This is a genomic window from Tenuifilum sp. (assembly GCF_037481895.1).
GTDB lineage: Bacteria > Bacteroidota > Bacteroidia > Bacteroidales > Tenuifilaceae > Tenuifilum > Tenuifilum osseticum.
Genome location: NZ_JBBFKU010000019.1, coordinates 1 through 57,671, shown reverse-complemented (window position 1 = coordinate 57,671; position 57,671 = coordinate 1). Strand labels below are relative to the sequence as shown.

The 57,671-nt window shown below is 43.8% G+C and carries 41 protein-coding genes (1 of these 41 running past the window's edge); 20 read left to right on the top strand and 21 right to left on the bottom strand.

The genetic code is table 11. The features are described from left to right. The 3 genes in view from WHS63_RS07465 to WHS63_RS07455 are tightly spaced (at most 30 nt apart) and all read left to right on the top strand, a layout consistent with a single transcriptional unit that may run on beyond the window. On the top strand, positions 1-921 hold the final stretch of the coding sequence (locus WHS63_RS07465) for a beta-mannosidase (RefSeq protein WP_445204560.1). Its footprint begins 1,389 nt before the window's first position; the window shows 921 of its 2,310 coding nt (coding positions 1,390-2,310); its start codon lies beyond the left edge, outside the window; its stop codon occupies positions 919-921. A 30-nt stretch (positions 922-951) separates the two neighbouring features. After that, positions 952-3,900, top strand: coding sequence for a GH92 family glycosyl hydrolase (locus WHS63_RS07460; RefSeq protein ID WP_445204559.1), 2,949 nt, complete (start codon positions 952-954; stop codon positions 3,898-3,900). Between the two features lie 12 nt (positions 3,901-3,912). Further along, complete coding sequence (locus WHS63_RS07455) at positions 3,913-6,168, top strand: beta-N-acetylhexosaminidase (RefSeq protein WP_445204558.1); 2,256 nt, start codon at positions 3,913-3,915, stop codon at positions 6,166-6,168. Between the two features lie 22 nt (positions 6,169-6,190). Here the strand turns inward: WHS63_RS07455 and WHS63_RS07450 are convergent, their stop codons facing one another. From WHS63_RS07450 to WHS63_RS07435, 4 genes are all read right to left on the bottom strand, one after another. Beyond that, positions 6,191-6,730 (bottom strand): hypothetical protein, encoded by a 540-nt coding sequence (locus WHS63_RS07450; protein WP_445204557.1) that lies wholly within the window; start codon positions 6,728-6,730, stop codon positions 6,191-6,193. A gap of 154 nt (positions 6,731-6,884) precedes the next feature. Further along, entirely contained in the window at positions 6,885-7,445 is a 561-nt protein-coding gene (locus WHS63_RS07445) for a hypothetical protein (RefSeq protein ID WP_445204556.1), read from the bottom strand. Positions 7,446-7,800: 355 nt separating this feature from the next. After that, positions 7,801-9,351 (bottom strand): Rne/Rng family ribonuclease, encoded by a 1,551-nt coding sequence (locus WHS63_RS07440; protein ID WP_445204555.1) that lies wholly within the window; start codon positions 9,349-9,351, stop codon positions 7,801-7,803. Positions 9,352-9,574: 223 nt separating this feature from the next. Beyond that, positions 9,575-9,862, bottom strand: coding sequence for an HU family DNA-binding protein (locus tag WHS63_RS07435; protein WP_369489174.1), 288 nt, complete (start codon positions 9,860-9,862; stop codon positions 9,575-9,577). Between the two features lie 135 nt (positions 9,863-9,997). Here WHS63_RS07435 and mutY point away from each other — a divergent pair, with 135 nt between their 5' ends. Both mutY and WHS63_RS07425 read left to right on the top strand, forming a co-directional pair. Beyond that, positions 9,998-11,074, top strand: coding sequence for an A/G-specific adenine glycosylase (mutY, locus tag WHS63_RS07430; RefSeq protein WP_445204554.1), 1,077 nt, complete (start codon positions 9,998-10,000; stop codon positions 11,072-11,074). A gap of 65 nt (positions 11,075-11,139) precedes the next feature. Beyond that, on the top strand, positions 11,140-11,577 hold the full coding sequence (locus WHS63_RS07425; RefSeq protein WP_445204553.1) for a single-stranded DNA-binding protein: 438 nt from the start codon (positions 11,140-11,142) through the stop codon (positions 11,575-11,577). 60 nt (positions 11,578-11,637) lie between these two features. Here the strand turns inward: WHS63_RS07425 and glmM are convergent, their stop codons facing one another. Then, a complete protein-coding gene (glmM, locus tag WHS63_RS07420; protein ID WP_445204552.1) occupies positions 11,638-13,017 on the bottom strand; it encodes a phosphoglucosamine mutase in 1,380 nt (459 codons plus the stop codon). 169 nt (positions 13,018-13,186) lie between these two features. Between glmM and WHS63_RS07415 the strand changes: the two genes are divergently transcribed. Further along, on the top strand, positions 13,187-15,487 hold the full coding sequence (locus WHS63_RS07415; RefSeq protein WP_445204551.1) for a patatin-like phospholipase family protein: 2,301 nt from the start codon (positions 13,187-13,189) through the stop codon (positions 15,485-15,487). Here WHS63_RS07415 and WHS63_RS07410 read toward each other — a convergent pair. The 3 genes from WHS63_RS07410 to WHS63_RS07400 form a co-directional block, all read right to left on the bottom strand. Then, positions 15,484-17,274, bottom strand: a complete 1,791-nt coding sequence (locus WHS63_RS07410; RefSeq protein WP_445204550.1) for a response regulator — start codon at positions 17,272-17,274, stop codon at positions 15,484-15,486. The two genes, WHS63_RS07415 and WHS63_RS07410, sit on opposite strands and share 4 nt — an antisense overlap. A 149-nt stretch (positions 17,275-17,423) precedes the next feature. After that, complete coding sequence (locus WHS63_RS07405; RefSeq protein ID WP_445204549.1) at positions 17,424-18,074, bottom strand: LysE family translocator; 651 nt, start codon at positions 18,072-18,074, stop codon at positions 17,424-17,426. Positions 18,075-18,149: 75 nt separating this feature from the next. Next, positions 18,150-19,577: an aldehyde dehydrogenase family protein gene (locus WHS63_RS07400; protein ID WP_445204548.1), complete on the bottom strand. Its 1,428-nt coding sequence runs from the start codon at positions 19,575-19,577 to the stop codon at positions 18,150-18,152. Between the two features lie 101 nt (positions 19,578-19,678). Between WHS63_RS07400 and lnt the strand changes: the two genes are divergently transcribed. After that, positions 19,679-21,313, top strand: coding sequence for an apolipoprotein N-acyltransferase (gene lnt, locus WHS63_RS07395; protein WP_445204547.1), 1,635 nt, complete (start codon positions 19,679-19,681; stop codon positions 21,311-21,313). 461 nt (positions 21,314-21,774) lie between these two features. Then, positions 21,775-21,957: a hypothetical protein gene (locus WHS63_RS07390; RefSeq protein ID WP_445204546.1), complete on the top strand. Its 183-nt coding sequence runs from the start codon at positions 21,775-21,777 to the stop codon at positions 21,955-21,957. 648 nt (positions 21,958-22,605) lie between these two features. On the opposite strand, the gene gatD is transcribed toward WHS63_RS07390, so the two are convergent. From gatD to WHS63_RS07375, 3 genes are all read right to left on the bottom strand, one after another. Continuing rightward, positions 22,606-23,991, bottom strand: coding sequence for a Glu-tRNA(Gln) amidotransferase subunit GatD (gene gatD / locus WHS63_RS07385; protein ID WP_445204545.1), 1,386 nt, complete (start codon positions 23,989-23,991; stop codon positions 22,606-22,608). 25 nt (positions 23,992-24,016) lie between these two features. Next, the gene (gene gatE / locus WHS63_RS07380) at positions 24,017-26,014 is read right to left on the bottom strand and encodes a Glu-tRNA(Gln) amidotransferase subunit GatE (protein WP_445204544.1); all 1,998 of its coding nucleotides are present in this window, start codon (positions 26,012-26,014) and stop codon (positions 24,017-24,019) included. A gap of 461 nt (positions 26,015-26,475) precedes the next feature. Continuing rightward, positions 26,476-27,588, bottom strand: coding sequence for a S41 family peptidase (locus WHS63_RS07375; protein ID WP_445204564.1), 1,113 nt, complete (start codon positions 27,586-27,588; stop codon positions 26,476-26,478). Between the two features lie 2,264 nt (positions 27,589-29,852). On the opposite strand from WHS63_RS07375, the gene WHS63_RS07370 reads away from it, so the two are divergent. The 4 genes from WHS63_RS07370 to WHS63_RS07355 are packed head-to-tail and all read left to right on the top strand — an operon-like array spanning position 29,853 to position 33,966. Then, a complete protein-coding gene (locus WHS63_RS07370) occupies positions 29,853-31,001 on the top strand; it encodes a proline dehydrogenase family protein (protein WP_445204543.1) in 1,149 nt (382 codons plus the stop codon). Between the two features lie 6 nt (positions 31,002-31,007). Beyond that, positions 31,008-31,487: a hypothetical protein gene (locus WHS63_RS07365; RefSeq protein WP_445199172.1), complete on the top strand. Its 480-nt coding sequence runs from the start codon at positions 31,008-31,010 to the stop codon at positions 31,485-31,487. 3 nt (positions 31,488-31,490) lie between these two features. After that, complete coding sequence (gene dprA / locus WHS63_RS07360) at positions 31,491-32,612, top strand: DNA-processing protein DprA (protein WP_445204542.1); 1,122 nt, start codon at positions 31,491-31,493, stop codon at positions 32,610-32,612. Between the two features lie 4 nt (positions 32,613-32,616). Further along, positions 32,617-33,966: a YihY/virulence factor BrkB family protein gene (locus tag WHS63_RS07355; RefSeq protein ID WP_445204541.1), complete on the top strand. Its 1,350-nt coding sequence runs from the start codon at positions 32,617-32,619 to the stop codon at positions 33,964-33,966. A 1-nt stretch (position 33,967) separates the two neighbouring features. Here the strand turns inward: WHS63_RS07355 and WHS63_RS07350 are convergent, their stop codons facing one another. Continuing rightward, a complete protein-coding gene (locus tag WHS63_RS07350) occupies positions 33,968-34,486 on the bottom strand; it encodes a nitroreductase family protein (protein ID WP_445204540.1) in 519 nt (172 codons plus the stop codon). Positions 34,487-34,599: 113 nt separating this feature from the next. Between WHS63_RS07350 and WHS63_RS07345 the strand changes: the two genes are divergently transcribed. Continuing rightward, positions 34,600-36,234: a SulP family inorganic anion transporter gene (locus tag WHS63_RS07345; protein WP_445204539.1), complete on the top strand. Its 1,635-nt coding sequence runs from the start codon at positions 34,600-34,602 to the stop codon at positions 36,232-36,234. 33 nt (positions 36,235-36,267) lie between these two features. Here WHS63_RS07345 and rlmN read toward each other — a convergent pair whose 3' ends face one another. Next, positions 36,268-37,299, bottom strand: a complete 1,032-nt coding sequence (rlmN, locus tag WHS63_RS07340; protein ID WP_445204538.1) for a 23S rRNA (adenine(2503)-C(2))-methyltransferase RlmN — start codon at positions 37,297-37,299, stop codon at positions 36,268-36,270. Positions 37,300-37,709: 410 nt separating this feature from the next. Between rlmN and WHS63_RS07335 the strand changes: the two genes are divergently transcribed. Beyond that, positions 37,710-39,053: a glucose-6-phosphate isomerase gene (locus WHS63_RS07335; RefSeq protein ID WP_445204537.1), complete on the top strand. Its 1,344-nt coding sequence runs from the start codon at positions 37,710-37,712 to the stop codon at positions 39,051-39,053. 74 nt (positions 39,054-39,127) lie between these two features. Here WHS63_RS07335 and WHS63_RS07330 read toward each other — a convergent pair whose 3' ends face one another. From WHS63_RS07330 to WHS63_RS07295, 8 genes are all read right to left on the bottom strand, one after another. Further along, positions 39,128-39,682, bottom strand: a complete 555-nt coding sequence (locus WHS63_RS07330; RefSeq protein WP_445204536.1) for a DUF3575 domain-containing protein — start codon at positions 39,680-39,682, stop codon at positions 39,128-39,130. Between the two features lie 55 nt (positions 39,683-39,737). Then, positions 39,738-42,161, bottom strand: coding sequence for a T9SS type A sorting domain-containing protein (locus WHS63_RS07325; protein WP_445204535.1), 2,424 nt, complete (start codon positions 42,159-42,161; stop codon positions 39,738-39,740). 39 nt (positions 42,162-42,200) lie between these two features. After that, entirely contained in the window at positions 42,201-42,740 is a 540-nt protein-coding gene (locus WHS63_RS07320) for a hypothetical protein (protein WP_445204534.1), read from the bottom strand. Between the two features lie 121 nt (positions 42,741-42,861). Next, positions 42,862-44,187 (bottom strand): transglycosylase SLT domain-containing protein, encoded by a 1,326-nt coding sequence (locus WHS63_RS07315; protein ID WP_445204533.1) that lies wholly within the window; start codon positions 44,185-44,187, stop codon positions 42,862-42,864. A 113-nt stretch (positions 44,188-44,300) separates the two neighbouring features. Further along, positions 44,301-44,813, bottom strand: a complete 513-nt coding sequence (locus WHS63_RS07310) for a shikimate kinase (RefSeq protein ID WP_445204532.1) — start codon at positions 44,811-44,813, stop codon at positions 44,301-44,303. A 116-nt stretch (positions 44,814-44,929) separates the two neighbouring features. Further along, a complete protein-coding gene (locus WHS63_RS07305) occupies positions 44,930-47,584 on the bottom strand; it encodes a DNA gyrase/topoisomerase IV subunit A (RefSeq protein ID WP_445204531.1) in 2,655 nt (884 codons plus the stop codon). A 26-nt stretch (positions 47,585-47,610) separates the two neighbouring features. Further along, entirely contained in the window at positions 47,611-49,527 is a 1,917-nt protein-coding gene (locus WHS63_RS07300; RefSeq protein WP_445204530.1) for a DNA topoisomerase IV subunit B, read from the bottom strand. Between the two features lie 301 nt (positions 49,528-49,828). Next, positions 49,829-50,602 carry a class I SAM-dependent methyltransferase gene (locus WHS63_RS07295; protein ID WP_445204529.1) on the bottom strand — a complete coding sequence of 258 codons (774 nt, stop codon included), beginning with the start codon at positions 50,600-50,602 and terminating at the stop codon, positions 49,829-49,831. A 388-nt stretch (positions 50,603-50,990) separates the two neighbouring features. Between WHS63_RS07295 and WHS63_RS07290 the strand changes: the two genes are divergently transcribed. Genes WHS63_RS07290 through WHS63_RS07265 form a run of 6 tightly spaced genes read left to right on the top strand, consistent with a single transcriptional unit; the run spans position 50,991 to position 57,104 of the window. Continuing rightward, positions 50,991-51,566: a TetR/AcrR family transcriptional regulator gene (locus tag WHS63_RS07290; RefSeq protein ID WP_445204528.1), complete on the top strand. Its 576-nt coding sequence runs from the start codon at positions 50,991-50,993 to the stop codon at positions 51,564-51,566. 31 nt (positions 51,567-51,597) lie between these two features. Continuing rightward, positions 51,598-52,347, top strand: a complete 750-nt coding sequence (locus tag WHS63_RS07285) for an outer membrane lipoprotein-sorting protein (RefSeq protein ID WP_445204527.1) — start codon at positions 51,598-51,600, stop codon at positions 52,345-52,347. A gap of 25 nt (positions 52,348-52,372) precedes the next feature. Further along, positions 52,373-53,788, top strand: coding sequence for an ABC transporter permease (locus WHS63_RS07280; RefSeq protein WP_445204526.1), 1,416 nt, complete (start codon positions 52,373-52,375; stop codon positions 53,786-53,788). Positions 53,789-53,822: 34 nt separating this feature from the next. Further along, positions 53,823-55,235, top strand: a complete 1,413-nt coding sequence (locus WHS63_RS07275) for an ABC transporter permease (protein ID WP_445204525.1) — start codon at positions 53,823-53,825, stop codon at positions 55,233-55,235. Between the two features lie 30 nt (positions 55,236-55,265). Continuing rightward, the gene (locus tag WHS63_RS07270) at positions 55,266-55,949 is read left to right on the top strand and encodes an ABC transporter ATP-binding protein (RefSeq protein ID WP_445204524.1); all 684 of its coding nucleotides are present in this window, start codon (positions 55,266-55,268) and stop codon (positions 55,947-55,949) included. Between the two features lie 12 nt (positions 55,950-55,961). Further along, positions 55,962-57,104 (top strand): hypothetical protein, encoded by a 1,143-nt coding sequence (locus tag WHS63_RS07265; RefSeq protein ID WP_445204523.1) that lies wholly within the window; start codon positions 55,962-55,964, stop codon positions 57,102-57,104. The last annotated feature ends 567 nt before the right edge of the window (positions 57,105-57,671 follow it).

The window sequence follows — 57,671 nt, the reverse complement described above, 5'->3', positions numbered from 1 at the left end:
TGGAACGGTTACGTTCAGCTGTTCCACCATCTTTTGCCTGAGGTTGTTAAGCGTTACGATTCCACCAGAAGCTACTGGCCATCGTCGCCCATGTTTGGCTGGGGAAGAGCTGAAAGCACCACGCATGGCGATTCCCACTACTGGGGTGTTTGGTGGGGTAGGGAACCTTTTGAGCGATACGCTCAAAGAATACCACGCTTTATGAGTGAGTATGGATTTCAGGGAGCCCCTTCGGAAGAAACTCTACGAATGTTTAACGACCGGAATAACCTGCCCGACTCGGCGCAACTGCTTTGCCACCAGAAACATCCGGTAGGCTATCAAACCATTAACGAGTACATGGAACGCGAGGGGCTTAAACCCAACGATTTGCTGGAGTGGATGGACTATAGTCAATTGGTTCAGGCCCAGGGTTACGCGCACGCCATTGAGGCGCATAGGTTGGCATCGCCCTACTGCATGGGTACGCTGTACTGGCAGCTGAACGACTGCTGGCCTGTGGTATCGTGGTCAGGTATCGATTATGCTGGGATGTGGAAACGGGTTCAGCACTACGTACAAAATCTCTATAAACCTGTTATTGCTGGTGCCCATTTAGAAGATACACTGGTTGTGGTAAAAGCCGTGTCCGATAGTATAAAGCCCATACAGGCAAGCATTTCCGCTAGAGTTTTTGACATCAATGGGAATGAATTAAATCAACTTAACCGGAACTTGACTTTACAACCTAATGTTGCTGTTGAGGTTGGTACAATGCCGCTTGCCAATGAACTAGTTGTACGCAACGATATCTACCTGAAATTAACTGTTAGCATCGATAATGAAACGCGCATTGAGAGCGTTTACTACTTCACTAGGTCGCCCCATAAGGATATTCTGGGTATGGGTATGGTTCAACGAATAAGAGAGATAAAAAGGTAAACATCGGAATAAATCATAAACCTAAATAGTATGAAACCACTGGTATTAGTAATGGTACTTATGCAGGCTTTAAGCCTTTGGGCGCAGAAAGGCCCTGCCTATTATGTAAACCCTTTCATTGGCACCGATTTTCACGGCCACACTTACCCCGGGGCTACGGTTCCCTTCGGAATGGTACAGCTAAGCCCCGATACCCGCTTAACGGGCTGGGATGGATGCTCAGGTTACCACTACTCCGATAGGGTTATTTACGGATTTTCGCACACACACCTGAGCGGTACCGGTGCATCGGACTATGGTGATATTCTGTTTGCACCAGTTATCGGGAAATCGCCCATTTTTGAGAATAGCAAGTACTCATCGCCATTTAACAAAAAGAATGAGCAGGCAAAGGCTGGCTACTACTCGGTATTCCTGGATAAATACAAGGTGAAGACTGAGCTAACTACAACGGCAAGGGTTGGGTTTCATAGGTACACCTATACCAAACCAAACGAACCAGCCATGGTCATTGACCTTTCACACCGCGATAAGGTGCTGGAGGCATGGTTTAAGGTTACGGGAAAAAACGAGCTTCGTGGCTACCGCCGTTCATCGCAGTGGGCTAAAGACCAAAAAATCTACTTTGTAGCCCGATTCTCGGAACCCTTTGCATTGGGCCCCAAGTTTACCGACGATAGTGGGGAAATGAATACCCTTAATAACGAGGATGGCACGGTTGAGGTTCATGGAACCAAGCTGAAAGCATGGGTACAGTTCCCAAGGTTGAAAAACAAAGTTTTACTGGTAAAGGTGGGTATATCCTTTGTTAGCGAGGAGGGCGCTCTCAAAAACCTTGAGGCCGAGGTTCCCGGCTGGGATTTTGATGGCGTTGTTGAGGCAGCCCGCATTAAGTGGAACGAGGAATTATCAAAAATTCAGGTTGACGGGGGTGCTCCCGAGGAGCTAACCACGTTTTACACAGCCATGTACCATGCCATGGTTGTTCCAAATATCTTTTCCGATGTGGATGGATTGTACCGCACCATGGATGGTAATGTTCGTTACGCCGATGGTTTTACACCCTACACCGTATTTTCCATCTGGGATACCTACCGTGCATGGCATCCGTTAATGACCATTATTGATACCAAACGCACATCCGATTACATCAATACGTTCCTATCGCACTTCCGCTATGGTGGTAGGCTTCCGGTGTGGGAGTTTGCAGCCAACGAAACCGACTGTATGATAGGCTACCACTCTGTCTCGGTAATTACCGATGCATGGATTAAGGGTATACGTGGTTTTGATGCCGAGTATGCCTTACAGGCCATGAAGCACAGCGCAAATCTTAATCACTTTGGATTGCAGTCTTATAAACGTTATGGTTTTATTCCTGGCGATATGGAGCACGAGTCGGTATCGAAAACACTTGAGTACGCTTACGACGATTGGTGCATTGCCCAAATGGCAAAAGGTTTGGGGAAGTATGATGATTACAACACATTTATCAAAAGGGCGCAATCGTACAAAAACCTATACGATCCCGATACCCGTTTAATGCGGCCACGCCTGAACGGAGGTTTTAAGCAGAAATTCAACCCTGCCGAGGTTGACCAGCATTTCACTGAGGCTAACAGCTGGCAGTACAGCTTCTATGTGCCACAAGATGTTACGGGTTTGATAAATCTGCATGGGGGAATGGATAAGTTCGAAGCAAAACTCGATGAGCTCTTTAATGCGCCCTCGCAGCTTGCCGGCCGAAATCAGGTTGATATAACAGGGTTAATAGGACAATACGCCCATGGTAATGAGCCAAGCCACCATATGGCATACCTGTACAACTATGTGGGTAAACCCTGGAAAACACAACAGCTTGTTAAACGGATTATGAAGGAGATGTATAGCCACAAGCCCGATGGTATCTGCGGCAACGAGGATTGCGGTCAGATGAGCGCTTGGTACATCATGAGCGCCATGGGTTTTTATCCGCTCTGCCCCGGTTCAACCCAGTATGCAATTGGTTCACCACTATTCCCAAAAATCACAATTAATCTTGAGAATGGTAAAAAATTTACGGTGATAGCCGAAAATCTTAACAACCAAAACATCTACATTCAAAAAGCTACTCTTAACGGGAATCCCATTACAAGAAGTTGGATTGACCACGCCGAGATAATGGCTGGTGGCGAACTGGTTTTAACTATGGCCAGTACACCAAGCGATACCTGGGGTACTCAGCCTGCTGATCTGCCCAGCACATCAATTAATGACAATCCAATAACAATTGCGCCATTTTTGGTTGCAGCATCTGATGTATTTACCGATACCTTAACAGTTTCCATAGTTTCGGTTCAGCCCGATGCTCAAATTTTCTACGTTGTTGAGCCGGTGGATAAACCCCTGCCTCAAACCAATTGGATTCAGGGCAATAAGGTAAACCTTACTGAAAGCCAAAAGATTCGCACCTTTGCTATTTTGCCCAATGGGCAAACAAGTGCCATTCTGGAAGGGGTATACAGAAAGGTAAACAGCATTGCCAATGTTCAGCTCAAATCAAAATACAGCTCACTCTATACGGCCGGTGGCGATTTGGGCTTGGTTGATGGGGTGAGAGGAAGCAAGAACTTTAGGATTGGCGGGTGGCAAGGCTATCAGGGGCAGGATTTTGAGGCCATTGTTGATTTGGGTGAGGTAAAGCCAGTAAAGCAACTTTCTGCAGGTTTTCTTCAGGATGCAAGTCCTTGGATAATGATGCCGCGCGAGGTAAGTTTTTCCGTATCGACCGATGGGCAAAACTATGTTGTGGTTGGGGCTGTAAAAAGCGATATACCTGAAAACCAGATGGAACCTACCATTAAGGACTTTACAGTTAATGTTGAAACAAAAGCCCGATTTGTAAAAGTGTTTGCAAAGGCATTTGGCCCTCTGCCTTCGTGGCACGAGAGTGCCGGCGAACCCTCGTGGCTTTTTATCGATGAAATTTCCATAAAGTAAAAGGCTATTAACATGCGCAAATTGTTGATGTTAGCCCTAGCGCTTACAGCGCTCCTGTCGTGCAGCAGGAATAGCGATGTTAACATTATACCAAAGCCAGTAACTATTAAACAGGCTGATGGCGATTTTACCATTAACAGCAAAACTTTAGTAAGAGCCGATAGCGCCGATAGCATTGCTCTTAATAATGCAATTTACCTTGTTGAGCTGCTGAACCAGAAAGGTGTAGGCTGTGCTTTTAATGCTGAAGTGGGAGTCGATTCCACGAATAGCATCGTTTTTACTAGAACCGGTTGCTCCGATAGTTTAGGTGCTGAGGGATACATGTTAAGCATTGGGCCCAAACATATCGTAATTAAAGCAAATGAGTCTGCTGGCTTTTTCTATGCCATACAAACCCTCAGGCAGTTGATGCCTGCCAATTTCGAGAAAAACGATTTTAGGCAAAAATCGGTAACAGTACCTTGTCTTAGTGTTATTGATAAACCGCGTTTCCCTTGGCGGGGGCTTAATCTTGACTGTTGTCGTCATTTTATGACTAAGGATTTTGTGAAGCGTTACATCGACCTGTTGGCATACCATAAAATGAACGTTCTGCACTGGCATCTCACCGAAGACCAAGGTTGGCGAATTGAGATAAAGAAGTATCCAAGGTTAACCGAGATTGGTGCTTGGCGAACCAATGCCGATGGAACGGTTTACGGGGGTTTCTACACCCAGGACGATATTCGCGAGGTGGTTTCATACGCCGCAAAACGCCATGTGATGGTTGTTCCAGAAATTGAAATGCCCGGGCATTCAGTAGCCGCTTTGGCGGCCTATCCCAACCTTTCGTGCACGGGAGAACCGTTAAAGGTTGAAACCAACTGGGGCGTTTTTAAGGATATTTACTGTGCCGGGAACGATTCTACCTTCATCTTTTTGCAGGACGTTCTTACTGAGGTTGTGGAGCTTTTCCCTTCGCCATACATCCACATTGGCGGCGATGAGGCGCCTAAGTATCGGTGGGAGAACTGCCCAAAATGTAAAGCAAGACTAAAAAGCGAGGGGTTGAGCAACTACGAGGAATTACAGCGTTACTTTATTAGCCGAATAGCAAAATTTTTGGAGGGCAAAGGCAAAACCATTATTGGCTGGGATGAGATACTGGAGGGGGGCAGGCCGCACAATGCTACGGTTCAGGCATGGCGTGGTATCGATAGGGCTACGGAAGCCCTAAGCGCCAACGCACCGGTTATTGTGTCGCCAACAAGCCATTGCTACTTCGATTATCCCATTGAGGTTACCAGCCTGCAAAAGGTTTACAGCTTTGACCCCGTACCCACGCAGGTGGATTCAGCAAAGGTTCCACTGGTTCTTGGTGGCGAGTGCAATATGTGGACTGAGTATGCCCCTCAGGAAACAGTCGATTCAAAGGTATTTCCACGTATGCTTGCCATTGCAGAGGTTTTGTGGACTTATCCCCGGGATCGCAACTATAACGAATTTCTTAACCGGGTTCGTAACCATTATCACCGATTAGAGGCATTGGGTGTAACCTACGGTTTTGAGCAATCGGCAGTTGAGTTTAAATCAAGTATAGGTGATGATAAAAAGTCCATTTCCGCTGAGCTCATTAAAGGGCAGGATAATCTTACTATACGATACACCACAAATGGCGATGAACCAACCGAGAGTAGCACACGCTACCGTAAACCAATTGAGTTAACCTCGTCAACTACCTTGAAGGCTGCTGCATTTAACAATGGCAATCGTGTAGGTGATGTTTTTGAACGATCATTTGCGGTATCGAAAAGTTTAGGTAAACCCATAGAGCTTGGTTTTGTTCCTGCCGAAAAGTATTTGGGTGGCAGTATGCAGGCTCTTGTTGATGGCCGGTTGGGAACACCCAAGTATAACGATGGCATTTGGCAAGCCGTTCAGGGACACGATATGTTAGCTACCATTGACCTTGGTGCAAATCAACCGATAAAAAATTTTTCAGTAGGTTTTTTACAAAACATTCCCTCATGGATATTCCTGCCAAACCGGGTAGATGTTTTCGTTTCAGCGGATAGTATATCCTTTGATCAAATTGCTCAAATGGATTGTCCTGAAAGCATAAAACGTCAACCTGTGCTGGTTTATAGGTTTAATACTTTTGTAGTAAATAATATCATGGGGCGTTACGTGCGTTTTGTAGCACATAATCCTGGCCCATGCCCTGAGTGGCATCCGGCATCGGGTTCGCCAACATGGCTTTTTGCCGATGAGATAGTGGTAGAATAAAAAAACCGGCATTTGCCGGTTTTTACTTTTTGACTGTGGGCTCAGCTACTCTTTTGGCCTTGATTTTCCCGGTTACTGTAAATGTTTTAGGATTTTCTCCTACGCTGGTGAACGTTCCGCTATAGGTAGCCTCAATAAAACCGCCAATGGGATCAATCTTGTCAATTGTTACATCAACATCCTGCGACTCAAGCCCAAAAACAATGTTGTTGTTTTTATAGAACATGATCATACCAGTAAAACTCGCAGTACCGGGTTGGTCATCCTCAAGCACAAAATAGTAGTGCGCCATTAACCCGTTACCAGCATCAACCATCTCAGTTTTTGGGTAAATGGTTGTGTAGTAGATTTGCGCAGTAGGATTATTTGTTCGGTATGTATAACCTTCTACCTCCATGGATGTCCCCATGTTAAATGTTGGGCTGGAGTAGGTTTTGCCATCAATGGTAACGCTTCCGCTTATGGTAACGGAGTTGTCGTAGTCGCCGCTCTCATCGTCTTCGCATGCAGCCATTCCAAATGCTAACATGCTAAGCAATAAAATGTATGATATTCTTTTCATAGTTTTGAATTTTAGTTCGTACCCTTAAATTTACAAATAATTTATTAATACTTACAACTCATTTTTTGACAAATAGTTTAAAAAATGGGATAAAAAAAGGGTGTCAGTATTTTACTGACACCCCGCTTTTAATCCAAGTATTCCACAAGTTTTATTATTGGGCTGTCTTGTTGTAAACCAAAGCAAAACCAAATCCTGCAAGTACATCGCTATATGGGTAAACCATTACAGAGACTTTAATCATAGGTTCTATTGAAAATTGGTTGTTCAGTCTTAACGATTTTGATAGTGCGCCCTGAACGCCAAAAAGGTAAGTATCTTCTCTGTTGTAGTTGTTGATTTGTACATTTTCATCGCTAACTGAAGCAACACCCCATCCTACATAATAGTTGTAATTAATTCCAAATGATAGGTTTATGATCTGGCTTGAGAATTTATACATTAATGGTACAACTAGGTACCTTTCATTTACATCAAAAATGTAAATATCGTTGTTAATACTAAATGCGCCATCGTTTTTCCTGATTTGGTAAAATAAACCGGTTTCAAACTGGCTGTGCTTACTTAACGGTATATTTAGTTTTAATCCAACTTCTGGTAATATTGATTCTAATTGAAAATTTGAGCTTAATTCAGCCCCAAATGATAAGTTCTGCGCATCACCCATCTTAAACATTGCCATGAGTGGAATGAATACCATTAATGCTTTCTTCATTATGTTAATTATTAGTTAGTTAAAAAATAGTTTTTTAAATAATATGTTTAACAAAGTTACAAAAATGTTTAATGTTTTTTATTCACTACTGTCTGACAAAAAAATCTTTATCCTCCACGAGGAAATTTAAGTACCCTCTTTTCTATACTTTTACAACAGTTTAACTGCTTCGTGGTAATAGGATTACGTTTCGCCATAGGCGATGAAGTGTTGTTTAAAAACAACCCTAAAATTTCCTTTCTCACTGAGGATATGTTAAGTAAGGATTTTACTAATTCTTATAAACTTTAGTTGGATAGTTGTGGTTTTTAAAATAAAAAAAGGGGTGTCATGCCTTGACACCCCACTTGGTTGGCTAAAGTTCTATCTCGTTATCGTGCTTATCAAAAAAATGGTACTCCAGAAAATGGTACGACGACATGGGTAATAGGTTAATGGCGCATTTATACCTTAAAGCCCACTTAAATCGCTTAGAAAGAAATCCCTTTTTGATGTAGGCAGCAATGTAAGGGTGTAGCTTAATGGTAACGGAGCGGTACTTTTTGCTTGCGCATATTAGCGATAGCTGGTTCTCAATTTGCTCATCGAGCAGGATTGTGGCGGTAACCTTTCCGCTTCCGTTACAAGTAGGACATTTCTCGCTGGTGTCAATGTGCATTTCGGGCCGAACCCGTTGGCGGGTGATTTGCATAAGCCCGAACTTTGTTAGCGGCAGAATATTGTGCTTGGCACGGTCGCGGCTCATGAGCTCCTTCATGCGCTCGTACACCATCTGCTTGTTCTCGTTGCTATGCATGTCGATGAAATCGACAACAATTATACCGCCCATATCGCGAAGCCTGAGTTGACGAGCAATCTCATCGGTAGCAGCCAGGTTAACCTCAAGGGCATTGGTTTCCTGGTCGTTCGACGATTTGGAGCGGTTACCGCTGTTCACATCAATCACATGAAGCGCTTCAGTATGCTCAACAATTAGGTATGCCCCGCTTTTAATTGAAACCGTCCGGCCAAATAGCGATTTAATTTGCTTTTCAACACCAAACTGGTCAAATATGGGCACATTCCCGTTGTAAAGCTTTACAATTTTTTCTTTTTCGGGTGCAATGCTCTCAATGTACTCGCGTATTTCTTCGTAAACGTTCTCGTCGTTCACATGAATGCTGTTGAACGACCCGTTAAGCATATCCCTCAGGATAGCCGATGTTCGTTTAATTTCGCTGGTAAGCAGTACCGGATAACCCGGATTCTTAAGTTTTTCAACGGTGATTTCCCACCTTTTAATTAAGCTGCGCAGCTCTGCATCGAGAACTGCAACCTTTTTGCCCTCGGCGGCGGTACGGACAATAACCCCAAAATTCTTTGGAATAATACTTTCCATTAGCCTTTTTAGTCGCTTGCGCTCCTCGGGGGAAGTAATTTTTTGTGAGATTGAAACCTTATCGTTAAAGGGTACAAGAACGATATTCCGGCCGGCAATTGATATTTCAGAAGTGAGCCTTGGCCCTTTGGTTGAAATGGGCTCCTTGGCAATTTGCACCATTACCGGCTGTCCGGTGCTGAGCACATCGGTTATTTTCCCACTCTTGTCAATGTCGGGCAACATCCCGTACTTTGAGATGGGAATGGTTTTGTTTTTACGCGAGTAGTGATCCTGAACGTACTTCTGGAGTGTTTTAAACTGTGGCCCAAGGTCGAGGTAGTGAAGGAATGCGTCCTTTTCGTAGCCCACATCTACAAAGGCTGCATTTAACCCGGGCATAATTTTTTTTACTTTACCGAGATAGATGTCGCCAACCGAGAACTGAACGTTGCTCCGCTCCTTGTTGAGCTCCACCAGCTGCTTGTTTTCGAGCAGGGCAATCGCAACTTCAGTTTCACGAACATCGATGATTAACTCGGTATTCACTTTTTACGTGTATTTTGTGGTTAGCGATTAAACAATGCAACCTAAAGCACCTTGAGGCACTTTAGGTTGCTTATGTCACCATGCTGATTAGTAAATGGTTATCTATTTTTCTTTTTATGGCGATTCTTACGTAAACGTTTTTTACGCTTATGGGTTGCCATTTTGTGTCTTTTTCTCTTCTTTCCGCTTGGCATTGTGGTAAATTTTGATTGTTAGTACTAAACTATTTCTTTACGTGGTTCTTAACCTTGTTTACAAACGACTTTGAAGGTTTAAAAGCAGGAATGAAGTGCTCAGGAATAATGATGGTGGTGTTCTTTGAGATGTTACGAGCGGTTTTTTTAGCACGCTTTTTAACGATAAAGCTGCCGAAGCCACGCAGGTAAACATTCTTTTCCTTCACCAAGGAATCCTTTACGGCTTCCATGAAAGCCTCAACGGTTTTCTGAACTGCTACTTTCTCGATTCCAGTACTCTTGGAAATCTCGTTTACGATATCAGCCTTTGTCATTTTTGAAAATCTTTAGTTATCAATGAATTAGACAATTACTTTCAAATTTGGATTGCAAATATACATGTTTTGTATCGATAAATAAAATGGTTAAGGTTATTTTTGACAAGATTTTTTTTCTTTTGATTTGATAGTATGGATTTTAGCTCAATACTTTTGAAGTGGTATAAGGCAAATGCGCGCGATTTGCCGTGGCGTAACACTTCCAACCCCTACTATATTTGGGTGTCGGAGGTAATACTCCAGCAAACCAGGGTTGTACAAGGTATCTCGTATTACTACCGCTTTATTGAGCGTTTCCCAACCATTCAGTCGCTTGCCGATGCAAATATTGATGATGTAATGAAGGTTTGGCAGGGCCTTGGCTACTACACGCGTGCACGTAACCTTAAAGCAGGTGCAATTCAGGTTGTGGAACAGTACAATGGGAGTTTGCCCACAAGCTATAGGGAACTTTTAAGGATTAAAGGGTTAGGTGCTTACTCAGCTGCGGCTGTTGCATCGTTTGCCTTTGATGAGGCTGTGCCTGCGGTTGATGGAAATGTTTACCGAATTCTATCGCGTATTTTTGGAATATTTACACCAATCGATTCCACAAGCGGCAAAAAGGAGTTTTTTGCATTGGCAAATGAACTCATCTCCCGAACTGAACCTGGGCGGTTTAACCAGGCTTTGATTGACTTTGGAGCGCTGCAGTGTACGCCAAAATCGCCACGTTGCCCAGAATGCCCCTTTGCCGACTACTGCTATGCATTCCAGAATAACCTGATTGCTGCACTACCAGTAAAGGGTAAAAAGAAACCGCCTACTGACCGTTTTTTTTACTACTTCATGGTAAAGCACAAAGGGTATACCTATATAAAAAGGCGCGAGCAAAAGGATATTTGGCACTCGTTGTACGAGTTCCCAATGCACGAAACTTCGGCAGCACTGAAACCCGATGAGTTAATTGAAATGTTGAATAGTCTAAGCTTCCTGTCGGGTTCCAAGGTGAAAGTGTTGAATATCTCGCAGCCCGTCCGTCATATATTGAGCCATAGGACTATCTGGGCAACCTTTTTAATACTTGAGATTGATAAACCTAACTACGTGATTGCTAATGAGTACGTAAGGGTTCCAATTGACAACGTCAACAATTACTCTTTACCACGAGTGATTGATGCATACATGGCTGCTGAACCTGCACTAAAATATTTTTCAACAAAAAAATAATTGCATAGGTGCGTTTTTTTACTTAAATTGGGTAAGTTATAAACCCTAACCAAAAATTAGTAACGATGTCAGTAAACAAAGTAATCCTGGTAGGAAACGTAGGCAAAGACCCTGAGGTTCGTCACCTTGAAGGTGGAGCAACCGTTGCCCGTTTCTCATTGGCAACCAATGAAACCTACACCGATAAATCGGGTAAAAAGGTAACCCAAACCGAGTGGCACAACATTGTTGTATGGCGTGGCTTAGCCGACATTGCTGAAAAGTATGTTAAAGCCGGAAAGCTTTTGTATGTGGAAGGACGTATCCGCAGTTCCTCATACGAGGATAAGGATGGTAATAAGCGTTATACAACTGAGATTCTCTGCGATAATTTCCGTTTCCTTGGGCCAAATACAAGTCAAGGTGAAAAGGCACCAACCTACACTGAGGAAAAGAACGAGAACGCTGTGGCAAGCGATAACGAAATCGCACCACCTCAACCCGACGATGATTTACCTTTCTAGTATAAAAGTGAACTCCGGCACCGCCGGAGTTCTTTGTTTTTAACCAAGGTTGAAGGTAATCTATTTTGTCGCCTCATTAATTATTAGCTGAGCCAGCTCATTGGCCTTGCTGGGCGATTTGGCTTCGGCGTAAATTCGAATAATAGGCTCAGTGTTCGATTTGCGCATGTGTACCCAACCCTCCGCAAAGTCGATACGCAAACCGTCGATGGTGTTGATTTGCTCGTTCGTAAATTTAGACATGAGACGTTCAAGAACCGCATCGGGATTTAACCCCTGCTTGAGCTCCAACTTGTTTTTTGAGATGAAGTAGTTTGGGTATTGCTGTCGAATCTCCGAACACTTTTTGCCACTTTTTGCAAGTAGGGTGAGGAATAAAGCAATACCCACAAGGGCATCGCGACCGTAGTGCAGCTCAGGGAGTATAACCCCACCATTACCCTCGCCACCAATAACAGCGTTTACCTCTTTCATCCTGGTAACCACGTTTACCTCGCCCACTGCGGAGGCAAAGTATTCCTTGCCGTATTTAAGGGTAATATCGCGCAGGGCTGCAGTGCTCGACAGGTTCGACACGGTGTTGCCGGGGTTTTGGCTCAGTACATAATCGGCACAAGCAACCAGGGTGTACTCCTCGCCAAACATAGTGCCATCTTCGTTAATAATGGCAAGCCTGTCCACATCGGGGTCAACCACAAAGCCCACGTCGGCGCTGCGTTCCTTTATTACTTTTGATATATCAGTTAAATGTTCGGGTAGGGGTTCGGGGTTGTGCGGAAAATCGCCAGTGGGGTCGGTATAAAGTTCAATGATATCATTTACACCTAAGGCTTTTAGTAGTCGCGGTAGCGCTATTCCGCCAACGGAGTTGACACAGTCAATTGCAACCCTAAAGTTTGCTTTACCAATAGCATCAGTATCAACATATTTTAGGTTGATAATATGCTTAATGTGTTCGTCTATAAAGGAGTACTCTTCGTCGGTTATGCCAAGGTTGTCGATATCGGCAAACGAAAAGCTTTCGCTATCGGCAATTTCAAGGACTTTTCGGCCATCGGTGTCCGATAGGAATTCGCCTTTCTCGTTCAGTAGCTTGAGGGCGTTCCACTGACGGGGATTGTGGCTTGCAGTTAGAATAATTCCCCCATCGGTTTTTTCATGTATTACCGCCATTTCAACTGTGGGTGTGGTGGCAAGTCCAAGGTTAAGAACATCAACTCCACATCCCATGAGTGTTCCAATCACCAGATTGTTAACCATCTCGCCTGAAATGCGCGCATCGCGACCTACTGCAACCCTACAACGTTTACCATTATTACGTTGTTTTAGCCACTCGGCATACGCCGATGTAAACCTAACTATATCAATTGGGGTGAGGTTTTCGCCAATTCCACCACCTATAGTTCCGCGTATTCCCGATATCGATTTAATGAGAGTCATTTTGGTTTGATTTTGTAGCGCAAAGTTAGAAAAATAGTTGTTTGCAGGGATTTCATCTAACCATATTTATGGGTTGCTAAAATGTGTTATGCCTGGTCAGATTTGTTCTGCTTAGCTTTGAAGAGCGGTAAAAAACAATTAATTTTGGGAATAGCATATTGGGTTAGCCATGAAACGTTTAAATGTAATTACCCTGTTAATTCTTCTTTTTTCAAATGGGCTTTTTTCCCAAAAGGTGAGCTTAGTTTTAAGCGGTGGTGGAGCAAAGGGGTTAGCCCACATTGGAGTTATTAAAGCTCTGGAGGAAAACGGAATTCCAATCGATAACGTTTCGGGTACCTCGATGGGAGCCATAATTGGCGGACTCTATGCCATGGGCTACTCCCCCGATGAGATGGTTGAAAAGTTTAAAACACGCGACTTTTACAACTGGAGCAAGGGTATAATAGGTGAATCGCTCAAGTATAACATTAACGATTTCTCGTTAACCGATGCCGAAAATCTTAGTGTTGGGCTTATGCTCACGTCCAAGGGTATCAAGCCTAAGGTTGCATCGAGTTTTATACCCACCGTTGGGATGGATATTGCCTTTGATGAACTTTTTGCTCAGGGCACAGCCGTTTCAGGGGGCGACTTTAATAACCTTTTTGTGCCCTTTAGGTGCAACGCCTCCGATGTGGTTGGCAAAAACATTGTTTACTTCCGTAATGGCGACTTAGGGAGAAGTATTAGAACTTCAATGACTTTTCCGCTCTACTTTAAGCCAATTTTCGTTGATAGTTTACTACTTTTCGATGGTGGAATCTATAACAACTTCATGTGGCCTGAGGCCTTAAAGGAGTTTTCGCCCGATTTCATTATTGGCAGCAAGGTGGCAAACAACTCTAAGAGCCCCTCGGACGACGATCCGTTTGAGCAGCTCGAGGCAATGATTGTAGGTATGACCAACTATGATATTCCCGATTCAATCGGGATGGTTATTGATACCCGATTGCCTGATGTTAACCTTTTAGATTTTGACCGGGTTGAGGAGATTGTCGGCTTAGGATACCAATCGGCTATTAATTTAATGGATAGCATTAAGGCAAAGGTAAGCCGCAGAGTACCCCTCGATAGCCTTACTCAGGCCCGCAAAAAGTTTCGTGAGAAACTTCCACCACTATACATTTCACAAATCAGCGTTTTGGGATTGAACCCCAGGCAGCAAAAGTATATCGACAGAGTATTAAAGAGCAAATTCAGCATTGTTACCTTTGATAGGTTTAAGGTTAACTACTACCGGTTAATGTCCGATAAGGTTTTTGCTCGTCTTCAACCCCGGTTTGTTTACGATAGGAATAGCGGTCTTTTTGATGTGAAAATGCAAGCCACCCTTAACAGGTACCCCAGTCTGGGTTTAGGCCTGAGCCTTTCATCCGATATTGGCAATGAGGGGTTTTTCTCTTTTACCCATAACTGGTTAACCAGAACCTCAAATACACTGTACGGCAATATTTACTTTGGAAAATTTCACAGTAGCGCAAGGCTAACGGCCATGAAAACTTTCCCTTCGCGAATTCCTGTCTCGCTGGTATCAACTTTTGTGGCTAACCGCTACGATTACCATAGCGGTAATCCGGTTCCCTTTTTCGAGGATGTAAAACCTGCCTATGCCATCCAGGATGAGACCTTTGCCACAGTTGCTTTGCGCTTTAGCCATACCAGTGCACGGAACACATCAATGTTTGTAACCAGTGGTGAAAAATTAGATGAGTATTACCAAACCGAAAACTACTTCTCATTCGATATTCCCGATAAAACCCGTTTCCGGTTCTTGAAGGGGGGCATCAGGCTGGAAAAAAATACCCTGAACCATAAGCAGTATGCTAACCGGGGGCGACATCAACTTATATCGGTATCGGGGTACTACGGACACGAAATTCATAAACCCGGCACAACTGCCACGCAACTATCGGAATTTGACGATTACCAATCGTTTATCACTGCATACCTTCACAATGAGAGCTACCATAGGATAATTGGACAGAGTTTCTGGCTTGGCTTTTACCTGGACGGCTACTGGTCATCGCAACGGTTTTTCGATAATTATTGGGCTACAATTCTGTCAATGAATCAGTTCTCGCCAACCCCGCATTCGCGGATAATGTTTTTAAAGGAACTTCGCTCAAGCAAGTATGTTGCTATTGGTTTATCGCCGGTTGTTGATTTTGGCAGCAATGTGAGTTTCCGAATCGATGCTTTTGTTTATCAGCCATACAGAGCCATTTTAGCTAATAGCGATGGTTTAGCCTACTACGGCGATGCCTTTAAAAGCAGGGAGTATCTGATGTCGGCCTCAGTAATTTATAGTTCTCCGGTAGGCCCAGTTTCAATATCAATATCGCATTACCCTAAGAATGTGGGTAAACAGTTCTTTTTGAATTTGTCGTTTGGATACTCGTTGTTTAACCCAAGGGTTTTCGATAACTAACGATTTGCCTCGAGTAGGTTGCGCATTTTCTGGATAAGCACCTCAATCTGGAAAGGCTTGCTGATGTAATCGTCCATTCCGGCGGCTAAACATTCTTCCCTGTCGCCCATGAGTGCATTAGCAGTTATGGCAATAATTGGGGTGTGAGAGTTTGTGCTTGCCTCAATCTCCCGAATCTTTTTAGCTGCCGTGTAGCCATTCATGATTGGCATTTGAACATCCATCAGAATAATATCGTACTTGCTGGTTCCAAATTTATCTAATGCCTCTTTCCCGTTTACAGCTACATCAATGTTTTTAACCAGCTTTTTAAGGCTGAGTAATACAATCTTCTGGTTAATCAGGTTGTCCTCCACCAGCAAAACATTGGCATTTTCTAATCTAACATCTGTTGTGGGTAACTTCTCAACCTTGCTAACTTCAGGAGTTTCGGGTACAATTTCATCGATACCTTTTTCCTTGCCCTCGGCTTGCTGGATTTCTTCTTTAAGCGATGTGGGAACTTTAAGCAGCCTGATGTTGAAGTTTATTTGTGAGTCCTGCGACGTTAGCTTAACATTTAGCTTACCACCATTTTCGCGTATAAGCTTGGCTGCAATTTTTAGGTCGAGCATCTCAATAAACACCTGGTTGCTCAGGGCGGTTGAGCCATCGGTTAGGGTAGTTGACGATACTCCATCGGCATGGTGCAGGAGTAAGGGGGTGTTTGTTTTGATTTCGGTATAGATGTCAACCCCATCGCCAGCTTCCTGCATTTTATTGATCTTAATGTCAAGTATTACCTTTTGGCTGCTTTTGTTTTTAATGATACTCTCCACAATGTTTAGGAAGATCTGCTTTAGCTTAACGGGGTCGCCTAGTAGGTTTTTCGGAAGACGCTCATCGTACTTAAAGGAAAAACTAACAGTGCCCGATTGGGTTGAAAAGAGGCGGAATGTGTTGTTAAGCGTATTTTGAAGGTCAAATGGCACAAGTACATCGGAGTCTTTTGGCATCTCGCTTATGGAGAGATCAATCATACTGTTCAGAGTACTCATAAGGTTATTTGACGAAGCCTGAATGGTGTCAATCATATCCTTGAGCTTCTCTTCCTGGATCTGGTTTGAAAGTATGTTTGAGATTATGACAATGTTATTTAATGGTGTTCTTATGTCGTGCGAAAGCTTGGCAAGGTTCTCGGTTCGTTTTTTAATGTCATTTTTAAGTTCAATGCTTTTTATTTCTAACTCTTGCAGCTGTTTAGTTCTAATGAACCATAGCAGCGACACAGAGGTTAGGTAAACAATAAATCCAATGCTAATGAAATATCGGTTTACATAAAAAATATTTTCGGCGGGTAATCCAACAACAGGGAGGGTAAATAGAACAATAGGGAGTAGTACTGCAAAAGCAACAAGTGTCACCGATGCTTTATTGAATGGGGTAGAGCTGAAAAATATTAGAGGTAACAGCATTGTAACTGCTAACAGTAAAAGGTTGTTTGAACCCAGAAGTATATTTACCAGTATGCCTATAGCAAAAATGTAGGAAATGACAAGACCAATACTGCTAAAGCGGTTTGAACGAAAAAGCATTAAAAGTAAAACCAGAGCTACTATAAAAGTAGAAAAATTAATTATTGCAACAGGTAAAGATGCTTTAAGTGAGGTAATGGCTAGGATTATGAAAATGAGCAGTGAAGGAATAGCAATAAGGTTTAGCTGAGTAATCTTATCGGCAAAATCTTTTGATTTGTTTGTATCAACACCAAACGACAAAACCTCTATGAGTTTATTGGCTATTTTCATCTGAAATGATTTTCAGTTTAAACAACAATCCAAATATAACAATATTTTAAATTATTAGGCTAATTTAAAAACTTTATATAAACCTATTATGTTTAGTTCGAATTTACAAAAAAAACGATAAGCCGAATAGCAAAGGAGTAACTGTGGTGTTAAAAGAACACCTTGTGGATTACGTTTAAAATGGCAAGACCTCCCAGCGTGAAAATTACAGCACCCGAAATCTTATTGATCCACCAGAGCTGCTTTAGCCTAAAATGCCTGCGAAAATAGTTTACGGTTGAAGTAAGGATATACCACCAAAGAGCACCGCCAAGGAAAACTCCAGCGAGCGCTATTAGGTTCACCCATATACTTTGGTCGTGGCTAATTACCCCCGCTGTGGCAAAAAGGGCAATGAAAAAGAAAACGGCAAGCGGATTGGAACCGGTTAGCAGAAGAACCGACATGAAGTCCTCAAGCAAATTGTTCTTTTTCCGTTTGTTCCGTTTAAGCTGCGAAATTGGATTTGTTGAAAAAATCTTTAAACCCAAAAAAACTACTATAACCCCGCCAACAAGTTCAATTATAGTTTGTCGTTCTTCAAGAAAGCTGATAATGAACGAAAGGCTAAACCCCGCAATGGCAGCAAAAAGCGTATCGGCAGTGGCTGCTCCTAAACCAGAAAGAAAACCGCTAATCTTACCCTTATTGATGGTTCGTTGAACGCAGATAACCCCAATTGGTCCAAGCGGTATGCTTGCAGCCAATCCTATAATCATTCCCTTGATTAGCAGGGTTAAAAGCATGGTAGTTTCGTTCATAGATGCGGTGCAAATATACCAATAATTAGCAAATATCTGACCGTTATGTTTTGGGAATTAAGAAATAGTGTTAAACTACAGTATATTCTTAACTAAAAGCCTTGGCTCCAGCATCTCGAGCATGGCATACTTAACCCCCTCGCGCCCAAAGCCTGAGTTTTTAATTCCACCGTAAGGCATGTGGTCGACCCTGAAGGTGGGGACATCGTTAATGATTACACCGCCAACCCGTAACTCATTGAATGCAAAATTCATTTCATCGAGCAGGTTGGTAAATACCCCAGCCTGTAACCCGTATTCCGATTGGTTTATATGGTTTACTGCTTCGTGAAAATCGGTGTAGGGTTCAAGGGTGACAACCGGGCCAAAAACCTCCAGGGCACAAACCTTCATGTTGCTGGTGGTGTTGGTAAGAACCGTGGGCGGGAAAAATGAGCCCTGACGTTTCCCTCCTAGTAATAATTTAGCACCCGCAGCCACTGCTTCGTTTACCCATTCCTCAACTCTTGCTGCATTTTCCTCGTCTATCATTGATGAAATGTCGGTGTCGGTGTTCAGAGGGTGTCCATTCCTTAGCTTTGCAGCGCCTTGTATGAACTTTTCGGAGAAGGCTGTGAAAACTGATTGATGGACGTAAATACGCTGGGTGTGAATGCATACCTGGCCAGCATAGGCAAAGGCACCGCTCAAGCACTTTGTAACGGCCTGTTCAAGGTTGGCTGATGGAGTTACTATTACACCTGCGTTGCCTCCAAGCTCAAGCACTACGCGCTTATGGCCAGCCTGGTTTTTCATTTTCCAACCGACCTGTGGCGAACCTGTAAAGGATAGTAAGGCGAACCTGGGATCGGTTACCAGCTTGTTACCAATCTCGCGGTTAGTGGGTAGAATTGATAGTGCACCCTTTGGAAGAAGAGTGGCTTTAACCACTTCGGCAAGCTTTAGAGCCGATAGGGGAGTAGAACGGGCTGGCTTTAAAATAATAGGACAACCAGCCGCTATAGCGGGTGCAATTTTATGAACGCTAAGGTTCAGAGGGAAATTGAATGGTGCTATACCTGCAATTAGCCCAATAGGAAAATACTTTACTAGTCCCTCTTTACCTTTCCCTTGCGGAGTCCAATCAATACGTATGAGCTCTGCAGGTGGCCTTTTGGCTTCTTCGGCTGCAATAATGAATGTTTGTATGGCCCTGTCAATCTCACCATAGGCAAGCTTAATGGGTTTACAAGCCTCTAGGGATAGTGTTTTAGCAAAATCATCGCGACTTTCCTTGATCCCCTGAGCAATTTGCATTAATATACCGTATTTTTCATAGGCTGCCAAATCAGCCATAGGCCGCTCGGCCTGCTGTGCAAGCAGTATTGCCTGTTCAAGTTCTTTTTCTCCTGCAAGATGAACCTTGGCAATGGGAGAATTGTCCCATGGACAATGAACATGGTAGGTTTCGTTTGTGGAAATGAATTCACCTCCAATGTATGGGTATATTTCAGGAAGGGCCATAGCAAGCAAATTTTAAATTTCACCCAAAAATAGCTTTAATTGGATTAGTAAGAACGGCAAATCATTTATCTTTACACATCGTTTTTAAAATAACATCCACCATGCAGCTAAAGAATCTGTTTAAATCCAATTTATTTCTGATGTTTCTTTCGGGGTTGCTTTTAGCGCTCCCATGGTATGAGGGTTTACCAAGCTACACTATTTTTTTTGGGTTTGTTCCCCTTTTTGTGTCATACTATAGGCTAGTTGAGCAAAAAACTGGTTTTTGGAAGATATTTGGGTTTGTTTACCTGTCCTTTTTCACCTGGAACATTTTAGCTACCTGGTGGATTTATAACGCTACTGTGATTGGAGCCGTATTGGCTGTTTTGCTTACGGCTTCGCTAATGACCATTGTTTTCAGTATTTACCATTTCATTCATATAAATACGAGTAAAACCATTGGTGCTTTTGCGTTTATAACTTTTTGGATTGCCTGGGAGCAATTTTTTCATAATTCCGAAATAACCTGGCCATGGCTAACCCTGGGCAATAGCCTGGGTAATCATCCTATGGTAATTCAGTGGTACGAGTACACAGGTGTGTTGGGCGGTTCGCTTTGGATTTTAGTGGTTAACTTTTTTATTCTTTCGCAGATTACTGCTTACCGCGAGAGAGTTTATGGTCGCATTGCATGGTTCTTTTCCGATGTTCTCCTCTTTTTCACAATCCCTTTTGCTCTGTCGCTTTGCATCTACTTTAACCACGAAGAGAAGGGCGAAAAAGTAAATGTGCTCATAGTTCAACCTAACATTGATCCCTACAACGAAAAGTTCAGCGGGTTAACTAACGAGCAGCAAATGGACATCATGCTTAATCTTGCTGAAGAGAACATTGACAGTACCATTCGCTATGTGGTATGTCCTGAGACTGCCATCGACGACCGCATTTGGGAGCATCAGCTGGCGGATAACGAAAGTGTAAAAAGGCTGAAAGCCTTTGTTGATAGGCATCCCGGTGTGATGTGGATAACCGGTTTGGTATCGCTTAAACTTTATAAGCCGAACGAGCCAGTGTCGCATACTGCCCGAAAGCTGCCTTACGATGAAAGGTATTACTACGATAGGTATAACTCAGCCATTCAGGTCGATACGTTGTTCAATTTGCCCATTTACCACAAATCCAAACTGGTTGTTGGGGTTGAGATGATGCCCTACCCGCAATACCTTAAGTTTCTTGAGAAACTTTCAATCGATTTAGGGGGAATTACCGGGAGTTTAGGAACACAGCCCGATAGAGGTGTTTTCCGTTCAACCGATGGTAAGTATGGCGTAGGGCCAATAATCTGCTACGAATCGGTTTTTGGGGAGTATGTAGCAGGTTATGTGCAAAATGGGGCAAACCTGCTCTTTGTTATCACAAACGATGGTTGGTGGGGCGATACGCCGGGCTACAGGCAACACCTCTCGTTCTCGCGCATTCGCGCCATTGAGATGCGCCGTTCAATAGCCCGTTCCGCCAATACCGGTATATCGGCCATCATAAACCAGCGTGGCGAGGTTATTGATTCCCTTGGTTGGTGGAAGCGGGGAGTAATAAAAGGCTCTGTATATGCCAATAATGCTACTACATACTATGCCCGTCATGGCGATTACATAGGAGATATCTCGGCGTTCATGGCTTTACTCTCACTAGCCTATAGTATTTCAAGGTTCCTGATGCGAAGGAAGAAACAGGAATCAATGTCGTTTAGTTAACAAAAATATACATGCCTGTCATCCTGAGCACAGCGAAGGATCTCTAATCGATCCCATGAGACGTTTCGCTTAGCTAAACATGGCAATAGCTTCACGAACAACGATTACACGAACAACGAACAACGCTTCCAGCCCCTAGGAGCAAAACATTTAAAACTCCATTGTCATCCCGAGCGTAATCGAGGGATCTCGATTTAAGATTTAAGAACTCACTAGTTAGCACACGTCTTTAGACGCACACATAAATCGCCCTGAAAGGGCAAATCACAATAGCCCTGGGTTTTAACCCAGGGTATTGAGGTGTTAAAATTATTTTGCGATGCACGCAATACATTTTCCAAAGAGCAAAGGTGAGGCTTTGCATCGCAACAGAAAGGTATTACAAAGAGCGTTTTTTATGTTCTTTCTTGTCTTGATACAAGAAAGAACCAAAGAAAATCAAGGCTGAAAAGCCCGACCCGATGGGTACCCCGCGGGTGCAACTGCCGCGCGATACTATTCGCCACGCCTGTGGCGTGACTCATGTGGTATCGCTTACAAAACCCACCGCCACGTTCCACCCCCGACCCATTGCCGGGTCGGGCTTTTATGCCTCTGCTTGCTTCTTCCGCTCCATTCCCTCTCAGGGAAAAGGGTTGGGGTGAGGTCGTATCCCACGAACAACGAGCAACCTACACGAATAACTTCATTTGTCATCCTGAGCGTAGCGAAGGATCTCTAATCGATCTCATGTGACGTTTCGCTTAGCTCAACATTGCAATAGCTTCACGAACAACAAATAACGCTTCCAGCCCCGTAGGGGCGTAATATTTGTAACACCATGATTATTCCCACATGTATAGCGATGCACGCAATACTTAAGCCAAAGAGCAAGGGTAAAACTTTGCATCGCAACAGAAAAGTATGGCAAAGAGCGGTTTACACAAAAAATAACAAGGATTAAAGATAAAGAGATGCTTCAGCTAGCTCAGCATGACAAGGGAGCAGAAAGGAAGATAGGGTTTTTGTCATCCCAAACAAGGCCGAGGGATCTCCTCAAAGGATTGAAGTGAAAAGAGCAATAAGATGCTTCGGCGAAGTCTAACCCTATATAATTCGGGACTCAGCACGACAGCGTGATGTTTTGCTTGCGCGAAGCATGAAAATAACTTTAACTAAACAACATTAAAACAGGAATTTTAACAATGGGCGAACTATTAAGTTTTGTCCTAATAGAAAAAACATTGCACAAAATGGCTCAGATTTGCCATAGGTATCAAATCTCAGTTATTGTGTAACATTAAAAACCTTTTTTACTTCCTGAACTTCCTGATGAACTCCTCAACCTCGGGCACGCCACCCTGGTAAATGAGATAACCGTTATAGGGTTCACGTGGGGTAATTTCATCGTTAATGGGAGTAAGCATCAGGCGTTTTACCTCCTCGGGGTCATCGGTTTGGCCAAGCACCCAACCCAATTTGATATAGGCAGTTTCGGGGAGCATGTTCTCGGCGGGGATGATTCCCTTGGCCATCAGGTCGCGACCGGTGTCGTACACGTACATGTGGGCATAACCCCAAAGGGTTTGAACGGTCATGAACATGTGAACACCCTTCTTTTTGGCTCGCTCAATGGCGGGGTATAGAGGTTTGTTAACGTGGCCAAGTCCTGTCCCGGCAATTATTATACCCCTATATCCATTATCGACCAATGAGTCGATAATATCGGGTTTCATATTTGGGTAGTAGTACACTATCGATACTTTTTCTTCAAAGTAGGGCAGTATTTTGGCTTTTCTGTCCTTTCGGCGGTGGTTGTAGGTGTCCTTAATGGGTTTAACGCCATCATTTAGGCTAACGGTTGCCAGGGGTGTATCGCCAATGGTACGGAAGGTGCTGCGGTAGGAGGAGTGCATTTTACGTACCCTTGTGCCCCTGTGAAGGAATCCATACTCGTCGGAGGTGGGGCCAAACATACATACCATTACCTCGGCAATATCGGAATGGCCTGCTGTGTATGCAGCATGCATCAGGTTAAGCGCTGCGTCGCTGCTGGGGCGGTCGCTACTTCGCTGGGAGCCAACCAGTACAATGGGGATTGGTGAGTTTTGAACCATAAAGGTGAGTGCTGCTGCAGTATGGCTAAGGGTGTCGGTGCCATGACCAATTATTATTCCATCAATCCCGTTTTCAATCTCTTTGCCAATGGCTATTGCAAGTGCCTTGTACTGCTCTGGGCCCATGTTCTCACTGAATACAGCAAATAACTTCTCTGTTGATAGGTTGCAAATATCAGCCAGTTCGGGTACAGCACCGTATAGTTCGCCAGGCGAGAATGCTGGTATTACAGCTCCGGTTCGGTAATCGAGTCGCGATGCAATAGTACCTCCGGTTCCCAGCAGCTTAACCTTGGGAAGGTTAGGGGTGTATGGGAACTCCTTTTCTGGAATTTTATAGGTGGCCTTGTAGTACCCCACCTCTTTCATGGCTTTAATTGTAAAAATGTCGATACCAATATTGTAACCCGTTGCTATCTTTAGCACAATGTGAGTGTCGTCGTCGTTTTCGGCACGGGGTAAAACAGTACCCTGAAACTCACCTCGGGTGGTTTCAATGATGGCTTTTCCCCAAACCCTAACGTTGAACTTTTTTAGAACTTCAAGCGCACGGCCTTTATATCCCTGAAAAATATCTTCCATAATCTTTTGGTTATTCATTGAGTATTTAGCTAATTCGTTGCTTTATCCTTGAGTGCAATACGGCAGGGTCAACATTTCCCAGCGCTTGCTTATGCAGCTGTCCCATTACCCAATTTATAGCATTCTCCGGCTTATCCTTTTTGGCAATCTTTATCTCCTTGAATTTTTCAATGAGGTAATCTACAGGAGCAAGCAGTTCTTCCTCGGTCTTTCGCTTAAAGTTGATACTGGTTAGTACCGAGTTGAAATCCATGTTGGGGTACTGGTAAACAACCGGAAGCATAAGCTTAGCTATGGAGTGATGCAGCTTGTTCTCTTTAATGAAGCGGAATAGTTCTACAATTCGGGAGTAGTTAAAATCCTTATGTTTAGGGTATTTTCCTTCAATTCGTTTAAGCTTATGCCCAAGTAGTGAACCTACATAGCGCGAAGGGAATCCCAAACCAACAATTTCCTCGATAACCGGAACCAGGTTTCGCCTTAACAGGAAGGGATGGGCATCCTCAGGAATTTGCATTTGGGCAAGCTGTTGGAAACGGTGCCATATGTCGACAGGTAATCGCTCACGCAATTTCTCAATATAGGCCTCGTCCAAAGGAATGGGGGCTGAGTCGGTATCGGGGTACATGCGATCGGCACCGGGTAGAACGCGTTCAAAGATGGTTGTTCCATCGGCAAGCGGGCGGCGGGTTTCGCGTGGAACCCCCTCAAAGGCCATGCGGCACCGCTCCTCAATGGTTTCAATAGCTGTTGGGATATCGTTGGCGGGGCCCCAAATAAGTACAATTGCATCGTCGGGTGAGGCTTTGAGCAGCGATGCTAAGCGTGTAGTGTCGCTTTCAGAAAGCGGAATTTCCAAATCCTCATTACTGGTGATGTTGGGTCGTTCAATGCAGGCTATAACCTTGAGCCTATCAGCTAGTTCATTGGTGAAACACTTTCCGGGCTGGGTGAAATGCGAGAGTATTCCATGGAATGCCGGAAGGGCAATTGCAACAACCTTGTAACCCATATCGGCAAACCTATTTGCAACCGCATGCTCAATTCCTTGTGAGTAGGGGTCGATTTCAATATGGCGTATTACCCACTTTTCGGGCGATGGCACTCGATCCAAAAGCAGCTTTCTGATGTGGAGTAGCGCCCACTGCCTAAAACACTCATTATGCGAAAGCATTGGCAACCACTTGTTATGCGAAACTCCCTTGATTTCCACACGTGTTCCACCCTCGCAACTTACGTTTGTGTCCTGTCGGGCAGCGCCAATACCAGTACGAACCTTGCCGGTACTACGGTTCAGAAACCGAATATAATCAGCAGCCTCGCGGAGCTCATCGGGAGTAAGGCACTGAGGGTGGGTAACGGTTTCAATTAGTGGCATGCCCAACCTGTCGGTTTTGTATATGCGACGATGCCCAACATCTGAGATTTCACGACAGGCATCCTCCTCAATACTGAGCTGTATTAGTCCAACCTTTTTATTCTTTAGCTGAATCTGACCCTCAACACCCAGAATGGCGGTTCGTTGGAATCCGGTTGGGATGGAGCCGTCCAGGTATTGCTTTCGGGTAATGTGAACCTCGCCCACAATGTTGAACTTGCAAAGCAATGATATTTCAAGAGCTATTTCCAGCGCCTCTCGGTTTATGGGAAAAGGAGGCGTGTCGTCAATTTCATAAGTGCAGGTGGTTTTGTTGTTTATGCGGTAAACAATCTCCTTTCGGGTTTTAAACTCCATAAGGGCAGTACCGTCGTATTCGCCCATTTCGCTAAGGGTTGGTCGCATATGGCGAATAATTTCCGCATGGTAGTCATTATCGTCGTGGTAAATGCCTGCCGGACAGCGGCAGAATAGTTTTTGCTTGGTTTTGAGTTGCTGATGAACTTCAAGCCCCGATTTGAATCCAATGCGTTCATAATCCTTAGGGGTGGCCTCGGCTCGGGTTACATAGCCAATAGCCTTCATGGTTTCCCGGTAGTTCTTTTGTGGGTCGAAATGCTTACCGGGCGTTTGTTTTTTGGCCATTTTGGTTTAGGTGTGGGTTGGTTTACAGCCTTCTAAGTTAAAAAACTGCTAGGAATTTCCAAATGATTTATCAGTGCAATGTGATTGCTAGAAAAATTGCGTAAAATTATTAATTAACAGAAAATTAACTTTTTAGTTGTTTTTTGTTGATGATTTATCGGAATTTTAAATTGAAATGTTTGCTAGTGGCATAGTGTTTGATGCTAGTTAAATGTTTTTCTCTGGTTTTGCAATTATTTTGAAACCATTCAAAATGTAATCTAAAACCAAACCAAAATCCAATCTAAAAAATCGACCGCCCCTTTTGGGGCGGTTTTTTTATGCTAAAAGCAAATAAAGTGCAGGCCTGAAAAGGTGTGGCAATGAAGTTTACCCTAATGAATTTCGATGGGACAGCAGCGGTCTAGAAACGAAAAAGCTCAGGCATAGCCTGAGCCAAATCACATAGAAAGATTGAAACACTACTTTACAGTTGCTTCCATTAAAGCGTTAACGGCCTTTTCGAGTTGCTGGTCGCGTCCCTTAGGCGCAACTGATGGTTCATTCTTTATCACGTAATCGGGAACTGCTTCAACATTTTCCATCCAAACGCCATACATATCTTTGGCGCTGACTGGTACCATACCCCAGCGGATTTGATTATCGTGAAGTGTTTCCCAACCAGCAAAGCTACATGTGCCAGGAACAGGCATGCCTATAAGTTTCCCAATACCCAATTGCTTGTAGCCACAGGCAAAGCAACTGCCATCGCTGTAGTTTGCTTCGTTCACCAGTGCAACGGTTGGTTTTGTCCACCGGAAAGTTGGCTCGGAGCCAAGTTCGCGAACGTGGTTATGGTATGTGATAAACTTAGTGCCGGTAAAAAACATAGCCAAATCCGAAACCAGGTCGCCACCACCATTGAAACGGGTATCAACCACTACGCCTGACCTGTCGTAATACTTTCCCATCATTTCACCATAAATGTTGCGGTATGGGCCATCGCTCATCCCGGGAATATGGACGTAACCCAACGTACCGTTGCTCAGCTTTTCCACCTCATCGGCGTTACGCTTAACCCAACGGCGGTATAGCAATCGGGACTCCTGGGATAGGTTTGTAGGTTTCACTGTAACCTGTCTTTCCTTTCCATTACTTAGTTCTGTTAGGGTAAGTAGAATATACCTGTCGGCTTTTCGATTCAGGTAGTATGCCCAATCCTTATCGGTTCCAATGGTATTCCCGTCAATTGCAGTAATAATGAAGGGTGTAGAGAGGTTAAGTTCCTTACGGTCAAGTGGCCCCCCCAGCAGAATCTCATCAACCCTAATGCCTTGCCCCTGATAGGTTACATCGGGTATAATACCAAGCGAAGCGGTTTGGTCGCCATTGGGGTTGTTGAGGTAGAAGCGTGCACCTGAATGCGATACGTTAAGTTCGCCAAGCAGTTCGCTGAGCAGCTCTGCAAACTCAAAACCGTTTCCTATATGGGGGAGGAATTTCCGGTAGTGCTCTGCCATGAAATTCCAGTCAATGCCATGGTATGTGGTAGTGTAAAACCCTTTTCGGGTTCTGATAACCACATGTTCATACATGGCTTGCCTTTCGGCATCGGTGTTAACTGTAAGCTCTGCTGCTATTTTTAATGCTTCCCGTTTACCCTTGTCTACATCAACCCTATAGATTTTGCCATCGGCAAGCATGAACATGTTTTTTTCGTCCTTATCCCAGTAAAGCTTAGCATAATCAACATCCATCTCAACAAGGATTTTTGCCTCTTTCTCACGGATGTTCATCGACCAAAGGTTGTAACCCTTATCGTAGCGGGCAAGGTAGTAAAGGTTTTCGCCATCCTTGCTCAGTAGGGCATCGGCAATATCGGCTGAGGATGTGGTCAGGCGTGCTGAACGATACTCAAAGCCTTCCCAGTCGAACTTCAATGAGCTGTCAACCTTTTCATTATCTTTTTTATCCTTATCCTTTTTACCCTTTTTATCGTCAACCTTTTGTTGCTTAGCTTCTTTCTGTTTATCCTCAATTGCTTTCAGCAAGTTGTACTCGTCCTTACTAAGCCTGAATTTATCCCATGAGTCGCGGGTAAGGAAAAGTGTGTAAACATCGCTTTGACGCTCACCGCTATTGGCGTAACTTCTAAGCCCATCGCGAGTTGAAAGCCAAAGAACCTGCTTGCCACCATTTGACCAGCGAGGGGTAAAATCGTCGTAACCATTTTGTGTAAGATTCCTGAAAGGTTCAGAACCATCGGCGGGTATGGCAATTATCTCGTTGTTGGACATGGTTGGTGAGTATTCAACCAGGAGCCAGCGGCTATCGGGGCTCCAGCAAAAACGTTGGTCGCCATCGCTCATGTAGTATAGTTCCTTTGATGTGAGTAATGTTTTTGCTGATTTGCTTTCCAAATCTAAAACCTTAAGGGTTGTTCTATCCTCAATGTATGCCAACTTTTTGCCGTCGGGTGAGGGGAGGGGCTGGTAGTTGTCGTGTTCGTTACTAATCAGCAATTCCTCATTAATTAGGGTTGATGCAAAAAAGAAGGGTTCCTCCGGGCGAACACGCGAAGCTTTAAATATTTGCCAGCGGCCCTCCCGCTCACTTGCATATACCAGGCTTTTACCATCGGGAGTAAAGGCTACAAAGCCTTCCTGTTCAGGGGTTTGGGTTATTCGTTTTGTAAAAGCCCCCTCTACCGAGGTTACAAATACATCGCCTCGTGCAATGAAAGCAACCTCTTTGCCATCGGGCGACACGGAAAGTTCGCGTATGTTTCCGCTAAGTGTTACTGTTTGCTCAGGGTTCTGCTGGAAGTCGCGATTTATCTTTATTTCTACTTTATTGCTAATTCCATTATTACCCATAGTGTATATGGAACCATCGTAGCCAAAGCAAAGTGTTCCGTTTTGGCTGACGCTTAAAAAACGAACCGGATGGGTGGTAAAGTTGGTAACCTGCTTAACCTCCGATGAGTTGGATAGTGAAAGTTTGAATACATTAAAATTACTATCCTCACGGATGAAGTAAATTACTGAATCGCCAGGAGCAAAAACCGGATTACGATCCTCACCCTTATAGCTTGTGATCTGTTTGTATTCCTGGGTTTGGGTGTTGTATATCCAGATATCGCGTGCAATAGAAGAAAGGTGATGCTTGCGAAACTCATTCTCGCCGCCTTTCTTATCGTGAAAGGCTAAAAGCTTCCCATCGCCTGAGACCGATACCCATTCTGCGGGAACGGGTAGAACCTGATTTACCAAGCCCCCGTTGACCGGAACGGAATAAAGTTCAGGTTGCGATGCGGTTGGGTATAGGCGGCTGGAGGCCATGTCGTATCGTGCGGCACCGAATAGCACATGCTTGTCGTCGGCTGTAAAGGCGTAGGGTAACTCATCGGCTGAATGGTAGGTTAAACGTTTGGGTTCCCCACCCCTGGATGGTACAATAAACACATCCATATTCCCATACCTATTCGAGGCAAAGGCAATGTAATCGCCGTTGTGACTCCATACCGGTAGGTAATCGTGTGCCGGGTTAGCTGTCAATGCTACTGCCTCGCCTCCGCTGGCAGAAACCGTGTAAATATCACCCTTGTAAACAAATGCAATGGTTTTTCCATTAGGCGAAATGGCTGGGTAACGATACCATTCTACTTGGTCTTGGGAACTGCTTGATATTGATATGCTCGCAAGAGTTAAGGCGAAAAGTATTTTAGTGAATTTCATTTTGGTATGTTTTAAAAAGTTCGTTTAGTCATACTCTAAATTAAACCGCTTATCCAGTTAATGGTTTAAAATGTTTAGTTTTATTTAAAAATTGATAATTTTGAAGATAAAATTATGAAATAATGTTTTCGCTCAGTAATACTGAACTTGTTTTTGAAGGAAGAAGCAATGCCTCGCTCCGCTACGAATCCTTTATTCTTTTCATTCTTTCCAAAAAAATGCTGGCAAAGTCCTTAATTCTATTCTCAATTTTTGCCAAAAGGTTAAAAATTTTTAGGGATTTTCCGGGTAAACTTTTAGTAAAACAATTTTTTAGCCACAATTCCATAGATGAGCTAAAAGGAATTTCTACCGAAAATTTTCACAATAGAATTCTATCCTGCATTTTGCCAGTTTCAAGCGGAAATGGTTCAGCGGTCAATTTGTTATCGGATTTAGCCAACGATAAATATGATATTCCGGGGTTGGAATTCCTTTTTCTTAATGTTGACGATTACATAGAACCCCGCATTCTTAGCCTGGTATCAAACGATGGATTTTTGAATCAGGTCGATAAGAAAGCTTTTCAATCATTTACTGATTATGTTGATACGCTATGCGAAATTGCAAGTAGAAATAACAAATCGATAATCCTATATACAGCCCATTTTGCAGGTTTTTCAGCACTTCATGCAATAGCCATAGACTTAATGCAACGGTATAACACCCAAAAAACAACGGTATTTTTACTTTTCCATTTGTGCCATCTTAACTCACAAAATAGAATTGTTGACCTTGTAATGAGGGGCTCAAGCCAAGGTTTTACCCCTGGTATTGCAATTGCCAAGTATTTAACCACAGAGTATGTGAATAAAAAGTTTGTCGATAATAGCCACAACGACTCAAGCTGTCATGGTTTTAATCAGACCAAGCGAGTGTTTTTTGAGGTTACTAAATTTCTGCTAAATAATATCGATCATGTTTCAACATTACTGATTAGCCACAACCCCGATAATATACTTTACCTTACATCGCTTATGGAGGGGTGTGGTGTAGGACATAGCAATAAGAATGTTACCTTTTTGCAACGTTACGGAATGGCAAAATCCATAACACTAAACCTTGCCAACAGGGGATATAATGTTGCAACAATTATACCCCACGGTAACCTAACCGATACATTACGATGGATGCATAGGCTTTATGGCTTCGACCCGTCGTTGCCAAATATTCTTACCGAGCAGCGTTTTGTCATACTAAGAGAGCTAAATAGGCGCAAATTAGAAAATTGATACATTATGAAGTTCGATAACCAGGACACAGTATATGGTATCCACTCCCTGAAGCTTGTTTTAGCAGTAGTGGTGGTAATTGTTATAGTATTAATGTACTTAACATCAATTCCCGATTATATTGAGAGTAGTATTGGAATTAGCCAGGGATGGGTAATAGCCATTGTTGTAATACTTTACCTGATGTTTTTCGGGTATTTTATTTGGATGGATGCTGCATTTATCTCGTATAACGATGAGGGCAACAAGCTGGTTATTCGTACTTTCAAGCTACGTCCTTGGGGTGGTAAAAAGATATCGATGGAAATACCACACTCAGAATTCTACAAGTATGAGATTACCCACAAATGGCCAAAAAAACAGCTACACATTTATGTAAAAAAGGGGAATAAGATCATGAAATACCCTCCCGTTTCGGTTGTGTCGTTAACAGCAGAGCAATACCAGAAAATGGAGAGTTCCCTTAACCAACTATCGAAAGCATAATGCATGGGCGAAAGCGAGTTGCAATATCGCATAGCAATTGAGCTTATCCCAAAGGTAGGGAGTATAACCGCTAAGCGTTTAATTGCCTACTGCGGAAGTGCCGAGGCGGTTTTTCGTCAGTCCAAAAAAGCATTGCTCAAAATACCAGGCGTTGGCGAAACCATTGCAGCTGAAGTGGTCAACCAGAATGTGTTACACCTTGCCGAGAAAGAGATTGAGTTTATTGAGAGGTATAAAATTAAAGCCCTATACTTTACTGACCCTGAATATCCCGAACGGCTGCGCCAGTGTGAGGACGGTCCTGTTATGCTTTACGTGAAAACTCATTCCAACATAAACTTTAATTCTGATAAGATGATCAGTATAGTGGGAACCCGAAAGGCAACGGCTTACGGGAAGCAAACTTGCGAAGCCATTGTAAATGGACTTGCCGCCAAGGGGCATAACCCAATAATCGTTAGCGGATTAGCTTACGGGATTGATATTGTAGCACACAAAAGCGCATTGAAAAATAACCTGCAAACAGTTGCAGTGCTAGGACATGGCCTGGATACCATTTATCCTGTAGCTCACAGGACGGTAGCTAAGGAGATGGTTGAGCAGGGAGCTCTAGTAACCGATTTTATTTCCGGAACACCATTTGACCCCAATAACTTTTTGAGGCGAAATAGGATTATTGCAGGCATATCCGATGCAACCATTGTGGTTGAAAGCGCCCTTGAGGGTGGTGCGCTTGTAACAGCCGATATTGCAAACTCATACAACCGCGATGTATTTGCCGTGCCCGGCAATGTAACATCAACATACTCCCTAGGGTGTAACATGTTAATAAAACAGAACAAGGCAGCACTGGTGGAGTCGGCCGACGATATTGAGTTCCTGCTGGGTTGGAGCACTACCAGTAAAACCCAAACCGTTAAGCAGTACACAATAAACTTTGATCATTTTACCAACGAGGAGAAAAAAATTATTAACTTTCTGAAGGAAAAAGGGGAAGAAACCGTTGACCTGATTGCCCTTGGGACAGGACTTCCGGTTTCAACCGTTTTATCCTCGCTTCTTAATTTGGAGTTTTCGGGAGTAGTAAGTAGCAAACCAGGCAAAGTATTCGCCCTAAAAAACTAATGCAATGAGCAAACAACGAAAACCAAACAGGATAATGGAGCTGTATAAAAAGGTTCAGCGTTTCCTGCTTCATGGTATATGGAGCATGAACCTTGATGAGCTTCCGCCTAAGCTGAAATGGCCATTTAAGTATTTACGGGTGCTCTTGCTTGCGCTCAAGGGTTTCTTTGAGGATAAGGTAATTGTTAAGGCTTCGGCTTTAACATATTACACACTAATGTCCATTGTTCCAATTTTTGCAATGGCATTTGGAATTGCAAAGGGGTTTGGGTTTGAACGATACCTTGAACAGCAGTTAACTACCCAGTTTAAGGGACAGGAAGAGGTGATTAATAAGGTTATTGTGTTTGCAAACTCTCTACTAGCACGAACCGGGGGCGGCTTAATTGCTGGAATTGGTGTTGTACTCCTTTTTTGGTCAGTTATCAACGTGCTATCCAGCATTGAGCATGCCTTTAACGATATCTGGCAGGTAGAAAAACCTCGCAGCTGGGTACGCAAGTTTACCGATTATCTTTCCATTATGCTCATTTCGCCGATTCTACTTATTGCTTCCGGGAGTATTCATATTTTCCTTGCTACTACAGTGACAAGCATTGCTGAAAAGCATGAGCTTGTGAGCTACATCAGCCCATTCCTGATTGATATGCTCCAGTTTTTGCCGTATCTATTAATTTGGATACTTTTCAGTTTTATTTTTATAGCTATTCCTAACACAAAGGTTTCCTACAAATCCGGTATTGTTGCAGGAATTATTGCTGGTTCTGGTTTTGTAATTCTCCAGTGGTTGTATATCACCCTTCAAATTGGGGTTTCCCGATATAACGCGATTTACGGGAGTTTTGCAGCTTTACCCTTATTCCTTTTCTGGGTTCAAATAAGCTGGCAAATCGTGTTATTTGGTGCTGAAATATCTTTTGCATACCAAAATGTCGATATGTATGAATTTGAAAGGGAAACAACCCATATAAGCCATAAAAATCGGAAGTTGTTAGCCTTGCTGGTGCTAAGCACCATTGTTAAACGATTTATGAATGGAGAGAAACCGGCTACAAACCTTGAACTATCTGTTAATCTAAAGATACCCCAACGACTCATGCGCAACCTGCTCGATTTGATGGTTAACTGTGAACTGCTAAACGAGGTGGTAATTAACGATAGTAAAGATATTGGCTATCAGCCGGCACGACATGTAGAACACCTAACAATTGCATTTGTTGAGGAAAAACTCGATAGCTATGGGTTTGAGATTGAACCCGATATCCCAGAGTTGAAGCAGGTAAAACAGGTTTGCACAAGTTTTACCGAGCGTTACCGCGAATTGACCGCTAGCACTTTGATAGGTAGCATTTAGTCTACCAGTTTTGCCAGTGGATGTTTTCTACTTTAAACTTTTCCTTGGGTTGATGCTCCCCTTTAGGAAAACCAATTGGTATGAAATTGAGGGGTAAAACGTTATCGGGGAGTCCTAAAACTTCCTTTACAATTGCTACCCTATCGGGGCGGGGGTAAACGCCTGTCCATACAGCCCCCAAACCCATTGCCTCAGCGGCAAGCAGTATATTTTGCGTAGCAGCAGAGCAGTCCTGAACCCAGTATCCTTCAGGACTATCGCCTGCTTTGGAAAGGTCGCCGCAAACAGCTATTGCGGCAGGTGCTTCAAAGAGCATTTTGGCGTATGGTAAACGCTCAGCAAGAGTATCCAGGGTGGCCCGGTTAGTAACAATAACAAATGCCCATGGCTGAAGGTTTCTTGCGGAGGGGGCAGCCATACCCGCACGGGCAAGTTCTTCAAGTAGTTCATTGCTTACTTCCTGGCCAGTGAAGCTGCGCACGCTTTTGCGGGTAAAGATTGTTTTTAGGCAATTGGTCATATGCATGTTGTTATGTTATCAAAAATATCAAAAAAACATAAAAAAGATTGAATAACGAGTTACGGTTTAATCTACTTTTGCAATCATTTTATAAAAACATAAAAGATAGGAAAATGGAAAGGGTTTTTAAGCCAAAACTATTCTCGGTAATAGGTAAGGACTATTTTAAAACACAGTTTACAAAGGATCTTTTTTCCGGTATAATAGTTGGTATTGTGGCATTACCTTTAGCTATAGCTTTTGCCGTAGCATCGGGAGTTTCGCCCGATAAGGGACTTGTAACTGCTGTGGTTGCGGGCTTTATCATATCGTTTCTTGGAGGCAGCCGCGTTCAAATTGGTGGACCAACCGGTGCATTCATAGTTATTGTTTACGGCATTATTGAACAGTACGGCGTAGATGGACTAATTATTGCTACAGTGCTTGCCGGATTAATCCTTATTGGTTTTGGATTGCTCCGCCTGGGTACACTGCTAAAGTTCATACCATATCCATTAGTAGTTGGGTTTACCAGTGGTATTGCATTAGTCATTTTTTCTACACAAATAAAGGATGCATTAGGGCTTAATATCGATAAAGTGCCTTCGGCTTTCATTGCTAAGTGGAGCGTGTATTTTAGTTCGCTCGATACCATTAACCCGGCAGCAGTACTTATCACTTTGGCTACCATTCTAATCTCGGTTTACTTTAAACGGATAACCACTAAAATACCCGGTTCGTTTGTGGCTATTATTCTGGTAACCGTTGTTGTGGCAGTTTTTAAAATACCTGTTACAACCATTGAGAGTTTTTTTGGCGAAATTCCTAGCAACTTTTCATTTTCAGTTCCACATATTAATTTTGATCAAATTGGCTTTTACATTGCCCCGGCGCTCACCATTGCGCTTTTAGGTGGTATTGAATCGTTACTTTCTGCAGTGGTTGCCGATGGTATGATTGGGGGAAATCATCGTTCCAACACTGAGCTCATTGCTCAGGGTATAGCCAATGTGGTTACACCGTTTTTTGGTGGAATACCTGCAACTGGGGCAATTGCACGAACTGCCACAAATGTAAAGAATGGAGGGCGAACACCCGTAGCAGGTATGATTCATGCCCTCACCCTTCTTCTGATAATGCTTTTCTTTGGCAAATGGGCAAAGCTTATTCCCATGTCGTGCCTTGCAGGTATACTCATAGTTGTTTCCTATAACATGAGCGAATGGCGCAACTTTGTATCTATCCTTAAAGCGCCTTTCTTTGACCGTGCAATCCTGCTTACCACATTCCTGCTAACAGTTCTTGTTGATCTTACCGTTGCTATTGAGGTTGGCGTTGTAATGGCTTCGTTCCTGTTCATGAAACGTATGTCCGATGCTGCCCAGAAGGTTGAATTTGAAGTTGATTCCGATTTGGTAGAACAATATCCCGATATTCCAAAAGAAATATCAATATATGAGATCAGTGGCCCATTCTTCTTTGCATCGGCAAAGGAGTATAGCGCTGTAATAAAACAGTTAGGGTTAAGATCAAAGGTGATGATTATCAGGATGCGCCATGTACCTTTTATTGATTCAACTGGCTTAAACAACCTTAAGGATACCATTAAAACTCTTCAAAACTATAACGTTAAGGTAGTACTTTCTGGAGTAAGGAAGGAGGTTCATGCCGATCTGGAGCGAGGCGGAGTGGATAAGCTCATTGGGAAGGAGAATATTCTACCATCGTTCGATCTTGCTCTAGAACGGGCAAAAGGTTTGATTGGTTAAGGTGTGGATATTGCCCATTTAATTTACTGTAAACTATTTTGGGGTGTGTTTGCCGGCCATTTGGCCGCAGGCCGCCCCAACCTCGTTTCCCCTTGATTGACGGATAGTCCAAAGCGCTCCATGCTGGTTTAACCAGCGGGTAAAGTTTTCCAGTTCCACAGGGTTTGGTTTCCTGAATTCGCTAGCAGCAGAGTGCTCGTTCCAGGGAATTATATTGATATGGTAATTCAGCCCTTTCAGCAGTTCACACACAGCTTTGGCGTGCTGCTCACTCAGGTTAATTCCTCCAAGAGCAACATACTCAAACGAGAGCCGTAAAGGCTTTGGTATGGGGTGGTTGAGTAGTATGTCAACCACTCGGCTAATCGGATTTTTTACTTCCGATGGCATCAGCAATGCCCTTTCATCGGGAAAGGGCGAATGAAGGCTAATGGCCAGATTGCATGGCGGGTTCATCAGGAATCTCTCTAAACCATCAAGGATACCTACGGTTGAGAGCGTAATGTTTGACCTTCCAAAGGCAACGCCCCAAGCCGATGTTAAAATTTCCAACGCTTGGCTAACCTCAGCCCAGTTATCGAAAGGCTCACCCATGCCCATGATAACCAATCGGTTTACACTTTTACTTTCGGGGATTGCTAACAGCTGTCCCACAATACTGCCGGCATCCAAATTACCTTTGAAACCTATACTCCCGGTCATACAGAACTTACATCCCATGCGACACCCGGCCTGAGTTGACACGCAAAGCGTTTTACGCTTGCCATTGTCCATGTAAATCGATTCGTAGTGCTGCCCTTGTGCATTGGTAAACAGGTATTTTACTGCACCATCGGCTCCGGGATATCGCTCATAGCCGATGTGACCATGTACCTCACCAAATTCATCTTTTAGCGTTGTTAGTATATGCTTGGGAATATCATTTATATCAGCATAATTCTGAACTCGCTTACGATAAATCCATCCAGTGAGTTTAATTCCATAGTGGGTAGGGAATCCCAATTCCGATAACCATGCTTCAACCTGCTTTAGGTCTTTACCAATTAGCGTTTCCCCTTTCTGCATTCCGGAATTAGTTTAAACTGCAAATTTAGCTTTTGTTATAATTTTTATGTGAATAAGTGTGGTTTCTGCTTCAAACGGTTGAAATATAGAAAATAGACAATTTATTATCAAACCATACTTGAAATCAAAATTACTTTGATTTTAAATTCTTTGTAACTTCGCGGAGCAATGAGAAATCTTCTAAAAATAGTATTCCCTGTTGCAGCAATTTTTTTATTGCTGCTTGCTTACGGGTGCAATCGGAGGGTGGCGCCCAAAAGCGCTAAGGTTGATAAAACCCGAAAGCTAAAGTGCAGGTGTGGCAAAACTAAATTTCCCAAAAGCCATTACCAGGTTACTATGACCAGTTTTGATAACAGGTGATTCTAGTTAATTTAACAATGATTGGAATACATAAACCATAGACAAAAATGAGTAAACTACAGGTTAAACTTAACAACATTTACCAGTTTGTTGATGCTAGCGATGTGCTTTCGCTAAAGAACAAGGTAAACGATTGTCAAAAACTTATTGAAGGAAAGACTGGAAAAGGGAGCGATTTTCTGGGCTGGGTAACCTTACCTGCCGAAATTACTGACGATCAGTTGAAAAGCATTGAAAAGGTTGCCAATGAGCTTCGTTCCAAGAGTGAGTTTGTGGTAGTGGTAGGTATTGGTGGCTCTTACCTTGGAGCAAAGGCTGTGATTGAGGCCTTGGGCAATAGCTTCTCCATGCTCGACAACGGTGGCACAAAGGTGCTTTTTGCCGGCAACAGCATTTGTGAGGATTACCATGCCGAGCTTTTAAAGTTACTCGATAAGCACACCTATTCAATAGTAGTTATTTCAAAATCAGGAACTACCACAGAGCCTGCCATAGCATTCCGCCTGTTAAAACAGCACCTTGAGGGGAAGGTGGGGAAAACAGAGGCGGCATCGCGTATAGTTGCAATAACCGATCAATCTAAGGGTGCTCTGCGCAAGTTAGCCGATACCGAAGGCTATCGTACTTTTGTAATTCCCGATGACGTAGGCGGACGTTACTCAGTATTAACCCCTGTAGGGCTTTTACCCATTGCCATTGCTGGTTTCGATATCAGGCAAATGGTTGAGGGCGCACGCCAGGCAATGACCGATACTTCGGTTGGTGTCCCTTTTGAGCAAAACCCTGCCTGCCAGTACGCAGCAGCACGCAACGTGCTTTACGCCATGGGCAAAAAGGTTGAGATAATGGTGAACTATACACCCAAGTTACACTATGTAACGGAGTGGTGGAAGCAGCTTTACGGCGAAAGCGAAGGCAAGGAGAATAAGGGTATCTTCCCCGCCGGCGTCGATTTTACCACTGACCTTCACTCCATGGGGCAGTATATCCAGGAGGGGGAGCGTTTTATTTTTGAAACCGTAGTCTCGGTTGAAAAGCCATCGCACACACTCAACATTCCAAACGACCCTGAAAATCTTGACCAACTTAATTTCCTTACAGGCAAGCGTCTTTCGGAGGTTAACCATATGGCCGAATTGGGCACCATTGTTGCCCATAACGATGGGGGAGTACCATGCATCCAGATTACCATTCCTGAGCTAAGTGCATTCTGGATTGGTTACCTGCTTTACTTTTTTGAGCGCGCATGCGCCATTAGCGGTTATATACTGGGTGTAAACCCATTCGATCAACCGGGCGTGGAGGCTTACAAGAAGAATATGTTTGCCCTGTTAGGTAAACCCGGTTTTGAGGATGAGGGAAAAGCCTTACGGAAACGTCTAGGGATATAACTACCAAGTAATATCTGCAAATAAAAAAAGAGGTGCCCTAAAAAGCACCTCTTCCTTTTATTGATTTGATAAGATTAGAAAGCAAAACCAATTGAGAATCCAATACGAATGCGGAAACCTTCAAATTTTGCTACATCAAAATTGTCACCCGTAGCACCTTCTTCGGTTTCGATACTTCCTTTGCTGTAATGGCCACCAAAGAAAAGATCCATAGTAAATCCGGAGTCAGTAATCCACTGACGACCAATGGCTAAACCACCACCGTAATTTGCATAGGTTCCCTTATCGTTGGTTTCAGTATTTTCAAGCTTGAAATTCTGATACCTGAAGTAGGGAGCAAGGTAGAAACCATCAATTGCATTGCTTTTTGGATAAAAGCGTACCTCAGGGGTTAGGATAAGACCAGAGAATTTTGAATCCTCAATTTTGTAGCTAAGATAGCCAACACCCATTTGTCCGGAAAGATTATCGGAGAGCTTGCGTTCATAGAAAAGCGAACCAGTTCCTACAAGTAAACTTAAAGTGTTTACCTTAACAACATTGGGCTCCTCAAAAACAGCAGGTTTTTCCTGTGCGAACATGGGTAATGCTAACATTACCAGGGTTGCAAATGTAATTAGTTTTTTCATTTTTTAAATTTTGATTAGTTTACACGACCATTTAAACAAACATTATGCCAAATTACTAATTTTTATTGAACTTGATAGTTTTTGTACTAATAATTTGTAAGCTGGCAGGGTTAATCATACTTATTTTAACTACATAGATCCCCTTTGGCAAACCCGATAGGTTAACAGGCATAACATTTTCGCCAGCACTCAAGTTGCTAATCGATTGTGAGATGATTACCTGTCCAAGCATGTTAACCACTTCGATGTTTGCATTAACGGAGTTTTGGTTATTAACAAATTTAATATATGCATTGTCTTCAACAGGGTTGGGGTAGAAGGATATGGCGTTTTCCTCTGCTGAATTAACTGGAACATCGGTAGTCTTATCGGATACAATGGCTCGAATTAGAAAGTTGTAATCCAAGTTGGATTGAGCAAGTTGGTTCCATTCGCTCCCGCTTATTGTGTACCAACCTCCCTTATCAGGCACCATGGGGCCTCTATCGGTGGCAAAGGGATAACCACTGGAGGCGGTTGCAGTGTAGCCCACCCAGTACTCCTTGTCGGCCTTTATTTCAACTGGTGTAGTAACGTTGTGGGTTGTCCATTCATCCACCTTAACCTCGGCCGAAGCGCTTTGGGAGTATACCAGGGTGCCGGGGTTTCCTATTGTTCCACCTTCCCAAATCTTAACCACTTCACCTGAGGTTAGCCTTTGTCCATTATCATTTCCTCTTAGGAAGAAATCAACCTTTTTGATGTACTTACCTACATAGCTAGCCATATCGCTTGCTGAAAAGCGTGTAGCCACAGTTAGGGTAGTAGCTCCATTCCCAATAGCCGAACCATAACCTCTATCGTTTTTAAGCACAATCCAGGGTGAGAAATCGATAGTTGCATTGAACGAAATGGTAGAACCTGCGCTAGTAACGTTAGTAATATTTATTCCACCATTTGATCCGTCGGAAAGGAAGCTGCGCGGATTGGTTTGGTCGTTCATGGTGGTACGACCATAATCGGCATTAAATGTGGCGCTACTTATAGTTCCGTTCAATGTAAGAGAGCCGTTTGGACGGTAAACATATACTTCGTCGGGTGGGCCATCGGCATTTCCCATGCCTTCAAGTTTGGAGTTAATGCGGTAAACCAACATACCATCGTTAGGTAAACTGGCGTCATAGGCCTCGCGCTTACGGTACTCAACCAGAAAATACTCAGTATGAGTAGCGGGCGAGGGAATAATAAAGCTATTATTTGCGGCCGATGTTGAAAGCGGGTTTAACGTGTAGGTGCCTGTTTGATTAATTACAGGAATGTTATCTATCCAGCCCCCGTAAAGATACTTCATGTAAGCACCCATGTTCTGTGGCTCATCCTTGGTGCCTTCCATTATATCCCAAACCCCAACCGGTGCACGGTTTAAATTATCGTCGTAGTGGTAAAGGTCAGGGGCTCCAAGGGCATGAAACATTTCGTGGCAGAGTGTACCAAGGTCGATTCGGGAGTTGTAAAAGAACTGCAGCTGGAAGGTGTAGTCACCCACCTGTTTTTGATTTATTCTAACAGTTTTGCTCCACAGGCTCCATTGGTGTGGCCAGAGCAGCTCGTTCCAGCCATCGTTACCCCCAGCAACAATAAAGGAAACCACATCAACATAGCCATCCTCATTTATGTCTAAGTTGATGTTTTGGGGAATCTGCGAAGCAACTGCTTCAATGGCATTTTTTAACAAGGTGTGTTCACGGTAGGTTTGGCTCTTAGAGCTGGTATAGTTATCATCATTGGGGTCATAGCCAATGGGATTTGTTGTTGCATTGTAAGGGCGGTAGTAGTTCCGGTTTTGAGAATCCTGGTACCACACCACAAAACTGTTTGAGGTTGTTGGGTAAAAAGTGGTGCTGATTGTGAATTTCCCGTAGGAAACACTTTTGTAGTAGTCGGTAACCGACATTGAGGCACCATTATAGATGTTCTGGTAGTAATCAATGGGTTCATCACCCGGGTTATCGTCGGCAAAGCGAATGAATATAACGATGTTATTCATAACGGTTGCTTCCTTTGTATCCTTTGCCCTGAGGGGGGCAATACCGTTAGCACCTTTAGCTGGATTTAAGGAAGAGAAATGAGTATTTACCCTTTTGCTTTTGCGCTTTGCAATGTACTCCTCGCGCGAGATATTGATAAATGGCTCTAACCCTTTAGTTGCGGTTGGTTTTACTTTCCCAACAACTAAATCGCTGGCTACAAGTTTTCCGTTCTCTTTAACAGCATAAACATAGTAGCCCGTTTTAGGATGCTGAACGATGGTGTAACCATCGGCATCGTGTAGCCAGTTGTGGAATTCATCGCCACTGGCAAAACATTCAATTTTTGTCCCATCGGGTTGGTAAACTACCATGGGAACATACTTTTTGGGCACCCCAAAAAGCAATGAGTACGAGGTTAAAAGTAGCAACAATGCGGCTACTAAACCCAAATAAATGCCTCTTTTCTGCATAAAGTTGATGTTACTGGTTACTAATACCTGAGTTATTGTTTATTTGTTTTTAACAAACCCTTTAAATGCTACCTTCCAGGTTGTGGTGGTTTGAATCACTGTGGTGTTAGGCAAAGTGTCAATTCTGGTTTCGGTAAATAGGTATTCCTGACCTGGTTTTAAAACAAACCTTTTACCTTTATAGGAACAGCCAACCTTGGTTTTGGTTGCATTTGTAATGGTAAGGTCGTTTTGGGTAAAAGGCAGGTTATTTACACCAATAACCATACTCGATACCCCTTGGCCAGCAGTACCTTTAAGCACCTTACCAACCCCAAGGTATAGTTTAATGTTTAGAGTGTCATTAAGATTGTTGCGGTATATTTCCAATTTTTGGGAAACTGAATCGTAGGAATAGCCTGGGCCATCAATTCTCCTTCCTGGGGTTGCTGTCCCGCTCAGAGCTTTACCCTCCGTGATTGTATAGAACTCAACAAATGGAATTAGGTTGTTTTTACCCGGAACCTTTTCCATTTTGGAGTTCGAAGTGCAGGATAAAAGTAAGGCGAAAGCCACACCCGTTGTAATGATTTGTTTCATACTAATCCTTATTGGCTGCAAAGAAAACATAATTTATTGGGTTACGCATTGAGCAAAATAAAGAAAAGGACGAACAACAGGTTTTGTTCGTCCAATTGCAAGAAAAATGACCTAAACTACATCACGATTTTTTTTCTTGTGAAATACCTAATCGTTCAGCAGTCCGTTCCGGAACATAAATAACCAACCGTTGACCTACCCTGATAAGATTTCTGTACAGGTTATTCCAGTCCTTGAGCTGCCTAACCGATACATTGTATCGTTCAGCAATTGAGCCCAGTACATCGCCTTCCTTCACCTTGTAAACTATACGAATAGAACCCGGGGGAACCTCGTGCTGATACGATGCAGTGTATTTAGATGGGTTTGCCAAAATCTTTTGGTTAAAGAAGATACTGTCCTTGTAGGCGTAAATGTCCTTCTCCCTATCAAGGAATGGGCCTACCATCTCTTTGGGTAATCGTAAAACATACGATTTGCCCTTAGCAGGAATTATATCAATTTTGTATTGTGGATTTAAATCGCGAAGCAGTTCAATGGGATAATCGAGCACCTCTGCAATCTGTTGCAGGTGTAACATGTTGTTAACGATTATTGTATCGGTAGCAGGGGGTAGGGTAATGGGCTTGGGTTGTAGGTTATGTTCCTTGTAAAAGTAGTAGGTGTAGCTGGCTGCAATGAAAGCCGGGACATAACCACGGGTTTCACGGGGTAAATGGTAGTAAATATCCCAGTAGTTGCGTTTTCCACCCGAACGTCTGATGGCCTTATTTACATTGGCAGGGCCGCAGTTATATGCTGCAATTACCAGAGTCCAGTCGCCGTAAATGGAGTATAGATCCTTGAGGAAGCGACATGCTGCATGGGTAGCAGCCAGTGGATCGCGGCGTTCATCGATGAAGGAGTTGATGGTAAGGTTGTACATCCTTCCTGTTCCGTACATGAACTGCCAAAGACCAGTGGCTCCGGCCCTGGAAACAGCACGTGGGTTTAAAGCCGATTCAATAACAGGTAGAAACCTGAGCTCCTGTGGCAGTTGATACATGTCCAGTATCTCCTCAATCATGGGGAAGTAGTAATCGGTTAGCCCAAGCATTACTTCAACCTTGTCGCGCTTTTTCTCAGTGTAGGCTTTTATGAAGCTCCTAACAATATTATTGTAGGGCAAGTCAATTAATGAGTTGATGGTTTGCAGACGCTTTATGTAAAATGAGTCGGGGAGTTCGGGCCCTTCAATGGTGTCGCCCTCAATATCGGCGACTAGGTTATTATCTTCATTGGGTTGCTGGATATACCACTGGTAAAGCAGACTATCCATCTGGTTTATTTGTCTTTGCTCATAAATGGAGTCGGAGTTTAAACTCTGGCTCTCAACCTGAGCAAATACTGGAGTGTTAAAAGTTAGGACTAAGCACAATCCACCCAAAATGTATCGCATCGCCTTCATTCTGTTTCAAATTATTAGCAAACATAAGCATTTTAAAGAAAAAATCAAGAGGAATGGCCTAAAAGTTTTAGCAAAACTATTTCTATTGCATCCGAAAATGCTAATATGCCTATCTACTCAAGTGCTGATATTATTAATTTTGCCAAATCGATTGGCTTGGTATTGTCGGCATCCACAATGATTTGAGCTTTCTCGTAAAATTTTTTTCGTTCGTCAAGAACACGTATAATATAATCGTTCAGCTCCTCACGAGTTTTACCCCAAAGTAAAGGCCTATCGATTTTTGATTCCACCAATCGCGAAACCAGGGTTGAAACCTCAAGCCTAAGGTAAACAGTAATGCCATTTCGGTTCATGTAGTCGATATTGTTGTAAAAGCACGATGTCCCACCACCCGAGGAAATCACAAAATCGCCGTTAAATGAACAAACCTCTTTGAGTGCTTCGTTCTCAATAAGCCGGAAGTGCTCTTCGCCCTTTGTTTCAAAAATTTGTTTAATTGTTCTTTTGTGCTTGGTTTCAATATACTCATCCAAATCGAGGAATTGGTAACCCAGGAAATGAGCCAACTCCCTTCCAACTGTGGTTTTTCCGCTCGACATGAATCCTATTAGGAAAATCTTCATCGCTTAATACTTTACTTAAGTTGAATGTAAAAATGTCTAATTCACAATATTTTAGGAAATAAACATTTAAGGGAGATCAAAGATATAAAAAAAGAGCAGAAAAACTGCTCTTTTTGCTAAAGTTCCAAACTCATTTGCTCAGCTGAAGAACCTGAATCGTTGTCTTCCGATTCTGAATCAGGAATTCCGCTTGTTTCTTCCTCAAAAGCTGATCTTTCCTTTTCCAGGGGTTCAGTAAATTCAACCCGTTTTACATCGAACGTGGTTAGACGTTTTCCTTTTGCCTTGTAACCCTTTACGGCTATAAAGGCATCAACATCGATATTCTCGGGTTCGCGATTTGCGTGCTTGCCTCCAAAAACAAGTTTCAAAGCCGGGAATACATCGGCATTCAAAGCTATAAGCTTTGAACTATACTCGTCGGGGATAAAGGATTGGGTTTTCTCGGTGGGTTCAAAACGGAAACGTTTAAGGTAGTACTGTTTTTGCTCGCCATCGAAATAAACGGCCGAGAATACCTTGTGGGGGTTAAACTTTTCAACCAGTAGGGGTTGCACATCGAACCTGAGGGCATAATTGGTGTTGGCAAGGAAATAGGTGCCATCCGGGTTTACAACCAGAACGCGTTCATCGGGCAAGAATTCGCCAAGCAGTTCACCTTGTCCTTCGTGGTTCAGTCGCATAACATCAGGGTCGTACCATACCTTTACACCCTCCACTGCGCCAGCAATCTTTTCCTTGAGCATGATTTTGTGGATGGCGTATCGGGTAAAGATATTTCCCTGTGAGCCACGTCCTTTAACTGCCAGCTGGCTGAAATCCAGCTCAAGTATAAGGTTACGGAGGCGTGGCCTAGGTTTCAGGTAAACCTTCAGTACTTCGGTTTCACCATTTGGGTTTGCCGAAAGCCAAAGTATTTGTGAACCCTGCGTCCCCTTTGTTATGTCGTACTCCTTATCGCGTGTGGTTCCGTTAATGGCGCATCGCTTCATCATGATATCGCCGTTTAGGCCATCGCGGTAAACCACGTTGTAAATCGTTCGGGTATCGTTCTTCTTATAAACTCCAACGTGGACAATATCCTTACCAAAGAAGTCCTTTTCCTGAACCTTACGGATGTAGTACTTGCCATTGCGGAGAATTACTATTACATCGTCGATATCGGAGCAGTCGCATACGTATTCGTCCTTTTTCAGACCTGTACCCACAAAGCCTTCGGCTCGGTTAACGTAAAGCTTTTCGTTTGCCACAACCACCTTAGTGGCAACAATGGTATCAAAACTGCGGAGTTCGGTTTTGCGATCTCTTCCTTTCCCGTATTTCTTTTTGATTTGCTGGTAGTAATCGATGGTATAAGTTACAATATTGGCAAGGTGATGCTTCACTTGCTCCATTTCGGCTTCCACGGCCCTGATATGCTCATCGGCCTTTTTGATATCGAATTTCGATATCTTGCGCACGGGCTTCTCGGTTAGCTTCAGAATATCGTCGCGGGTAATCTCGCGCCGGAGTAGCTTACGGTAAGGGTCAAAACCCCGCTCAATGGCTTCTATTACCAAATCCCATGTTTCAGTATCCTTTTCAAGCTCGCGGTAAATGCGCTCTTCAAAGAATATTTTTTCCAGCGACGAGAAATGCCAATCCTCCTCCAGCTCTGCCAGCCTAATGTTAAGTTCCATGGTAAGGAGTTCCTTAGTTCTATCCACCGAAGCCCTAAGGATATCCTTAACGCCCATGAAACGGGGCTTATCGTCGTAAATGACGCACGAGTTGGTTGATATTGACATCTCGCAGTCGGTAAAGGCGTAAAGGGCATCAATTGTCATATCGGGGTTGGCGTCGGGGTGCAGGTGGATGAGAATTTCAACATTCTCGGCGGTATTATCGTCAATCTTTTTGATTTTAATCTTCCCTTTGTCGTTCGCTTTAAGGATTGATTCGATAAGCGATGTGGTGGTTTTTCCAAAGGGTATCTCGGTTATAGCAAGGGTTTTACGGTCGAGTTTTTGGATGCGGGCGCGTACCTTAACCGCGCCGCCGCGTAAACCATCGTTGTAACGGTTACAATCGGCTAAGCCACCTGTGGGGAAATCGGGGTAAAGTTCAAAATCCTTACCCTTAAGGTAGCTGATTGCCGCATCAATTAATTCATTGAAGTTGTGGGGTAAAATTTTTGAGGCTAAACCAACCGCAATACCTTCCACTCCTTGCGCTAGTAAAAGCGGGAACTTAACCGGAAGCGTTACAGGCTCCTGGTTACGACCATCATAGCTGAGCATCCACTCAGTGGTTTTGGGGTTGAAAACCACTTCAAGGGCGAATTTTGACAGCCTAGCCTCAATGTAACGGGGTGCGGCTGCACCGTCGCCTGTAAGTATGTTGCCCCAGTTACCCTGGGTGTCAATCAACAAATCTTTTTGGCCCAGCTGAACCAAGGCTTCACCAATTGATGCGTCGCCGTGGGGATGGTACTGCATGGTGTAACCAATAATATTGGCCACCTTATTGTAACGCCCATCGTCGAGCCGTTTCATGGCGTGCAGTATACGGCGCTGAACGGGCTTTAACCCGTCATCGAGGTGCGGAACGGCACGTTCCAGTATAACATACGAGGCGTAGTCCAAAAACCAGTCCTTGTACATCCCGGTGATGTGGGTCTTTTTGGCGGCCTCGCCGGTAATCCTTTCTATTTTGGCATGAAGCTCGGGCGAAACAGGTTTCCCTTCGCCTTCGCTTAAAAGCTCATCCGCTTCAAAATCGTCCAATCGCATTTTCTTGAGCTATTGTAGGTTGATGTTTATGCTACCAGGTTTTTATTCTCAACGTCATGGTTGTCCTCCTCGTCGATGTTATTTTCATCGGCTTTTGGGGCTGGTTCCTCATCAATAATATCCTCCTCAATTCTGAGGTTATTGATAATGAAATCCTGACGGTCGGGCGTGTTCTTGCCCATGTAGAACTCCAAAAGGTCATGTATTTGGTCTTCCTTGGTCAAACGAACAGGGTCGAGCCTCATGTCGGGGCCAATGAAGTTCTTAAACTCATCGGGCGAAATTTCACCTAACCCTTTAAACCTTGTTATTTCAGGGTTTGGGCCAAGTTCGGCTATTGCCTTTTCCTTCTCCTCGGGGGTATAGCAGTAAACGGTCTTCTTCTTATTACGAACCCTGAAAAGTGGGGTTTGGAGGATGAAGAGGTGCTCCTGGCGGATTAGCTCAGGGAAGAACTGTAGGAAAAAGGTTATGAGCAGCAACCTGATGTGCATACCGTCCACATCGGCATCGGTGGCTATTACAATTTTGTTGTAGCGGAGGTTTTCCATGTCCTCCTCAATGTCCAGCGCAGCTTGTAGCAGGTTAAACTCCTCGTTCTCGTAAACTATCTTTTTGGTTAGCCCGTAGGTGTTTAACGGTTTACCGCGGAGCGAGAATACTGCCTGTGTATTTACATCGCGCGATTTGGTGATTGAACCGCTTGCGGAGTCACCCTCGGTAATAAAAAGGGTGCTTTCATGCGCACGGTCATCCTTGCTGTTGTAATGGATCCTGCAATCGCGTAGCTTGCGGTTGTGCAGGCTTGCCTTTTTAGCCCGCTCACGGGCTATCTTTTTGATACCCGATATAGCTTTACGTTCCTTTTCGGACTCAATAATCTTTTGTAGCAGAATTTGTGCAGTTTCGCTATTGCGATGCAGGAAATTATCGAGTTTTTCCTTAATAAAATCGGTGATGAATTGCTTTACTGAGGGTCCGTTAGGGCCCATGTCCTTGCTCCCAAGCTTGGTTTTGGTTTGTGACTCAAATACGGGATCTTCAACCTTAATGCTTATGGCTGCTATAATGGAAGTACGAATATCCGATGGGTCAAAGTCCTTTTTATAGAACTCCCGGATGGTTTTAACGTAGGCTTCGCGGAACGCGGTTAGGTGTGTACCGCCCTGAGTGGTATGCTGGCCGTTCACAAAGGTATAGTAGTCTTCGCCGTAGCCAACACCGTGGGTAATTGCCACCTCAATATCTTCACCTTTCAGGTGAATAATGGGGTAGAGTGGCTCTGTTGTTATGTTTTCGTTCAGTAGGTCGAGAAGTCCGTTTTTTGAGATAAACTCCTTGCCGTTAAAGCTGATGGTTAGGTTGGTGTTGAGGTAGGTGTAGTTTCGGATCATGGTTTCGATATACTCATCCTGGAATGAGTATTGACCGAATACCGTCTCGTCAGGAGTAAACTGAACGTAAGTGCCGTTTGCCTCACCATTGGCGGGGTATTGCTTGTCGTTAACAAGGATGCCTCCGGCAAACTCGGCCTCGCGAACTAATCCCTCGCGAATACTCTTTATGATAAACTGGTTGGAAAGCGCATTAACCGCTTTTATACCAACCCCATTTAAGCCTACCGATTTCTTGAAAACCTTGGAGTCATACTTGGCGCCCGTGTTCATCTTGGAGGCCACGTCAATTAGTTTCCCTTGCGGGATACCACGGCCATAGTCGCGAATGGAAACAGTTTTCTCGTTAAGCTGAATGTCGATGCGTTTACCGTTTCCCATCATGAACTCATCAATGGAGTTGTCAACCACCTCCTTAAGCAGAATGTAAATGCCATCGTCGGGCTGTGAGCCGTCGCCAAGCTTACCGATATACATACCCGGGCGCTTGCGAATGTGCTCCTGCCATTCCAACGTTTTAATACTATCTTCAGAATATCCAACACTCATGACTACTTCTCCAGTTTGCTGCAAAAATAACCAAATTGAATTGGCATGAACTTTTTTTACCCAAATAAATATCAACAGGTTTGGGCGACTTGTAAACCGATTGGAATTTAATGAGTTATTGTAATAATTTGGCTTGCGGTTTTAAATCATTAAGCCAAACTCGTTGTTCCCGAAAATTGGGAGAATTAGCTATGCGTTATTGGCAATATTTGGGTATTGTTTCTTGTAAATATCAGTATGGATGTGTAAAAAAAGGAAAGGGCTACGGCATTTGAGGGTGTAGCCCCATCCTACTAATCAACTACATTTTCTTCCCAATATAGAAAACATAGCCATAGTAATCCTTGTACCTGGCGTAGAGTTGAGCCTCGTGTTGTAGGTTTTCAACCAATCGCTTGGCATTCAGATTGTCTGCATACTTTTCCATGAAAAGTTTCTGCGCTGGTACTTGTGGAGCATAAAAATGCTCAGTCCAACAGTTTTCGGGCAGTATGAACGTAGCAACCGGAATATAACCAGCCTTTTGCATGATTGCCACTTTGCTAGGAATGGTGTCAATTTCCGGGTAAGCATCTAACCAGAACTGCTCAATTTCTGCTGGACGCTCTGGCGTAAACCACGATGCTTCAGTTACTGCCACGTAGCCCCCTTTCTTGAGGAATCGCCGCCATTCGGTTAGGCCGCGCTCAAAACCAATGTTATAGATGGCTCCCTCTGACCATATAAGGTCTAGCTCTTCGTCCTGAAAGGGCAGGTTGTCCATTGATCCAGCTATTGCTTTGGCTTTATCCGTTAGGCCTAGCTTGGTAGCATTCTGGTTGAAAATATCAACAAATTGTGGGAACAGGTCAATACCTAGTATTGTTCCCTGTGTGTTTTGGGCAAGCACCATGGTTTGCCCCCCTGTTCCGCATCCTATGTCGGCAATTTTGGCGTTTTGGGTAAGATTGTCGATAAAACTCAATGCCTTGATTGTTACCTCAGGGCTGCCTGGTCCCTGACGTTCGACATACGAGAAATACTCACATATTAATGCTATATCGAAATCGTGTATGGAGTTGTTTTCTTGTTCCATGATCTAGTAGTTATGTTTTAACAGGCAAAAGCATTGCTTTGCCGCCATTAAATTGTTTGAAAATTTATAAAAGATATTACATGGCAAGTTGCTGCCAAACAGAAATGGTTGTGTAATCTTGTGATTTAGTCAAGATTACCTAACCTACCAGTTCCGAGTTCGATAAATACATCCAAAGGTTTTAGACCTTTCAAAGGTAAGCATTTTTTTGAGTTTCAATATTTATTGGTTGAATTCAGCATCATTCGTACAGATTATTTTATTGATAGATGAGATTTTTCGCTGTGTATATCAATTCAGGAACCTTGCGCATAAATTTTTTGCCAAAAAATTTGCATGGTAAAAAACAATCTTTTATATTTGACCGACCGTTCAACCAAAAATAAATATGCCACGCACAAAGCAGCAAGTTGAAGCAATCCGCCAGCAGCGAGTTATGCAGATTTTAGACGCTGCACTTGATGTTTTTGCCCACAAGGGTTTTCATTCGGCAACCATTGCCGACATCGCCCAAAAGGCAGGAATTGCAAAAGGGTTGCTTTACCATTACTATAGCTCCAAGGAGGAGCTGCTCTCCCATATCGTGATTAATGGAATGAACAATTTGATAGAAAAGTTTGATGAAAACCACGATGGGGTACTAACCGATGCAGAGATGGAACTGTTTATTAACGATATGTTCCGTAAGATTGTCGAAAACCGCAACTACTGGAAGCTATACTTCTCCGTTATGCTGCAACCCAATGTTTTCAGCAAGGAGTTGATGCAAAAGCTTGAGGGTATCTATGAACCAATGGTATCAATCTTAATTCAGTACTTTAGGCGCAAGGGCTATCAGAATCCCGAAATGGAGTTTATGATACTGCATGCCCTTTCCGATGGCATTGTTATTAATTACATCTCAAATGAGAACTTTCCTCTCGATGCAATTAAGGAGGAAATTATAAAGCGTTATATCAAGTAAAATGTTTAATAAACCATTAAATTAACAGGAGATGATTCCACGAGTTTTATTGTCAACCCTTTTGATTTCAGCCACTCAGCTTTTGGTTGGCCAGAATGCAAGCGAGATAGTTCGAAAGGCCGATGAGATGATGCGTGGCGAAAAATCGAGCTATAGCGAGATGACCATGCGTATAGTGCGCCCAAAATGGGAGCGTTCGCTCTCATTTAAGAGCTGGAGCAAGGGTACTGAGCTATCTTTGGTCTATATCACTTCCCCGGCAAGGGAAAAGGGACAGGCTTTTCTGAAAATTAACCGTGAGATGTGGAGCTGGAACCCAACCATCAACCGAACGGTTAAGCTACCACCTTCAATGCTCTCACAGGGGTGGATGGGCTCCGACTTTACCAACGATGACTTACTGAACCAGCGGTCAATTGTGGTTGACTACAACCACACCATTTCCGGCGAGGAGCAGATTGACGGGTGGGATTGCTGGCGAATTACCCTTACCCCAAAACCCGATGCTCCCGTTGTTTGGGGTAAAATGATTATTTGGGTTTCCAAGAAACATTACCTTATCCTGAAATCGGAATACTATGATGAGGAACAATTGCTCGTAAAAACTGAGATGGCGCACAGTATTAAGGATGTTGACGGTAGAACAATTCCTACAATTTATGAGCTGATTCCGGCCGAGGAGCCCAGCAACAGAACTATTGTTGAGCTGAATGCCATTAAATTCAATATCGATATTAACGATAGCTTTTTCTCGCTACGCAATCTTACCCAGGTTAAGTAGACGAAAACCAATAATACATTTTGGTATGAGTTATTTAAAAATGGCACAACGGAACCTTTGGCGCAATAAGCGCCGCACGGCCATAACCATCTCAAGTATCTTTTTTGCGGTACTATTTGCGGTGGTAATGCGTTCGTTTCAGTTGGGTTCATACTCACTCATGATACGCAATGCCATTGAGCAGTACTACGGCTATATCCGTGTCCAACACCCCGATTTTGCCGACGATCCCTCGCTGGAGAACACCTTTGAGTTTGACCAAAGCCTTCCGGAAACAATTTTAAGGGTTCAAAATGTAAAGGCAGTAACCCCACGGCTCGAAACCTTTTCCCTGGCTTCGTCGGGCAATATCACCAAGGGAGTGCTCGTGCTTGGGATAAATCCCGAGGCCGAAAAACAATTCTCAAACCCTGAACAGTTCATTGTTAGGTATACCATTCCTAAGATGCTGGCCGATAGTTCAGGCATGGAGCACATTTTTACTGATGAAGTAAAAAGGATACTTGGTGCACACGCCGGCGAATCGTTTACCGATTCTGCAAAGCTGACCAGAATTTTCGGCGACCAACCGGTTGATGCTGTCCAGCTAAACCAAATCCTGAATATGTCCCGGGCGCACGGACGATTTATTACCAGCAACGATAGCGGTGTTGTAATCTCATCGAGGCTGGCCAATTTCTTAAACATTCAGGTTGGCGATTCCCTTGTAATGCTTAGCCAGGGTTACCAGGGTGCTTCTGCCGCAGGAATTTACCCGGTTGTTGGTATAGTTCGAATACCCAACCCCGAACTCGACAACCGAATGGTTTACATGCCGCTGCAGGTGGCACAAAGTTTCTCCAATGCACATAATCTTTTATCGTATATGGCTGTTAACCTGTGCGATGCAAGCGACGAAGCACTAATGGTCACAACCGATAGCGTAAGAAAGGCGCTGGCGCATACCGGGCTGGATGTTAAAACATGGCAAGACCTGAACAGGGTTTTGGTTCAACAGATTGAAAGCGATAACCAGAGCGGGAAGGCTTTCCTTTTTCTGCTCTATTTTGTTGTGTTCTTCGGGATTTTTGGAACTGTAATAATGATGGTTCACGAACGGATGCATGAGTTCGGTGTGCTTGTGGCTGTTGGTATGCAAAAAATTAAGCTGGCCATAACGGTTTTGCTCGAGATGCTTATTATGGCATTGATTGGTGTAGCGCTTGGGTATCTTGTTGGGTTACCAGTAATCCATTACTACCATGTTCACCCCATTAGGCTTACCGGCGAAATGGCAAAAATGATGATGGATATGGGGTTTGAACCACTAATGCCAATGGCTCCGTTCGATGCATACGTCATTTGGCAGGGTGTTTCGGTGGTATTCATGGTGTTGCTAGCATGCATTTATCCTACACGGAAAATACTAAAGCTTAACACTGTAACAGCAATTAAACGGTAACCAATTGAGTTGAAAACAATAAAACTTTACAAACATGTTAGTTTCACTTAGCTGGCGAAATGTTTGGCGTAACCCAACCAGGAGCATGGTTGTGGTGGTGGCTGTTGCCCTTGGCCTTTGGGGTGGGGTTACTGCCATGGCCCTTATAAACGGGTGGGTTAAACAGCGCATAGCCGATAGCATTCAAAACGAGATATCGCACATTCAGATACACAACCCCGATTTTTTACTCAACGAGGAGGTTGATAAAACTTTCAATTTCGACTCGGTGGCCGCTACCCTCGATTCTACAAAGGGGATTGTTGGGTTTAGCGGTAGGTTGAAGGTTTTTGCCATGGTTCAAACCGATAGGGCCAACTCGGGCCTGGTTGTACTTGGCGTTAAGCCAACCAGCGAACGTAGCATTAGTGGTATTCCCAACAAGCTGATATTGGGCAGTTTCCTTGAAGGTGATTTTAAAACCCCTTCGATTGTTCTTGGGAAGAAAGCAGCCGAGGAGCTGAAATTGGTAAACTATGAGCTAACCGATAGCATTGCTCAAAAACTCTCTGCAATGGAGCCAAGGCTTGGGGAGCAAATCCAAATACTTGCGGGTAGGAGGTATAGGACTCGCTCAAACCTTATGAATGCCCTTAAAGCTGAACTTGAACCCGCACTGTTTAACCACTACTCCGAAACCATAGCCGACTCCTGCGCTTCGTTCAGGTTAAACGGCCCTGTGGTTCTGACATTTCAAACACCCACTGGGGAGCTGCATAGCGAGATGTTCAGGGTTCGTGGTATTTACCGCACCTCCAATACAGCCTTTGATGCGCGTATGGCTTATGTAAATTTCGATAATCTTGCTTCGGCGGCTAACATCAATCCAAGCAATGTTCATGAGGTTGCCATACTCTGCAAGGATAACACCCATGCGGTAAGTATAGCAAAAATGCTATCGGCTATGCATCGTAGCTTGAAGGTTCAAAGCTGGGATGAGATATCACCCGAAATTGCCCTCTATGCTGCATTTGGCGATTTTATGGGGATGATTTACGTTGTAATAATCCTGTTTGCCCTGGCGTTTGGCATTATCAACACCATGATGATGAGCGTTCTGGAACGGTACCGTGAGTTTGGTATGCTCATGGCCATTGGCATGAACCGTTTGCGCGTTTTTAGCATGATAATGATGGAATCGGTTTTCCTTACCCTTACCGGTGGGGTAGCGGGTATTTTGCTTAGCACCGGATTCATCAAAATATTTGCCCGTACCGGAATTGATTTTGGCATGTGGGCCGAGGGTTTTGAAGCCATTGGATACTCCTCAGTGGTTTACCCTGAAATTACCACATCCAACTATGTACTGATTACCATGCTGGTGGTTGCCACGGGCATTCTTGCTTCGTTGTGGCCTGCCCGTAGGGCGCTAAAGCTAAACCCCATGCAGGCACTAAGAGTTGAGTAAATTCTGATAACTTGTAAAATATCAAACCATATGGCAATAATTGAAGTTGTTAACGTTGATAAGATATACAACGACTCAGAGGTAAAGGTCACCGCTCTGAGCAATATCAACCTTAAAGTTGAAAAGGGTGAGTTTACCGCTATTGTAGGACCATCGGGGTCAGGAAAAACCACGCTGCTCAACCTGCTTGGCGGGCTCGATAACCCAACCAACGGAAAAATCCGTGTTGGCGATGTTTGGCTAAATGAGCTAAAAGGCTCAAGGCTGATTGATTTCAGGCTTCGTAACATTGGGTTTGTGTTTCAATCGTACAACCTGATACCCGTGCTCACTGCTGGCGAGAATGTTGAGTTAATCATGCAGTTACAGGGTGTGCCTGCTAAGCTGCGCAAGCAGGTTGCCGCCGATATGCTGGGAAAGGTGGGCCTGGCCGATAGGTTTAGTAGCCGTCCGGCTAAACTATCGGGTGGGCAGCAGCAGAGGGTTGCCGTGGCCCGCGCCCTGGCCTCGAAACCGCAATTCATACTCGCCGATGAGCCCACTGCCAACCTCGATGGCAAATCGGCCGAGAATCTTTTGCAAATCATGGAGCACCTTAACCGTACTGAGGGTGTTACCTTTATCTTTTCCACCCACGACCAGCGTGTGGTTAACCGGGCCCGCAGGGTAATTATGCTGGAGGATGGAAAGGTTAAATCCGATACACTTCAGTAAAATTTCTACACTATGCGAAAAGCGTTAAATTCCAATCTGCTTTTGGTTTTGCTGCTCTGCGGTTATGCGGGAGCACAGGAGTTTAAGGGTCACGTTAAGCTGCTGAACAACCTATTTGTTCCTTACCCCGATACGTTGGTTTGGTTTACCGACCAAACCCTTGAGAATAGGCTTGAGGTTAAATGGGATGTCGCTCCCTGGCTCAGGTTGGAGGCCCAGGCACGTAACCGTTTTATTTATGGCGATTTTGTTGAGAATATCCCCAATTACTCATCGCTGATTGGCAGCAGCAACGGGTTTGTTGACCTTTCGTTCCTCTGGGCTGAGGGTCGCTCGTTTGTTGGGCATACCGAGTTTGATAGGCTTTTTGCTCGGGTCAGCTATAGCCGTTTTGAGCTAACGCTTGGCAGGCAACGGGTGAACTGGGGAATCGATTTGGTATGGAATCCGAACGATATCTTTAATACCTTTTCGTATCTAAACCTGGAATACCCTGAGCGTCCGGGCACCGATGCTGTTACATTGAAAGCGTACACTGGCTCACTATCGTACATCGAGGCTGTTTACCAGCCCAACAAAACAGCCGATAGCAGTGCCTACGGCGTAAGGTACAGGGCAAACATAGCCCGTACCGATTTTCAGGTTTTGGTTGCCCGTATGGCTGGCTACTACGTGTTGGGCGGAGGACTATCGAGTGAGTTAGGTCAATTTGCAATAAGGAGCGAGGTTTCATATTTCAATGCCCAAAAGTCCAGCGAAAAAAGCGTTTTGGTGGCCACCCTCTCGGCCGACCGCTCTATGGGAAGCAACAGCTTTGTGCAGCTTGGAGCACTTTACAACTCCTTTGGCAGCAGGGGCAGCCACGAACCCCTTAGCCTCATTGAACCACGCGCGCAAAGCCCAATGATGCTTAGTCGTGGAAAGGTTAACCTTTTTGCCGGTGTAAACTCAACTGTGGCTACGCTTTTTATCCCATCGCTGGCTATACTGGTAAATCCTGCCGACTGGTCGGCAGCGGTTATACCAAGCCTCAGCTACTCAGCTTCCGATAATCTAACCCTTGCCCTAACGGGTATGCTATTTGCCGGAAACCGTACCGATGAATACCCCAATATTGGCCAACTTGCTTACTTTAAGGTGCAATGGAACTTTTAGAAACTATTACCTTTCAGTTGAGGGGTAGGGCTGAGTTTTTTCATTATTAATCATTAAACTTAAAGTATCACAGTGTTTCACAGAGTAACACAGAGTTCCACGGTGTAATTCAGTAGTATCTGCGTCATCTGCGTACCATTCCAATTCGCGAACACATATTCCTGTCATTCCGAACTTGTCGAGGAATCTTATTAAAAAAGAGAAGAAGGCACAAAGGGATGCTTCGGCTAGCTCAGCATGACAATCATCTCATGAACCGATCAAAAGTAAGTATCACAAAGTTACACAGTGTAACACGGTGTTACACAGAATGGCATTCAAGAACAACGATACACGAACAACGAACAACGAACAACGCTTCCAGCCCCGTAGGGGCGAAACATTTGTAACCCCATGAAACCCCTTCATGTTTAGCGATGCACGCAATACATTTTCCAAAGAACAAAAGTGAAGTTTTGCATCGCAAAGGAAAAACATTGCAAAGAGTTATTTTCACGTTCTTTCTTGTCTTGATACAAGAAAGAACCAAAGAAAATCAAGGCTGAAAAGCCCGACCCGATGGGAGCC

What these genes read in the sequence shown, in the direction of transcription:
- WHS63_RS07450 (WP_445204557.1), bottom strand. Translation starts at nt 6,730, where the DNA reads ATGAAAAGAATATCATACATTTTATTGCTTAGCATGTTAGCATTTGGA.
- WHS63_RS07290 (WP_445204528.1), top strand. Translation starts at nt 50,991, where the DNA reads ATGCCACGCACAAAGCAGCAAGTTGAAGCAATCCGCCAGCAGCGAGTT.
- WHS63_RS07330 (WP_445204536.1), bottom strand. Translation starts at nt 39,682, where the DNA reads ATGAAAAAACTAATTACATTTGCAACCCTGGTAATGTTAGCATTACCC.
- WHS63_RS07295 (WP_445204529.1), bottom strand. Translation starts at nt 50,602, where the DNA reads ATGGAACAAGAAAACAACTCCATACACGATTTCGATATAGCATTAATA.
- WHS63_RS07435 (WP_369489174.1), bottom strand. Translation starts at nt 9,862, where the DNA reads ATGACAAAGGCTGATATCGTAAACGAGATTTCCAAGAGTACTGGAATC.
- dprA (WP_445204542.1), top strand. Translation starts at nt 31,491, where the DNA reads ATGGGCGAAAGCGAGTTGCAATATCGCATAGCAATTGAGCTTATCCCA.
- WHS63_RS07270 (WP_445204524.1), top strand. Translation starts at nt 55,266, where the DNA reads ATGGCAATAATTGAAGTTGTTAACGTTGATAAGATATACAACGACTCA.
- glmM (WP_445204552.1), bottom strand. Translation starts at nt 13,017, where the DNA reads ATGACTCTCATTAAATCGATATCGGGAATACGCGGAACTATAGGTGGT.
- WHS63_RS07400 (WP_445204548.1), bottom strand. Translation starts at nt 19,577, where the DNA reads ATGGCCCTTCCTGAAATATACCCATACATTGGAGGTGAATTCATTTCC.
- lnt (WP_445204547.1), top strand. Translation starts at nt 19,679, where the DNA reads ATGCAGCTAAAGAATCTGTTTAAATCCAATTTATTTCTGATGTTTCTT.
- WHS63_RS07325 (WP_445204535.1), bottom strand. Translation starts at nt 42,161, where the DNA reads ATGCAGAAAAGAGGCATTTATTTGGGTTTAGTAGCCGCATTGTTGCTA.
- gatD (WP_445204545.1), bottom strand. Translation starts at nt 23,991, where the DNA reads ATGGAAGATATTTTTCAGGGATATAAAGGCCGTGCGCTTGAAGTTCTA.
- WHS63_RS07310 (WP_445204532.1), bottom strand. Translation starts at nt 44,813, where the DNA reads ATGAAGATTTTCCTAATAGGATTCATGTCGAGCGGAAAAACCACAGTT.
- WHS63_RS07315 (WP_445204533.1), bottom strand. Translation starts at nt 44,187, where the DNA reads ATGAAGGCGATGCGATACATTTTGGGTGGATTGTGCTTAGTCCTAACT.
- WHS63_RS07355 (WP_445204541.1), top strand. Translation starts at nt 32,617, where the DNA reads ATGAGCAAACAACGAAAACCAAACAGGATAATGGAGCTGTATAAAAAG.
- WHS63_RS07425 (WP_445204553.1), top strand. Translation starts at nt 11,140, where the DNA reads ATGTCAGTAAACAAAGTAATCCTGGTAGGAAACGTAGGCAAAGACCCT.
- WHS63_RS07455 (WP_445204558.1), top strand. Translation starts at nt 3,913, where the DNA reads ATGCGCAAATTGTTGATGTTAGCCCTAGCGCTTACAGCGCTCCTGTCG.
- WHS63_RS07365 (WP_445199172.1), top strand. Translation starts at nt 31,008, where the DNA reads ATGAAGTTCGATAACCAGGACACAGTATATGGTATCCACTCCCTGAAG.
- WHS63_RS07300 (WP_445204530.1), bottom strand. Translation starts at nt 49,527, where the DNA reads ATGAGTGTTGGATATTCTGAAGATAGTATTAAAACGTTGGAATGGCAG.
- WHS63_RS07405 (WP_445204549.1), bottom strand. Translation starts at nt 18,074, where the DNA reads ATGAACGAAACTACCATGCTTTTAACCCTGCTAATCAAGGGAATGATT.
- WHS63_RS07415 (WP_445204551.1), top strand. Translation starts at nt 13,187, where the DNA reads ATGAAACGTTTAAATGTAATTACCCTGTTAATTCTTCTTTTTTCAAAT.
- rlmN (WP_445204538.1), bottom strand. Translation starts at nt 37,299, where the DNA reads ATGCAGAAAGGGGAAACGCTAATTGGTAAAGACCTAAAGCAGGTTGAA.
- WHS63_RS07345 (WP_445204539.1), top strand. Translation starts at nt 34,600, where the DNA reads ATGGAAAGGGTTTTTAAGCCAAAACTATTCTCGGTAATAGGTAAGGAC.
- WHS63_RS07280 (WP_445204526.1), top strand. Translation starts at nt 52,373, where the DNA reads ATGAGTTATTTAAAAATGGCACAACGGAACCTTTGGCGCAATAAGCGC.
- WHS63_RS07275 (WP_445204525.1), top strand. Translation starts at nt 53,823, where the DNA reads ATGTTAGTTTCACTTAGCTGGCGAAATGTTTGGCGTAACCCAACCAGG.
- WHS63_RS07305 (WP_445204531.1), bottom strand. Translation starts at nt 47,584, where the DNA reads ATGCGATTGGACGATTTTGAAGCGGATGAGCTTTTAAGCGAAGGCGAA.
- WHS63_RS07320 (WP_445204534.1), bottom strand. Translation starts at nt 42,740, where the DNA reads ATGAAACAAATCATTACAACGGGTGTGGCTTTCGCCTTACTTTTATCC.
- WHS63_RS07410 (WP_445204550.1), bottom strand. Translation starts at nt 17,274, where the DNA reads ATGAAAATAGCCAATAAACTCATAGAGGTTTTGTCGTTTGGTGTTGAT.
- WHS63_RS07370 (WP_445204543.1), top strand. Translation starts at nt 29,853, where the DNA reads ATGTTTTCGCTCAGTAATACTGAACTTGTTTTTGAAGGAAGAAGCAAT.
- WHS63_RS07375 (WP_445204564.1), bottom strand. Translation starts at nt 27,588, where the DNA reads ATGTATGAACATGTGGTTATCAGAACCCGAAAAGGGTTTTACACTACC.
- WHS63_RS07445 (WP_445204556.1), bottom strand. Translation starts at nt 7,445, where the DNA reads ATGAAGAAAGCATTAATGGTATTCATTCCACTCATGGCAATGTTTAAG.
- WHS63_RS07265 (WP_445204523.1), top strand. Translation starts at nt 55,962, where the DNA reads ATGCGAAAAGCGTTAAATTCCAATCTGCTTTTGGTTTTGCTGCTCTGC.
- WHS63_RS07390 (WP_445204546.1), top strand. Translation starts at nt 21,775, where the DNA reads ATGGGTACCCCGCGGGTGCAACTGCCGCGCGATACTATTCGCCACGCC.
- WHS63_RS07285 (WP_445204527.1), top strand. Translation starts at nt 51,598, where the DNA reads ATGATTCCACGAGTTTTATTGTCAACCCTTTTGATTTCAGCCACTCAG.
- WHS63_RS07460 (WP_445204559.1), top strand. Translation starts at nt 952, where the DNA reads ATGAAACCACTGGTATTAGTAATGGTACTTATGCAGGCTTTAAGCCTT.
- mutY (WP_445204554.1), top strand. Translation starts at nt 9,998, where the DNA reads ATGGATTTTAGCTCAATACTTTTGAAGTGGTATAAGGCAAATGCGCGC.
- WHS63_RS07335 (WP_445204537.1), top strand. Translation starts at nt 37,710, where the DNA reads ATGAGTAAACTACAGGTTAAACTTAACAACATTTACCAGTTTGTTGAT.
- WHS63_RS07350 (WP_445204540.1), bottom strand. Translation starts at nt 34,486, where the DNA reads ATGACCAATTGCCTAAAAACAATCTTTACCCGCAAAAGCGTGCGCAGC.
- gatE (WP_445204544.1), bottom strand. Translation starts at nt 26,014, where the DNA reads ATGGCCAAAAAACAAACGCCCGGTAAGCATTTCGACCCACAAAAGAAC.